Source organism: Paenibacillus rhizosphaerae, assembly GCF_014192015.1.
Taxonomy (GTDB): domain Bacteria; phylum Bacillota; class Bacilli; order Paenibacillales; family Paenibacillaceae; genus Paenibacillus_AQ; species Paenibacillus_AQ rhizosphaerae.
Genome location: NZ_JACHXJ010000002.1, coordinates 1,727,196 through 1,768,988, shown reverse-complemented (window position 1 = coordinate 1,768,988; position 41,793 = coordinate 1,727,196). Strand labels below are relative to the sequence as shown.

General features: G+C 45.0%; 46 protein-coding genes, 1 pseudogene and 1 other annotated feature (1 of these 48 cut by a window edge). Of the genes and pseudogenes, 10 read left to right on the top strand and 37 right to left on the bottom strand.

Annotated elements, in window-relative coordinates:
- Positions 1 to 266: 266 nt before the first annotated feature.
- The 18 genes and pseudogenes from FHS19_RS16660 to FHS19_RS16580 form a co-directional block, all read right to left on the bottom strand.
- On the bottom strand, positions 267 to 674 hold the full coding sequence (locus FHS19_RS16660; protein ID WP_183582850.1) for a nuclear transport factor 2 family protein: 408 nt from the start codon (positions 672 to 674) through the stop codon (positions 267 to 269).
- A 385-nt stretch (positions 675 to 1,059) separates the two neighbouring features.
- Positions 1,060 to 1,467 carry a hypothetical protein gene (locus tag FHS19_RS16655; protein ID WP_183582849.1) on the bottom strand — a complete coding sequence of 136 codons (408 nt, stop codon included), beginning with the start codon at positions 1,465 to 1,467 and terminating at the stop codon, positions 1,060 to 1,062.
- 266 nt (positions 1,468 to 1,733) lie between these two features.
- Complete coding sequence (locus FHS19_RS16650) at positions 1,734 to 2,015, bottom strand: GNAT family N-acetyltransferase (RefSeq protein WP_312887249.1); 282 nt, start codon at positions 2,013 to 2,015, stop codon at positions 1,734 to 1,736.
- Positions 2,016 to 2,175: 160 nt separating this feature from the next.
- Positions 2,176 to 2,598: a winged helix-turn-helix transcriptional regulator gene (locus FHS19_RS16645; RefSeq protein WP_183582847.1), complete on the bottom strand. Its 423-nt coding sequence runs from the start codon at positions 2,596 to 2,598 to the stop codon at positions 2,176 to 2,178.
- Between the two features lie 94 nt (positions 2,599 to 2,692).
- Positions 2,693 to 3,112 (bottom strand): cupin domain-containing protein, encoded by a 420-nt coding sequence (locus FHS19_RS16640; protein WP_136605706.1) that lies wholly within the window; start codon positions 3,110 to 3,112, stop codon positions 2,693 to 2,695.
- A 738-nt stretch (positions 3,113 to 3,850) separates the two neighbouring features.
- Positions 3,851 to 4,360, bottom strand: coding sequence for a DinB family protein (locus tag FHS19_RS16635; protein WP_183582846.1), 510 nt, complete (start codon positions 4,358 to 4,360; stop codon positions 3,851 to 3,853).
- Between the two features lie 210 nt (positions 4,361 to 4,570).
- Entirely contained in the window at positions 4,571 to 6,046 is a 1,476-nt protein-coding gene (locus FHS19_RS16630) for an amidase family protein (protein ID WP_183582845.1), read from the bottom strand.
- A 480-nt stretch (positions 6,047 to 6,526) separates the two neighbouring features.
- Positions 6,527 to 6,688, bottom strand: a complete 162-nt coding sequence (locus FHS19_RS35510; RefSeq protein ID WP_312887242.1) for an NUDIX hydrolase — start codon at positions 6,686 to 6,688, stop codon at positions 6,527 to 6,529.
- 214 nt (positions 6,689 to 6,902) lie between these two features.
- Positions 6,903 to 7,421, bottom strand: coding sequence for an AAA family ATPase (locus tag FHS19_RS16620; protein ID WP_183582844.1), 519 nt, complete (start codon positions 7,419 to 7,421; stop codon positions 6,903 to 6,905).
- A 99-nt stretch (positions 7,422 to 7,520) separates the two neighbouring features.
- Complete coding sequence (locus FHS19_RS16615) at positions 7,521 to 8,321, bottom strand: hypothetical protein (protein ID WP_183582843.1); 801 nt, start codon at positions 8,319 to 8,321, stop codon at positions 7,521 to 7,523.
- Between the two features lie 193 nt (positions 8,322 to 8,514).
- Positions 8,515 to 8,985 carry a GNAT family N-acetyltransferase gene (locus FHS19_RS16610; protein WP_183582842.1) on the bottom strand — a complete coding sequence of 157 codons (471 nt, stop codon included), beginning with the start codon at positions 8,983 to 8,985 and terminating at the stop codon, positions 8,515 to 8,517.
- A 307-nt stretch (positions 8,986 to 9,292) separates the two neighbouring features.
- A complete protein-coding gene (locus FHS19_RS16605; RefSeq protein ID WP_183582841.1) occupies positions 9,293 to 10,249 on the bottom strand; it encodes an aldo/keto reductase in 957 nt (318 codons plus the stop codon).
- Positions 10,250 to 10,349: 100 nt separating this feature from the next.
- Complete coding sequence (locus tag FHS19_RS16600) at positions 10,350 to 11,090, bottom strand: helix-turn-helix transcriptional regulator (RefSeq protein WP_312887241.1); 741 nt, start codon at positions 11,088 to 11,090, stop codon at positions 10,350 to 10,352.
- Between the two features lie 203 nt (positions 11,091 to 11,293).
- Positions 11,294 to 11,377, bottom strand: a pseudogene (locus FHS19_RS34925) (TetR/AcrR family transcriptional regulator); the annotation flags it as partial.
- A 365-nt stretch (positions 11,378 to 11,742) separates the two neighbouring features.
- Positions 11,743 to 12,117: a nuclear transport factor 2 family protein gene (locus tag FHS19_RS16595; protein ID WP_183582840.1), complete on the bottom strand. Its 375-nt coding sequence runs from the start codon at positions 12,115 to 12,117 to the stop codon at positions 11,743 to 11,745.
- A gap of 866 nt (positions 12,118 to 12,983) precedes the next feature.
- Positions 12,984 to 13,280, bottom strand: a complete 297-nt coding sequence (locus tag FHS19_RS16590) for a hypothetical protein (protein WP_204797538.1) — start codon at positions 13,278 to 13,280, stop codon at positions 12,984 to 12,986.
- Between the two features lie 886 nt (positions 13,281 to 14,166).
- On the bottom strand, positions 14,167 to 14,574 hold the full coding sequence (locus FHS19_RS16585; RefSeq protein ID WP_183582838.1) for a WG repeat-containing protein: 408 nt from the start codon (positions 14,572 to 14,574) through the stop codon (positions 14,167 to 14,169).
- 369 nt (positions 14,575 to 14,943) lie between these two features.
- On the bottom strand, positions 14,944 to 15,090 hold the full coding sequence (locus tag FHS19_RS16580) for a LacI family DNA-binding transcriptional regulator (RefSeq protein WP_246426595.1): 147 nt from the start codon (positions 15,088 to 15,090) through the stop codon (positions 14,944 to 14,946).
- A 153-nt stretch (positions 15,091 to 15,243) separates the two neighbouring features.
- On the opposite strand from FHS19_RS16580, the gene FHS19_RS16575 reads away from it, so the two are divergent.
- Positions 15,244 to 15,684 (top strand): DUF6376 family protein, encoded by a 441-nt coding sequence (locus FHS19_RS16575; protein WP_183582837.1) that lies wholly within the window; start codon positions 15,244 to 15,246, stop codon positions 15,682 to 15,684.
- Between the two features lie 646 nt (positions 15,685 to 16,330).
- Here the strand turns inward: FHS19_RS16575 and FHS19_RS16570 are convergent.
- The 5 genes from FHS19_RS16570 to FHS19_RS16550 all read right to left on the bottom strand — a co-directional run bounded on the left by FHS19_RS16570 (position 16,331) and on the right by FHS19_RS16550 (position 20,004).
- The gene (locus tag FHS19_RS16570) at positions 16,331 to 16,876 is read right to left on the bottom strand and encodes an ankyrin repeat domain-containing protein (protein ID WP_204797537.1); all 546 of its coding nucleotides are present in this window, start codon (positions 16,874 to 16,876) and stop codon (positions 16,331 to 16,333) included.
- 251 nt (positions 16,877 to 17,127) lie between these two features.
- The gene (locus FHS19_RS34920; RefSeq protein WP_246426664.1) at positions 17,128 to 17,268 is read right to left on the bottom strand and encodes a DUF2716 domain-containing protein; all 141 of its coding nucleotides are present in this window, start codon (positions 17,266 to 17,268) and stop codon (positions 17,128 to 17,130) included.
- Positions 17,269 to 17,453: 185 nt separating this feature from the next.
- Positions 17,454 to 18,266: an SDR family NAD(P)-dependent oxidoreductase gene (locus FHS19_RS16560; protein WP_204797536.1), complete on the bottom strand. Its 813-nt coding sequence runs from the start codon at positions 18,264 to 18,266 to the stop codon at positions 17,454 to 17,456.
- 69 nt (positions 18,267 to 18,335) lie between these two features.
- Complete coding sequence (locus FHS19_RS16555; protein ID WP_183582835.1) at positions 18,336 to 18,758, bottom strand: MarR family winged helix-turn-helix transcriptional regulator; 423 nt, start codon at positions 18,756 to 18,758, stop codon at positions 18,336 to 18,338.
- 493 nt (positions 18,759 to 19,251) lie between these two features.
- Positions 19,252 to 20,004, bottom strand: coding sequence for an SDR family oxidoreductase (locus FHS19_RS16550; RefSeq protein WP_183582834.1), 753 nt, complete (start codon positions 20,002 to 20,004; stop codon positions 19,252 to 19,254).
- Between the two features lie 175 nt (positions 20,005 to 20,179).
- On the opposite strand from FHS19_RS16550, the gene FHS19_RS16545 reads away from it, so the two are divergent.
- Positions 20,180 to 20,527 carry a winged helix-turn-helix transcriptional regulator gene (locus FHS19_RS16545; protein ID WP_183582833.1) on the top strand — a complete coding sequence of 116 codons (348 nt, stop codon included), beginning with the start codon at positions 20,180 to 20,182 and terminating at the stop codon, positions 20,525 to 20,527.
- A gap of 789 nt (positions 20,528 to 21,316) precedes the next feature.
- Here the strand turns inward: FHS19_RS16545 and FHS19_RS16540 are convergent.
- Positions 21,317 to 22,174 carry a helix-turn-helix transcriptional regulator gene (locus tag FHS19_RS16540; protein WP_183582832.1) on the bottom strand — a complete coding sequence of 286 codons (858 nt, stop codon included), beginning with the start codon at positions 22,172 to 22,174 and terminating at the stop codon, positions 21,317 to 21,319.
- A gap of 335 nt (positions 22,175 to 22,509) precedes the next feature.
- Between FHS19_RS16540 and FHS19_RS16535 the strand changes: the two genes are divergently transcribed.
- The gene (locus FHS19_RS16535; protein ID WP_183582831.1) at positions 22,510 to 23,271 is read left to right on the top strand and encodes an SDR family oxidoreductase; all 762 of its coding nucleotides are present in this window, start codon (positions 22,510 to 22,512) and stop codon (positions 23,269 to 23,271) included.
- A 162-nt stretch (positions 23,272 to 23,433) separates the two neighbouring features.
- The gene (locus FHS19_RS16530; RefSeq protein ID WP_183583013.1) at positions 23,434 to 24,588 is read left to right on the top strand and encodes an MFS transporter; all 1,155 of its coding nucleotides are present in this window, start codon (positions 23,434 to 23,436) and stop codon (positions 24,586 to 24,588) included.
- 125 nt (positions 24,589 to 24,713) lie between these two features.
- Here the strand turns inward: FHS19_RS16530 and FHS19_RS16525 are convergent, their stop codons facing one another.
- Positions 24,714 to 25,352 carry a TetR/AcrR family transcriptional regulator gene (locus FHS19_RS16525; RefSeq protein WP_183582830.1) on the bottom strand — a complete coding sequence of 213 codons (639 nt, stop codon included), beginning with the start codon at positions 25,350 to 25,352 and terminating at the stop codon, positions 24,714 to 24,716.
- 155 nt (positions 25,353 to 25,507) lie between these two features.
- Here FHS19_RS16525 and FHS19_RS16520 point away from each other — a divergent pair, with 155 nt between their 5' ends.
- Positions 25,508 to 26,551, top strand: a complete 1,044-nt coding sequence (locus FHS19_RS16520) for an aldo/keto reductase (RefSeq protein WP_183582829.1) — start codon at positions 25,508 to 25,510, stop codon at positions 26,549 to 26,551.
- 598 nt (positions 26,552 to 27,149) lie between these two features.
- Here FHS19_RS16520 and FHS19_RS16515 read toward each other — a convergent pair.
- From FHS19_RS16515 to FHS19_RS16485, 7 genes are all read right to left on the bottom strand, one after another.
- Positions 27,150 to 27,395, bottom strand: a complete 246-nt coding sequence (locus tag FHS19_RS16515) for a hypothetical protein (protein ID WP_183582828.1) — start codon at positions 27,393 to 27,395, stop codon at positions 27,150 to 27,152.
- 182 nt (positions 27,396 to 27,577) lie between these two features.
- Positions 27,578 to 28,111: a GNAT family N-acetyltransferase gene (locus tag FHS19_RS16510; protein ID WP_183582827.1), complete on the bottom strand. Its 534-nt coding sequence runs from the start codon at positions 28,109 to 28,111 to the stop codon at positions 27,578 to 27,580.
- A 47-nt stretch (positions 28,112 to 28,158) separates the two neighbouring features.
- Positions 28,159 to 28,394, bottom strand: a binding site (T-box leader).
- 511 nt (positions 28,395 to 28,905) lie between these two features.
- Positions 28,906 to 29,436 carry a 5' nucleotidase, NT5C type gene (locus tag FHS19_RS16505; RefSeq protein WP_183582826.1) on the bottom strand — a complete coding sequence of 177 codons (531 nt, stop codon included), beginning with the start codon at positions 29,434 to 29,436 and terminating at the stop codon, positions 28,906 to 28,908.
- Between the two features lie 139 nt (positions 29,437 to 29,575).
- On the bottom strand, positions 29,576 to 29,851 hold the full coding sequence (locus FHS19_RS16500; protein ID WP_183582825.1) for an ArsR/SmtB family transcription factor: 276 nt from the start codon (positions 29,849 to 29,851) through the stop codon (positions 29,576 to 29,578).
- Positions 29,852 to 30,450: 599 nt separating this feature from the next.
- Complete coding sequence (locus FHS19_RS16495) at positions 30,451 to 31,335, bottom strand: SDR family oxidoreductase (protein ID WP_183582824.1); 885 nt, start codon at positions 31,333 to 31,335, stop codon at positions 30,451 to 30,453.
- A gap of 131 nt (positions 31,336 to 31,466) precedes the next feature.
- A complete protein-coding gene (locus FHS19_RS16490; RefSeq protein ID WP_376771890.1) occupies positions 31,467 to 31,901 on the bottom strand; it encodes an Rrf2 family transcriptional regulator in 435 nt (144 codons plus the stop codon).
- 161 nt (positions 31,902 to 32,062) lie between these two features.
- Entirely contained in the window at positions 32,063 to 33,232 is a 1,170-nt protein-coding gene (locus tag FHS19_RS16485) for an MFS transporter (RefSeq protein ID WP_183582823.1), read from the bottom strand.
- 324 nt (positions 33,233 to 33,556) lie between these two features.
- On the opposite strand from FHS19_RS16485, the gene FHS19_RS16475 reads away from it, so the two are divergent.
- The 4 genes from FHS19_RS16475 to FHS19_RS16460 all read left to right on the top strand — a co-directional run bounded on the left by FHS19_RS16475 (position 33,557) and on the right by FHS19_RS16460 (position 37,098).
- Positions 33,557 to 33,967 (top strand): BlaI/MecI/CopY family transcriptional regulator, encoded by a 411-nt coding sequence (locus FHS19_RS16475; protein ID WP_183582821.1) that lies wholly within the window; start codon positions 33,557 to 33,559, stop codon positions 33,965 to 33,967.
- The gene (locus FHS19_RS16470; RefSeq protein WP_183582820.1) at positions 33,957 to 34,811 is read left to right on the top strand and encodes a M56 family metallopeptidase; all 855 of its coding nucleotides are present in this window, start codon (positions 33,957 to 33,959) and stop codon (positions 34,809 to 34,811) included. Before FHS19_RS16475 ends, FHS19_RS16470 begins: the two co-directional genes overlap by 11 nt.
- A gap of 99 nt (positions 34,812 to 34,910) precedes the next feature.
- A complete protein-coding gene (locus FHS19_RS16465; protein WP_183582819.1) occupies positions 34,911 to 35,759 on the top strand; it encodes a class I SAM-dependent methyltransferase in 849 nt (282 codons plus the stop codon).
- A 28-nt stretch (positions 35,760 to 35,787) separates the two neighbouring features.
- Positions 35,788 to 37,098, top strand: a complete 1,311-nt coding sequence (locus tag FHS19_RS16460; RefSeq protein WP_246426594.1) for a DHA2 family efflux MFS transporter permease subunit — start codon at positions 35,788 to 35,790, stop codon at positions 37,096 to 37,098.
- A 183-nt stretch (positions 37,099 to 37,281) separates the two neighbouring features.
- Here FHS19_RS16460 and FHS19_RS16455 read toward each other — a convergent pair whose 3' ends face one another.
- Together FHS19_RS16455 and FHS19_RS16450 are read right to left on the bottom strand one after the other, a co-directional pair.
- Positions 37,282 to 37,953 (bottom strand): MBL fold metallo-hydrolase, encoded by a 672-nt coding sequence (locus FHS19_RS16455; RefSeq protein WP_183582818.1) that lies wholly within the window; start codon positions 37,951 to 37,953, stop codon positions 37,282 to 37,284.
- A 51-nt stretch (positions 37,954 to 38,004) separates the two neighbouring features.
- Positions 38,005 to 38,586 carry a TetR/AcrR family transcriptional regulator gene (locus tag FHS19_RS16450; protein WP_183582817.1) on the bottom strand — a complete coding sequence of 194 codons (582 nt, stop codon included), beginning with the start codon at positions 38,584 to 38,586 and terminating at the stop codon, positions 38,005 to 38,007.
- A gap of 224 nt (positions 38,587 to 38,810) precedes the next feature.
- Here FHS19_RS16450 and FHS19_RS16445 point away from each other — a divergent pair, with 224 nt between their 5' ends.
- Entirely contained in the window at positions 38,811 to 39,365 is a 555-nt protein-coding gene (locus FHS19_RS16445; RefSeq protein ID WP_183582816.1) for a hypothetical protein, read from the top strand.
- Between the two features lie 317 nt (positions 39,366 to 39,682).
- Here the strand turns inward: FHS19_RS16445 and FHS19_RS16440 are convergent, their stop codons facing one another.
- The 3 genes from FHS19_RS16440 to FHS19_RS16430 form a co-directional block, all read right to left on the bottom strand.
- Positions 39,683 to 40,165: a YhfM domain-containing protein gene (locus FHS19_RS16440; RefSeq protein WP_183582815.1), complete on the bottom strand. Its 483-nt coding sequence runs from the start codon at positions 40,163 to 40,165 to the stop codon at positions 39,683 to 39,685.
- A gap of 243 nt (positions 40,166 to 40,408) precedes the next feature.
- On the bottom strand, positions 40,409 to 40,936 hold the full coding sequence (locus tag FHS19_RS16435; RefSeq protein WP_246426593.1) for a GNAT family N-acetyltransferase: 528 nt from the start codon (positions 40,934 to 40,936) through the stop codon (positions 40,409 to 40,411).
- Between the two features lie 439 nt (positions 40,937 to 41,375).
- Positions 41,376 to 41,793, bottom strand: partial view of an elongation factor G gene (locus FHS19_RS16430; protein WP_183582814.1) — the 3' end only. The gene runs 1,547 nt beyond the window's last position; the window shows 418 of its 1,965 coding nt (coding positions 1,548–1,965); the start codon falls outside the window, past its right edge — the gene reads right to left on this strand; the stop codon is at positions 41,376 to 41,378.

The following is a 41,793-nucleotide window of genomic DNA, read 5'->3' as shown; positions in this document are numbered from 1 at the left end:
AGTATGATTTTTCATTTCAGTTACCTCCGGTTTTTGTAGTTTATTTATGTATTCATCATACAATGGCAACACTGACAACGTTATGTCAGTGTTGCCATTGTATGATGAATAAGAAAAAAAGTCATTTATCTTATGTCGAATCGACTCAAGGAGCAAGAAAAAAAGCGAGGCCCAGAATTTGCTTGTATTCAGGAATCGGCTACCTTGGACGAGAGAATGAAATCCTAGACTACCGCATCTTTATTGAACTATTGTTCCTCGTTAGTTCAGTACTTCCCACTCAAAGGTTTCCGACGGGGTATTACTTTCCGATATGTAATTCTCCATTCTCCAGACAGTTTTTTGACGATATCCTCATAAATAACACTACCGCAAGACCCATCTGTTTTGATACCGATACCCTTTGATTTGGAGTAAATTGTATTTTCCTCATTTCCTTCGCTTAAGACTATATTTGTTATATGATGGCCTACAGGGTTGGCATCTCCTAACGAAATAGCTGAATTTTTAACTGCATCAATCCCCATCAGAGCTCCAAATCCAAAGTCATCTAAGTCATAAATTACATCGGGTGAAAATACTTGACTTAACTCATCGAGTTTTCCTTCATCAACAAAATGCCCATGCAAAGAAATTAATTCGTGAATCATCATTCGATCTTCAATTGATATCATCTAAAGGCCTCCTACAGTTATTGATTTTTTTAATTGCATATTAGAACCCCCACCCATTTTCTTTTTTTTTACAATTATAGCAACTATCCTGCCCGTTAGCTTAATGAGATTGCATGGAAACAATGTTAGATACTTATCTTATCGGTAATCGGCTCATGTTCTTGTCCATTACGGCAATCGGTACAAGTTCTTGTCCTAGGCTCGGGACAAGAACTTGTACCGATAAAACAAAAAAGCCGCTAAAATAGCGACTTTCAACGGGATTATGTTCTTGTCCTTCGACATGTCTTCGTTGGCGATTCGTTCCACCTGGGTTTGCACAATGTAGGCTACAAGTTCATGATCTTCCGGCGTAAGATTTGCGCCGATAACCGAACTGGCATAGCTAATTCCTCCATCTGGCCCGAGACTTCACATGCTCATAGTGATCACCCGGTTCCGGATGAACATACCGGTTGATTACCTGCCTCGTGAGCTCTTGCATAAGAGCGGTTTTCTTACCACGTTCATATCGTGTATCCCCAGGAATGAAATCGTAGACGAAATAACGGAATTCCGGGTCGAGATACCGAACAGATGGCAGTAGATCGATACCATCGTACAGCTTGAGAAACCAAGTCTCGTTTATGACTAACTCCCTTGGATTTGTTTTGACAACGTAACGCTTCGGCATTTCGGGTGTCCCTAGCACACCGAGCATACTCATCGTGCCACCCTTCAACTCGCTCCACTGGGTAACCGGCTCGGGCAGCAACTCCCTAGTGATAATTTCATTTATGATGTCCTGTAACATCGCTATCCTCCATTCTGATTACGGCCGCTCCGCCAGTTACAACAATCCTCATTTGCTGATGACCTCTCTGCTCACTAATATTTAATTTAATATTGGTACATATTGGAAGTATCCTGCCCGTTAGTTGAGAAAACAGCCGATCCCAAGTAACCGACTGCCTTTAAATTTTCTTTATTGAGGTGAATTATCCTGCACGTTAGTTGAATAAAGCCAGCGGTCAAAGTGATCGGCTGGCTTCTTGTTTTGTATTGAGCTATCGTTCCCCGTTAGCTTAATTTCACAAAGTGGGTATCTTCATCAGAATCAGATTTAACCGAAAATCCAATAGATTGATAAAATAAGGCGGCTGCTAGATTATCTGTCTTTAGTACAAGCATCTGATAGTATTTTTTATCCTCTGTAATAACCGAATCCATTAGCAAACGTCTTATCCCGAATCTGCGAACACTTGGTAAGATGTAAAGACGACGAACACGACCAACTTCAGTACCTCCTTTATAAGGGTCTTGATTCAATCCGCATACCCCTACAATATCGCCGTTTTTTATAGGGATGAAGAGCGCTTCCCCATATCTAAAACCAAAAAATGGTGGTCAACAAGTAATTTCGCCGTTACTTGTGATACGGTTCACCTTAACGCTCATAACGGCGAAAAATGCGAAAGGAGCTGCCACGGCAGCTCCTTTTGTCGAATATATGAGATTGATCTTACTGTGAACGTACATCGTCGAAATTCCGTAGAAGGCGTTGCTCCAGCTCTTTTTCGTTCGTTTTTAGTTCTTGCATGATCGGAATACTCATATCGGTATTGGGATTGTACTCAAGGCCCCAATGCATGATGGCAAAAATGACCGGAATTAGGTCAAGTGCTTTTTTTGTCGGCCGATACATCGTTTGTGCCCGATTTGACTCGCCTTCAATTTTGACGAGTAAGCCTGCTTCAACTAGTGATTGGAGCCGTGCGCTCAAAATATTGGTTGCGATGCGCTCGCGTGAAGCCAGGAAATCGCGGTAATAACGCTTGTTATGTATAAGGACGTCACGAAGGATGACGAGGCTCCATGGATCGCCCCATATATCGAGCGCATATACAATTGGACAAACGGTAGATGTTCGCTTTTTCATGAGCATAATTATACGATCTGTGCTTGCATTTTGCAAGTTCTATTGTGGTGGTTCTAATCAGGTTGCCCTTTACCTGTCATGATCAGTCTGGGGCCTAATACTATACCTGCCAGGTCACTGGTTTATCGAGTATGACGCCATCCGTCTGCACCCATTGACGGAGACTGCCCGCTTGAACTTGAATTACGATGAAATTCAAATCGCCAGTACCGTTGTTGCGAAGCGTGCGTTCGCCTTCAGGTGAAACACGAATAGCCGTTCCTTCCTTTACATCAACAATCTGTCCATCTACCTGAAACTGACCTTGGCCGCCAATGAATAGGTATAGCTCCTCATTCTCGCGATGGGTGTGATAGAACGGGACAGAGCCTCCCTCCGGCAGTTGGTTCAGAGAAACTTCCATGCCGGTTAGTCCAAGCTTGTCCTTCAGAAAGAGCTTACCTGGGATGGGATCCTTCGACATACTCAAAAGATTGCTAATAGGACCTGATTCCAAAACGCTGAAATGATTACCATTCATTTGTAAACTTCCTTTCGGTTTAAGTTTAGTACCGGCACACTATGATTTAACTAAATGTTAAACTATAAGGCCGGCAGGGTTTTGCCTGTTTCTGTCAACAGCCGTCCCGGCATTTCGTCACCGGCTTCGTTATGTGATAAATCGAGTATAGAATTTGTACTTTCAAATTGCAAGTACAAATAGCGGAATTTGTCCTGATAAAATTTTCGCCGTTACTTGTGATAAGGTTCGCCGTGATTAATCTTCAACTATCCTGCCCGTTAGCTTAATGAGATTGCATGGAAACAATGTTAGATACTTATTTTATCGGTAATCGGCTCATGTTCTTGTCCATTACGGCAATCGGTACAAGTTCTTGTCCTGGGCTCGGGACAAGAACTTGTACCGATAAAACAAAAAAGCCGCTAACATAGCGACTTTCAATGGGAATATGTTCTTGTCCTTCGACAACCGCGAATCCACACAGTGCAGAAATAATACTTTTTGTTATTGAATACACCTTATGTTGTTTGTCCTTTATTTTTCGATTCCCAAAGGCCTCTGCCGAACCAAGGGCTGAATGACTCAAAGCGTAGTGCCTGCAAGCTTCACCACCATGTCTTCACGCCCGAAAGCCTCCCGTCCCTCCCGTTTTGTCCTCTCTTCATGCCAGTCTATAAACGGGGCAGGAAGGGTGCCATAAAGTAAGGACGGAAGCCGCGTTGTTCCGCGTAGCTTCCGTCCCGATCTTCCGGACGACTAACTCAAGTAACGATTTCGGATGACCCACATGTGATGAAGCTCGTGTCCTGCGATGCCGTAAGCGAGGGCGCGCGCCGTAATGCTTACGTTGTTGGCTGTGCCCTTGCGGGACCAAGCCTCCGTCGGTAGCCCGCGCAGCAGTGTGATCGTCGATTGCCGTACGGCCCGGTAGTCTTCGACCAATTGCGCGGTTGTCCAGCTTTCGAAAGGAGGAATGAACAACTCCTGGTCGAAACCGGGCAGAGGCGTCACATCCCCTCTTGCAAATCGGAGCAGGCGGTAGGTCATGACGCGTTCACTGTCTGCGATGTGGCCCACGACTTCTTTCAGCATCCATTTTCCTTCCGCATATCGATAGGCGCTCTGGCTTTCGGTCAACGATGCCAGCAGATCGGTCATTTGCTTTTCCTGGGCGAGCAGAATGTCGATGATGTTGCCTTCCGGCACCAACCGGATATACTCGCCTGCGTCCCCGGCGTATTCTTCTTCTGACGGTCTTTGGTTCATGCGTAATCCACCTTCCCATGAAGATATAGAAAATTATAGCACCCGTCTATGTCTAATGAATTCGTGAAGTGATAGAACTCTCCTTCTAATAATTGAGAGTAAGCACCACTTAGTTGGTGGGTTGCCACGCTAAACTGCCCGTTAGCTTAATGAAGCTGTGAATTGGCAGCTTCATCCTTGTCGGTTATTCAACTATCGTTCTCCGTTAGCTTAGCCCATTTCTGGTTGACGACGGATTAGTGTTGCCTGCTCAAAACTATAGGCGATGCTGATTAGCATGGGCTCACTTAAAGCCCTCCCGGAAAAGACAACACCAAATGGCCCCTGCGTCGAATCGCCATCAGCATCAATTGTTCCTTTTGCTGAATAACCGGCGGGCACCGTAATAAGGGGATACCCTAACCGGGCAGCAATGTAGATGCCATCAACGTCACCGGGTAACATTAAAGCATCTAAGCCGTGTTGATCGAGTACATAGTCAATCCCTTGCGTTACAGCCGGATGGTTATATTCTTGTCGTTTAAGTTGATATGTTGTCTCGTTTAGCGCATTTTGTTCCGAACGAATCAGATTATCTTGGCCAAACTTCAATACGGATGCAGCGTGTTTCTGATTATAAGCTATCAGATCTTGAAGAGAATGTACGGACAGATCCGAGTTCAACTTTGATAAATATCGATTCAGGCCTGTTTTGAATTCGTAGCAGATAACATCATTGTTCCATGGATGCTGTTCCAAATGGAGGTCCACAGGATCGATAACTGTAGCACCTTGCTCACGCAGAACATTAATGGCGGATTCCATAATGGAAAGTCTTTCTTCATCCAACGACCGATAGTAATGTCTAGGAATCCCAATTCGAGTTTTACACAGAAAGTCTCGGTCTAGATAAGTTGTGTAGTCATGAAAAGTACGATGTGTGCTAGTCCAAGTTGCCTTATCGTTTTCGTCAATCCCGACGATTGCCCCAAGTAGAATCGCTGCATCAGTGACTGTCTTTGAAATCGGTCCTGGCGTATCCTGACTTATAGAGATTGGGATAATTCCGCTGCGGCTCGCAAGCCCTACAGTAGGTTTTATTCCGACGAGAAAGTGTTGGCTGGCCGGCCCAATAATCGAACCTGCGGTTTCTGTTCCGATCGCTGCTGCTGTCAGGTTCGCCGCTACGGCTGCAGCCGATCCTGAACTTGATCCGCTGACGAAGAGCTTGCCAGGTCCATATGGATTCAACACATATCCTCCTCTGGAACTGTATCCAGCTGGCATACGATTGGACATAAAGTTCGACCACTCGGTCATATTGGCCTTACCTAGAAGAACAGCGCCAGCAGCCCGGAGCTTTGCGGCTACGAACGCATCTTCAGGAGCAAACGACTCAGCCAATGCGATTGAACCAGCGCTCGTATGCATCCGGTCGTACGTATCGATGTTATCCTTTAGCAGGATTGGAATTCCGTGCAGCGGCCCCCTACTACCTGTTGTATTTCGCTCAAGGTCAAGATTCCTTGCTATTTCAAGAGCATCTGGATTGATCTCTAATACGGCATTGATCAGAGGATTATACCTATGAATGCGTTCGATATATGCAAGGACGAGGGCTTCGGATGTACATTCACCCGAAAACATTGCCTTTTGCATGCTCACCAAATCGGCTTCCTGAATCCAATCTTGTAAGTTAATGCTCATATATTAAAATACCCCCGGTACTGGTAAATTTTCGGACAACAGTAATATGGTAACATGCTGCCTTGCCAAGGGTATAGGTAAAGTTTTGATTAGATAAGAATGTATCGGTTGGGCATCGCAGTAGAGCTTGTATTTTCCTGAAGGTTAATGTTGTAACTAAAGTAATCTGCCCGTTAGTTGAATAAAGCCAGCCGGTCAAAGTGATCGGCTGGCTTCTGTCTTTATTGAGCTATCGTTTCCCGTTAGCTTAAAGATCTGTAGTCATATGAACTTCTACTAACAGAGATCGTCTTCGCACGAAACCATTCGGTGGCTTGCTGGACTAACGGTGATGAATTTATCGGTGTAACCTCATCGATTGAAATCCATTCATAAACATTAGAGTCCTGTCCTTCGAATTGAACCACGGCCTCCCCAATCACTCCAGCGGCAACAGTAACTTCATACAAAATAGCAATATGATGCACGAACTCAGTAGAGTCATCCTGTGCCTTGCTCTAAGGATTCCGATACTTCTAGTCGTCCCCCAGGTAAGTCAAGTTGGCCGGTATAAGGGCCTAAACTTTTTCGAATAACTAAAATTTTCTCGTTAACCATACAAATTCCGTATACCCCTATGTGGCGATAAAACTTTTCCTCCATTGAATTTAATCCCCCTATTGTTTGGCACAATGATATACCATCACAAACCACATATTGGAACTCTTCTGCCCGTTAGCGTAATGAAGCTACCGATCAGCGCCGGCAGCATCGTCTTGGTTGTTTACTCAACTATCGTTTCCCGCTAGCGCAGTGGATGGTGCTATTCGTATCCGGGCGCACTGATGTATTGGGCTTGTCCTTGAGCGCCCGTAATTTACTGTCGTTGGCGTCCATTTGCTTCGATTTGACGGAGGATTTCGTCAACGACGTGCGCGATCGGTGCGGTGGCGTCGATAATAATCCCGTTTTTAGGAACGCCATCTTTCGTTTGATGCAAGCGCGCACTAATTTCCCGTTCCTCTGGTCTGCCACCCCAGTCAGTTGGGTCTAGCGCCACTCGCTCATCAATCCGCCGAAGTGAGGTTTCCAGGTCGACTTCAAGGACAAACACGCCGTCGAAGAGGTCGATGAATTTGGGGTAATTCCGCGAACCACCGCAGAAAAATGTTACCGCCTCATCCTGATTGTCGACCAAAGCTTTTACTTTATCGACATGCCAAATGTGGTGTTCGGGTTTAAAGCCATCTGTCGGGGTACCAGTTTCCGGATCGCCTTGATAAGCCAATTCACGGTCACCATGAATAGCATGGTAGCCGCGCCGCTGCAACTCGTTGCAGACCGTAGTTTTGCCGGCGCCGGAAACGCCTCCAATCAGATAATTCCTAATGCCCATGGCAGACCCTCCATTCAACTGGATAAGCACAATATAATAGATGTTTCTATCTGTCACTAAACTGCCCGTTAGCGTAATGAAATCAGCATATCGCTATAATTATGTGTTTGAATCTGTTCTGCTTTTGCTTACATAAGTTTGTGAGAGCATGAAATCTGCCTCAGCTACGGCATTACAAAACAATTCGTCTGCCAAATTGATTCCTTCTATTATATCTTGCACGGTTTTTACGCCATACAGCTTTTCCAGGGTTAACACCACTTCGATAGGAAAATCACGAGACGCATGAACCAGAAAGCAGTCAGCTTGGAATGGTGTATGAATTAGCCGAAGTACATCCACAAGTGGATTCAAAACATACTTCTGATAGTAAATCAAGGATTCTAAAAAAAGCCCTCGCTTTGTATATTTGACTGCTCGGCTCCTTTGACTGTAAATGCCCTGTGCTTGTATCAACTGAGTATGTAATTGTGAACGATGAGAAGCAAGATCAACGTTTTGATATTTCACAATACCCGCCTTGTCCACCAATATAACTGGTACGACGCTCTCGTCTTCGTTAATAAATGAAACAGGAAAACTTTCGCTCTGGATTGTCACATCAACTAAGAGACTATCTGGTGTCTTCTGTAGGTGATATACCTTATAGCGGTTATTAGCGGGTCGACCAGGCTGTTCGTAGGCAACATCTACATCTCCCAATTGAAGCAAACAATCATCCAATCGGGTGAACGCATCATCTATGAAGCCTTCTTTCGTATAGCATACCAAATCGACGTCTGAATACTCGTCCAAGCTTTTTGTGCCATCCGATCCCTCAAGCCAGATGGCTAAGATGTAATCTTCGATCCCATGACCTGAAACAATCGCTTTTATAATTGTCTCACGGCTAATCGTCATAGCTACACCTCCCAAGTTACTTGATAATTATTAATTTTATCATCCATTCAATCCTGGAAATTGGTAAAGAAGAAAGTTACTGTATTATTGAAACTATCCTGCCCGTTAGTTGAATAATGCCAGCCGGTCAAAGTGATCGGCTGGCTTCTTGTCTTTATTGAGCTATCGTTTCCCGTTAGTTCAAAACCAAATACTATAAAAATGACATATATACGCCCTTACCTTGTATTAACTTAAATCCAAGTTGCTTGTACAAAGAACGAGCAGGTGCATTATCATCATGTGTTTCTAGCTGTAATCGTGTGGCTTTTTTTGATTTAGCTAAATTAATTGCATGCTCAATTAACTTCCTGCCTATGCCTTTATTTCTATGCTTTGCTGATGAGTATAAGGCCTCTATCCTTAATACTGGGAACCCTTTGCTTATTGAAAAGCTCCATGATAGGATGATGAACCCAATATACTCATGATCTTTCATGGCCAAATAACAATAAGATGAGCTGTCATTAGTAAAACGGTATAAAATTTGTTCACATTGTTCTAGCTGCTTTGGAGATGGATTTGATTCGTCCACAGGATTGGAAGAAGAATTTAAGTAACCGGCAATCAAAACTTTAACTTTAGGAATGTGAAATTCATCAAGAGGTACGATAGCTATTTCCAATAAAGACCCCCCATCAAAAAATATCATCTATATTAATTCAATACTTTATATAAGCATCCTGCCCGTTAGCTTAATGAAGCTGACGGTCACTTTATTATGGTTACTTAACCTGCTAAAGCCTCAATTTTTAGGTGATCTGAGGATTCTTCCAAATTATCGAAACAGGTAAACCAAAATCGTCCTTGATCTGTTGAAACAATTTGTGCTTGTTGATTTACTGTCGTTTGTCTTATCATTCGTCTTACTGTTGGCTATGCCGGTGAACATTAAGGAAGACCCTACTGAACGTAGAAGGGTCGATGTCTTGTTAGAACGTGCCGAACCGGCTGCCTGCGGCTATGCCTTTAGGAGATATACGTTCAATCTCTGACAAATCGTCAGCCGTTAATATCACTTGCAGCGCACCAATATTTTCTTTAACACGGTGCAATTGTTTGGTTCCTGGAATCGGAACGATCTGATTACCTTGCGCTAGGAGCCAGGCTAGACTCAATTGGGCAGGGGTGCAACCTTTTACAGCGGCCATTTTCTCGATCAGGGAGACAACCTCAAGGTTCTTGTCAAAGTTCTCGCCTTGGAACCTCGGGTAGTATCGCCGATAATCATCTTCCGGTAAATCTTCAAATTTCTTGATCTGACCGGTTAGAAAGCCACGGCCAAGCGGGCTGTAAGGGACAAGGCCGATATACAGCTCTTTTAGAACAGGGAGAACTTCATCCTCCACTTCCCTGCTCCAAAGAGAATATTCGGTTTCGACCGCAGTAATCGGATGCACCGCATGAGCTCTTCGGATGGTATCGACTGACACCTCCGACAACCCAATGTATCGTATCTTCCCTTGCTTAACAAGATCAGCCATCGTTCCGATTGTTTCTTCGATGGGGGTATTAGGATCGGGTCGATGTTGGTAATAGAGGTCAATGTAATCCAATCCCATGCTATAGAGGCTGGCATCAACGGATTTCTTGATGTAGGCGGGATCTCCCTTCGGACCCTGCCCGTGCGTGACTCCGAATTTGGTGGCGATAACGGCCTCGTCACGTCGGCCTTTGAGTGCACGTCCGACAAGCTTCTCATTTTCCCCGAACTTCCCGAGCAGGTATTCCGTCCCGTAAAGGTCGGCCGTATCAAACATAGTCACGCCCAAATCCAGTGCACCTTGAATGGTACGCACGGAATCTTCGTTGTCAGGCATCATCATCGTGCCGAGGCTGATAGCCGACACTTCGAGTCCTTCGTTACCTAGTTTTCTTCTCTGTGGCATATGGATTCCCTCATTTCTAGCGGTAAAATGATTCGAACATGAGCCTATTCTAATCGATTCTTACCAAGGCAGCCACACAACGGTTTTACTAGTAAAAATATTAACTGTCAGAATCCTTATCCTCTGTTATCGGCGTGTAGATGCATACGTGAATATCTGGGCTGTCTGACAGATTCAACAAAGAATTGATATCAAAAGTAACAGGTTTTTTGACACCAGGGAGTTGCAAAATAACCCGGTTTACTTTTTTGAGTTGAATATCGTACTGCCTCCATAATCGATCAAACTCCGCGCTGTTCTTGATAAGAAGCTCCACCGTTTCCTCAAACGTAGGATCATTCCGGTTTTTATTATAATATGTCCGGAACACAGCAACCGAGTACCTTGCGAATTCTTCTATATTAACGATCCGACGTCGAATTTCTGTGTCTTCGAACAACAACCGAATGAAATAACGGTGTTGGGCAGGAATGGAAGATAAGTTGGCCAACATTTCATTGGCAGCTTTGTTCCAAGCGAGAATTTCAGTCCTCTCATTGGTGATATAAGCGGGATAGGCCACCTGGTCGATAATCTTTTGCATTTGCGGATACTCTACTGCTGCAGTCGAGAGAGGCGTATTTGACGCATGAGGAGTCCATAGCTGAAATAAATGACTCTTTTCGTCCGGAGATAATTGGAGTGCTTTAGCGATGCTTTCAATCACATCTCTAGATGGGGTTAAGTCTCTTCCTTGTTCCAGCCACGTATAGTAGGTGACACTTATACCTGCCAGTACGGCGACTTCCTCACGCCGTAGTCCAGGTGTCCTTCGCTGTCCGTTGGGGAAGCCAAGGTTCACATCATTAGGTGATAGACGTTCTCTTCATGATTTAAGGAACGCTCCCATTGTTCTTGCCTTGCTGCTATCTACAGTCATAGGTCGATCAACCTCCTGAATTTATAAATATTGAAACCTTGAGATTTGCGTTCGGTGGTCAATTCATTAGGTAAACGGGTTGCGAGGCAGATTTCATTAACCAAGAGGCTCTGACGCATTATACACTTTTTCAAACCAGCTGCAAAGAAGGGACCATTAATGGATATGGTTGATAGGATCATGGCTATTTCTTGAGGCGATTCTTTCTCAGCTTTCAAAAACCGGGCGTTACACTCAACCTGCCTTGGCATGAATACTTGAGTCCTGCCGACTTAGGCCGAATCCCCTTGAAGATCACCCAGTACTGCAATTATTGCGGGGTTATGCCGCCACCACAAAAGCGACGATGCATATCCAACGAAAGCCCGGCGAGGAAATGGAAGTCGACTAGGTCGGGCAAACCCTGACGATCGTGGAAGGCCAATTGGCGGACTGAGGATAGCCAGTCAGAGCCTCTTAATCGTGCAAAAAAAGAAGACATCCACCCTAAAAACCTGGGAGTAGATGTCTTTTTTTTGGGGTAGACTTGCCGTCAAAAATGAAAACCGATAGTTCTTCAACGGCCTCCAGGCACCTAGGAGGCGTCTTGAATGTCGAAGCGGGTGACCTTGCCCTCCTGAAAGCGGAACACGTGCCCGACCACCTTGTCCTGCAGCCCATGCGTTTGATCCTGCAGTGGCCTGCCTTCGAGATCGCAAACGGTCTGTTGGACCTTCACGACAACCGACCCGTCCGCAGCCTTGTCGAAGCTTACAGGCTCGACGTGCGGACTGACGATGGCCCACTGGCGTGTCCAGTATTCTCGAACGGCCTCGCGGCCGTAAACGTGGCCGCCGTCCATTCCGTTAGCCCAAGCGACGTCGTCAGCGAGTGCGGCAAGGACGCCGTCGATGTCTCTCGAGTTGAAGCGTTCATACATGCGTTTGAGAACGTCTACATTCCCGTTCATTGGGGTTTCCTCCTATCGTAATGGCGTGGGGCGCGTGGGTAACCTTCCCATGCAAGAGGGAAGGGACCCCTTTAGCGTTTTTTAAGATATGTGCGTAACATCAGTAACTAACTATGCAATAAAATAGGTGCTTATGCAAAGGGTAGGATCAATGTTGGATGTGCTTTTCAACACCAGGGCACCTGATCAGCTTGGCGGAGCGCGGGTTCGCACGTCTGAGCGAGGCACATCTCAAGCTGTTGGGGTTCGATGTCGGCCATTTCCATGACGACTGCTGCACGCGGGCTGTCCCCTCCGATCTAGTCAAAAGACCATACTTCTATTTTCATTAAGTACACCTCCTGAAATGTGAGTAAAGCAAATGGGCATACACAAAGGTTATCTTGTTAACCTTATAGTCGCAACCAACATTACAGGAGTCAAGTTGTATATCCGACAAACGTCGTAAAGTGAGGCAAATATGCTAACGGTAAAGGGAATCGATTCCATTCGAAATATGCGGTACCGCCAATTGAATGTATTCTTCGGCTGTTAGAGTACTGTTTTGTTGCCAATCAATCGTTGCGCCATATATTCCCCAACTAATAAGCGCTGCTGCTATTCGAAGCGATTCCTTATCCGAATCGTTTTTTTGTGGTTTATACAGAATGCTTTTTTGTTCTTGTTAATTCTTTACTTCATCTTATTATTAGAAGGCTCTTCTTCCATTTTTGCAATATGCTTTTTCCCAATCGTTCTGTAAATGAGCAGCAGGATAAGGATCACGCGTAAAATTTAAAATATTCTGCCCGTTAGTTTAAGAAAAAGGCAATCGGCTTTTGTGGCGGCTGCCTTCAAATGTCTTCATTGAGCTATCGTTTAGCTTATTACTTCAAGTCTTTCATCACCCTTAACTCAATCTCAGCGCCTGATTCAACAAGAAGATAGATATGCTCGTTGCGCTTAGGGTCTGTACAATAATTCTCAAACGATTGGGAAGATGGAAACCAGATGATATGAATCTCAATGAGACGATCAGGGCTTTGGAGTCTTCTTTCCAATTTCGCGCCGTGCTCATTAAGTAAAGGTAGTACATGACTTTCATAATCATTAAATTTCTCTACGCCTTCTTCCGGAATCTTTGCCATCATTACGTAAAGCTGAGCAATGGACTTTTCATCCACCGGAGCACCTCCACCCTGAAGCATTTGATCCAGCTTCGCAAACTGGATCCCTTATACCAAACCATTTCGCATATTAATTATACAGCAATTGGAAGTATCCTGCCCGTTAGCACAACGCGGCTGCCGATCATACGGCAGCCGCGTATTTGAGTATTTATTGAGCTATCGTTCCCCGTTAGCTTAACAAGCTGTCGATGCGGCAAGTTTACCCGTAGGGAACATGTACAGGAGTCAGTGGTCCTGATGTTGCCGAGGATGCCGATAGAGATAATAATTTTACATACTATTCTATTTACTTGGATTTTTTGAAAATCAAAGCGGACAAATAACCAATTAGGAAGCTAACGACTGAAATGATCGGTACAAGTGTAGTTGCTCTTGCAGAAAGTCCATTTTTATGAAAGTACTCGGAGAATATCAAACTCATTACAAATGTTGTGATAACTAAAATGACAAGTGGTATCAAGAGATACAGCCTCTTCATCAGTAGTAACCTGAAATATTAGTCGGGTAGTAGTAATCTATGAATCTCGTTAAAAAACTTCCTTTCCATTTCGTAACCAATGCACCCCATATCATTTGAATGGCTTACTATCTACAAAAATTATAGCAGGTCTATTACATCCCAAAAAAGGTCCTACTCACTAAATATGGAATTAAACTATCCTGCCCTTTAGCTTAATGAATAGCTTTAAAATTCAGTTAGATATTTATCTAATTGGTAATCGGAACATGTTCTTGTCCATTACGGCAAAAGGTACAAGTTCTTGTCCTCGACTCGGGACAAAAATTTGACTGATAAAATAAAAAAGCCGCTAAAATAGCGACTTCATTGGGACCATGTTCTTGTCCCTCGACACCAAGGAACCACTAATTTCTCTTTTACTTATAATTTCTTAAATGCCGAGTAATCCTGATCGGACTTAATAAAACTTAATATCTTATTGACCCGAGCTAGACCTTCGGAGAAATTAGACGCCTGGGCGTAGATGGGCTGTATGCTCACCTTGCCATGGCTGTCTATATATCCGTACCGTGTCGCCGTACCTCCGTCAGCGTCCTGAACCTGCGTCGTATACAGCGCACGGTCATTAAAAAGAACGCTGGCACCTCTCAGCATATATTCGAACAGCTCGCTGCCCGCCGAACTGAAGTAATATTGCTTTTTAACCGCATGGTCCTCGACATACACCGCCCCTCTGGATACTCCTGAATACCCGTATCCGTCGTACACCGCCTCGATGATCTCCTTTGCCTTTGCCGTTGATGAAACCGTATTTTCCGTTAACTTCAATCGGATACAGTTGATCGCCTGTCTGCGCCTGCATAGCGGTCCCACTGGCAGCCTGCGATTTCTCCGCCACGTTTGTACTGAATACCATCGTCGTAAATATAAGAGTAGTAATGAAGAAGTTAAAAAATCTATGTAACTGAAATTTCTTACAGTTTCTCTTTTTTTATCATCTACAACTACGGCAAAGTTTGTAACCCAACTTTTTCAGGAGGAAAATAAAAATTGCAACTAAACAACCTTGAACATTTAAGTTTATTTGGAAACAACAGTGCACTTGAACTATGAGTTATCACAGATGTTCTATACATTTAAAAACAACAAAAAAAATAATAGGGTAGTTTAAATTCTGTACTAATATCTCTAGTTAGCTTATTTCCTCTTCAGTTCCTTTGTCGCAGCGATAATTTTGCTCTTCGTCTTGGCCCCGCAGTACCCTCTTCCCGATAACGCTCTCGATACCGTGGACGGTAAAACACCGACTCGTTCGGCAATATGGTAAATCGTATGTTTATCCATCTCAGTATGGGCTTCCTAATGGACGGGACGCGCGTCAGACGTTGACGGAAACCGGAGTGACCTCAACAACGCCGATGAAACCCTTTTCCTCCTAATACGTAAAAATGTAAAAATAAAGCAAAAGTTAACGTAAGGAAAGGAAGAGGTCATTCCATGAGGAAATTGATGATGATACTATTACTGGTTCTGTCAACGATGACGCTAAGCGCGTGTTCTTTTTTCCAAGAAGCAAACAACTCCCTGCAATACGCCGATCAAACTAAGGAACACTTAAATAACCTGGCCGTTTTCGCTGAACAAGCCCCTCAAAAGATCCAAGATGCCGCAACTAATCCCGAAACCAAGCAGCAGCTAGAAGATCAATTAACGGCATTAAAGAAAGAAATCGAACAATATAATCTGATTGATGCCCCGGCCATTGCCAAGGATCTTCACCAACAATTAGTCGAAAAAAATCAAATGCTGTTAGACGAGATCAATCAAGTATTGGCTAGCGGTAATGTGGCGCTCGATCAGCTGCAGAATTCACCGATTATCTCAACGATCAGCGATATTACAAGCTTAATGAACAGGATCGAAAATTTGGGATTGTAACCTCATATTGAAATTTCGACAAGGCTGCCGCTTTAAAAAAAACGGCAGCCTTGGTTATACTAAAAAGGCGTATGCTAACTTGGGGGTGCATGACAGAGCTCATGTAAGACGACAAGAACATGTACGGTTAACCGTGGTTGAGTTGGTTGATTACTGTGCGTTAAAATAAGCATTGTATTTTTAGTTCCGTAAGTGTTGGGCCATTTCCTCCAGCTGTTGTATCTTTTTTAAAAAATCCTGAAAATCGTTGAAATTACAACTTTGCAGTCAAGATCGGTGATGAATTCTACATGAGCGAAGCCTACACGTTTAAATATGCAGTATAAAAAAAGAGTAGCTGGCGCCGGCGAATACTCCTTTTTCTTGAGCCAACGTTTCCCGTTAGCGTTATGAGGCACTCGTTCATCTCTTATAGCCCAGACGATTTAGCCCCTTTTCTTTTCAGCCAAGTGATCATTGTGTCCCTTCGGGTATCAAGACTGGCTGCTGTATCGAGTGGCATCTGAGCCGTGTAATCAGGAATCCCATTGATGTCAGCTCCTTTGGAGAGTAGAAATTCAGCCACACGACGTTGTCCTCCATGGCACGCTTGCCAGAACGCATGGTTTATTTGATCTGGAGTTGATGACGAATCATGACTTAAAAGTTACTCAACCCGAGACATCAACCCTAGGGCCGCGGCGTGCCAAAGCCTGTCGACACGGGCGCCCTGCGCGACTAAAAGCCGAGCCACGTTCCAACAGCCATAACCAACTGCATTGTCCAAGAGAGTGCCTTCAGCGATAGAACCACCAAGTACCCCAATGTCCGCTCCAGCATCAATCAAAGCTTCAGCCACGTCAACGTCATCGTTGCTTGCTGCCCAGTGCAGGGGAGTCTCAGAATGCCATGAACCAGTTATCGGGCCATTGGGGTCGGCACCCGCATCAACAAACATTTTAACGATCACCGGGCCATTGGGAAAGTACCCGGGCCAGTCAGTGACCGCATGAAGAAAAGTGCTTGACCCACCCTTGTCGTTTACAATCCTGGCTGGTGCAAGCATAGGGTTTTCATCGAGCAAGCGACGCAGAGCCTCTACATCCCCGGCGTGAATCATATGGGTGACCGCCACGACTATCGGATCATTGTCTTTGATTGTCTCCATGTTTTCCTCCCCTTCACTCTTTTTTATATAGATGCCATCTGACAACGAACTACTTCCATCTTTCTATATTTTCCATCTATCCCCTGCGATGAAGTGTTGATTTTTACTTTTTTCACTATCCTGCCTGTTAACGTAATGAAGCCACCGATCTTGTCGGCAGCTTCATCATAGGTGTTTATTGAACTATCGTTCCCCGTTAGTTCAATAAACATTAGTCGATATCTTACCCTTGTTGAACCACTTTGTGTAGCATTAACGGTTGTTCTTTTAACAAACAATTTATAAGCTTTTCACCGTTAGATAGTAATTGTTTCTTCCCATGGATGACCTAAAATTCCCCAAGAAAAATCCCTAGCGAAGAAGAAATGATAATCTCCATCAGGATGAATCGATCTGAGCGGGGATAACCTGATTTGGCTGATATGGGTACAAAACATTACCACTCCTTTAAGTAGGTTTGCACCCATCATATGCAGTTGCCCATTTTCGGGATTGGGCAAATGGCTCAGCTGAATTGCAGTCGATCGAGTGGTCGGCTGCCTTCTTGTTTTATTGAGCTATCGTACCCGTCAGCGCAACAATTGTTGCTTTGCTTACTAAAACGCCGTTCCTTTCATATCTTTTATATGATAAAGTTTCCGCCGTCTACAGTGAGATACGCTCCGGTCACAAATGAGGCTTGATTTGAGGCCAGATAGGTAATGGCAGAGGCCACATCTTCCGGTCGGCCATTCCTCCGCAAAGGAGTCATTTGAGCTATCTGGTTTTTTATCTCCTGTGGCGCTCCGGCGTTAAGATCGGTAAGAATCATTCCTCCACCTACTGTATTGACCCGAATGCCAACTGGCCCCAGTTCCAATGCCATATGCTGCATCATCGACTCTACGCTGGCCTTGGCTACGGCTACAGCTACTGCTATTCCTCCTTCATTTGGTCGGCGAGCATGGGTAGCACTGACGAAAATGATACTTCCTCGTTGTTGTGTCATCATATCTGGAAGAACCGCCTGGCTTGGATAGTATGCAGCTTGTAATTGACCTCGAACAAATGAATCCAAAATGTTCCATCGACTTGCTGTGAAAGGGGCAAGGATCGCCTGAAGCTGTTCGTGAGCAGGAATCTCAGAAGAGGAGCTGCTTGACGCTGGAGCATTGAGAACCAGTGTATCAATTGGCCCGAGAGTCTCACGAACGTGCGAAACCATTTGTTCAACTTCCTCTTGCTTCGTAACATCCGCTTGAAAGGCAAGTGCCTTGCCTCCAGCTCTCTCAATGGTTTCTACTACCTCTTGAGCAGCCGTTTTATTACGGTAGTAGTTGACGGCCACACGAGCGCCGTGCTGTCCAAGCTGAATCGCTGTTGCTGCACCAATACCACGACTACCTCCTGTCACTAAGGCAATACGATCCTTCATCGATAGTACTTCCATACCCATATACATATCCATCCTTTCTTATTATAGATAGCCGGCTAATTATAAAATCCAGAAAAGGCGACTCTCCCTTTAGGAAAGGTTCGCCAGGCCCTGTTGAAGCAAACGACGGAACAATGCCTGTTCAAGTTCAGTCATATTGAGGCAGATGCGAGCATCGAGATTCTTCCATACTTGCATGGCTGGCTCATAGAGTTCGCGTCCGGCTTCGGTAAGATAGACACGTGAAATACGTGTGTCCTTCTCGTCAACATGGCGCCTTACCAAACCGATACGTTCCATGCGCTGCACTGATTTAGTAATCGTCGGGAGCTCTAGCTTGAGGCGAGCCGCGAGTTGAGATTGAGATAGACCATCTTCTTCCCAGAGCAAAAAGAGTACAAACTCTTGCGCTGCATGCAAACCAAGCTGTTTAAGTGCTTCATCAGCCTGCCTGCGGTGCTCTTTGATCAACTGAATGAGAGCGTAGGCTATATCATCTTTAAATGAGTTCATATGTACCATCCCTCGGTTTTTTACTTTGCCGGCTATCTATAATCTAAATATATCTTGAATAGTTTGCGCATGTCAAGCGCCGAATTTTATTAAACTATCCTGCCCGTTAGCTTAATGAATTTTTGCATGGGTACCCTGCTGTTGGGATACTTATCTAATCGGTAATCGGACAATGTTCTTGTCCATTAAGGTAATCGGAACAAGTTCTTGTCCTGGGCTCGGGACAAGAACTTGTTCCGATAAAACAAAAAAGCCGCTATAATAGCGACTCTCAATGGGACTATGTTCTTGTCCCTCGACACGTTAGTAGTTTTTATTCTGCACGTGTCTTCTGCATTAGCTCTAAGTGTCCTTTGCGCCAGGACATGAGCGTACAGTTTTAAGGCCACCCCTGAGGTGTGGCCTTTACTTTGATAGCGCTTTGTTCAATAAAAAAGCGAACACATTATGAGTGTCCGCCTGTAGAGCAGTTGTGTAGCGCCTCGAGACTACATTACCACGGGTACGTTCCGTTTGCGTGCGTGAACGTACCTGTCGGGCCTTCCGAGCCAAGGAGCGCAACGCGAACCGCCTCGCTGGCGCCCTCCTCGACAGTCTCCGTGCCCGTATAGTTGTTGAATTTCGTCTTGGTGTAGCCCGGGGAGACGGCGTTGACCTTGATTCCAGTCGGCTCCAGCTCGATAGCCATGGCGAGCGTCATAGCGTTGAGAGCTGTCTTGGACGCAGGGTAGACAGGGCTGAAGTGCGAACGAAAGGGGAACGACGGGTCCGAATTCAACGTCAGCGAGCCAACGCCGCTCGACACGTTGACAATGCGGGCTGCTGGCGCCTCGCGCAGGAGCGGTAGCATCGCCTGGGTAACGGCGAGGACGCCGAATACGTTGGTCTCCCACACCGCACGCACTTCATCGAGAGACACGTTGCTCGGGAGGCTCGACTTCGTGATCTCCTCGGGCGATCTGCCCGGCTTGCCCGCGTGCGAGATGGCCGCGTTGTTGATGAGCACGTCGAGACGTCCGATTTCGCTCCGGATGCGCTCCGCCGCTGCGGCGATCGAAGCCTGATCCGTCACGTCGAGCTGGAGCGCGTGTGCATCCGGCCCAACCTCCTTGGCCGCAGCCTCGCCGCGTTCTATATTGCGCGACCCGACCAGTACAGTGAAGCCGTGTGCCACAAGATCCTTTGCGATCTGAAGACCAATTCCTTGATTAGCCCCGGTGACTAAGGCAACAGATTTGTTTTGCATAGTAAACTTCTCCCTTCTTGCGTCGATTTGTGGCTAACATCGCTGTTGTGCTGATGACAAGATAAGCGGATCCCACAAATTAAATTATGTATCAAAAGTAATAATAATAGAAGTACCCACTTTTTTGTGATATAGTAACCAAAAAGTAATAATTGACGCTGGAGGAGATTACTAAATGAAAGTTTATTACTGTAACCTTGAAGTTACGTTGGAGGTAATTGGGGGGAAATGGAAAGGGCTAGTTTTATATTATTTGATACATGGTCCAAAACGAACGAGTGAGTTAAAGCGGCTTGTGCATAATATTTCTCAAAAAATGCTTATCCAAACGCTTAGAGAATTGGAAGCTGATGGACTTGTAAGCAGAAAAATGTTTAATCAGGTCCCTCCGAAGGTCGAATATTCGACCACAGAGCTTGGGCAATCGCTTGAACCGATTCTAAGAGCGCTTTGTCAATGGGGTGACGGTTATGCCGATAAAACATTCGCTGAAGGAGAAGTGCAAATTTTGCATATCGATTAAAAGTACTGCAGTAGGGGGTTGACGATTGAGAAATGGTTGAGACATCAACAATTCTGGATTTGAGTTGAGGTGTTCGAAATACTGAATGATTATATCGAATGCTTCCCTTGTCATGTTATAAGCTTGCTCTTTAGACATTTCAAGCTTACGTTCAAATTCCTTTTCCCTTTCTCTTGTATCTTGAATTTATCAATTAATATCAAAGGAAATTAGTTACACTATTCTGCCCGTTAGCTTAATGAATAGCGGGTGGAAACCGATTGGATTTATACCTAATCGGCAATCGGATCATGTTCTTGTCCATTACGGTAATCGGTACAAGTTCTTGTCCTTGGCATGGGACAAGAACTTGTACCGATAAAATAAAAAAGCCGCCTAAAATAGCGACTTTCAATGGGACTATGTTCTTGTCCTCCGACATCATGCAATTAAGGTCCTGGATCTTGTTATGCCGCCTTCTACTTTGCCTGCTTTAGGAGCGGGATCAATTGGGATTTCATAAAGTCGTAACTCGGCTTGTCGCCTTTCTTGGCGTAAAATCGCAGCCCATCGAGTCCCTTGAATAACTGGTAGCACAATAGCCTTTCCTCGAAACAGGCGATTTCTTTCCCCTTCTGTTCAAAAAATTTCCGATGCCGATCCGGAAACCCGATTTGCGGAACCCATAAGTGCAGAACAGCTCTATGCGGCTTTCTGCCTATGTTCTTTTCATCCGACAAAATGATTTAGTTCTGGATTATATCGCCGGCCGCTCGCACTTCGCTTCTGGAGAGCCTCTTTTTTACATTCTCACGGAAATGAAACTTCATCGAGCTTTCTCAACTGGTCCTCATCAACAACAGTTGCCGGCGTATAAACAACCAAAGTGGCATCCTCATGTCCCGCCGCATAAAAGGCGTTTGACCGCACATCCAACTCCCCTATTGCCGGATGTACAAGACGAAACTGATTTTCTCGCAGCGACCTGACATCATGTCGTTTCCACATCTCCGCGAATTCAGCGCTTTCCTCTTCTAAGTCTTCAACTATCACATTTACGCATGGATTCTCCATTCTGCGGGCATATGCCGTCCTAAAGGCAGCGACCAACTTGGCGGCAGATGACTCCCAATCCACGAATTTATTTCGTAATTCCGGATCCGTAAATAACAAATAAATGAAATTTTTCATTCCGCTTTTCTCACAAATATGGTTAAATCCTCCGAACATTTTTGAAGCTGCCTCATTCCACGTCAGCAGGTTCCATTGCCCATCAATCGCATAAGCGGGCATGTGACCGAATTGATTTACGATAAGGGCCAGTTCAGGATCAGAATGCATAGTCGTGGGTGCCTCGGACGAGGATTCAAACGGCGCGTTACGATTTGCGAGTATATAGAGATGAACCCGTTCATCCTGCTCCAAATGAAGCACTCTGGCCAAGCTTTCCAGCACGCTGTTCGATACCCGAATATCTCTGCCTTGCTCCAAAGCGGTATACCAATGCAGTGAAATACCGGCAAGCGTGGCTACTTCCTCCCGGCGCAGTCCGCTTGAACGTCTCCTGATGCCATTGGAGCCTGGCAGCCCGACAGCTTCCGGGTTTAATCTCTGACGGCGATTTTTCAGAAAATCGGCCAGCTCCTTGCGTCGTATATCTTCACTCATGATTAATTCCTCCCCGAGTTGTTCCATTTTATATTTTCCTCATTCTCTGGCAAAAAGCAACCTATGCCCCTCTTCGTTACAACGTACTGAGATATAAAGGTGGTAGTCACAGTACTAGGTTCAGGAGTTGTTGTATCCGTAATTGCACAATAAACGCGGTACTGTCTCACGGCGAAAAATCGTTTTATGATGTTCTTGCACGGAACAAAGAGGAGGCAATCCGAAATGACTAAATTAATTTGCTGTGTGCTGTGCCCAGCAAATGAACCATAGAGCCGACAGCGGCTATGCTTGTAAAACAAAAAAACGAGTCAAAACGAGAGGAGAAATAAAAAATGAATACCACTGAAAAGGTTCTCGATGGAAAAGTTGCATTTGTTACTGGAGGCAACCGCGGGATTGGTTTTGAGACGGCACGCGAGCTCGGAAGACTAGGTGCAATTGTGGTCATCGGTGTGCGTAACCGTGCTAAAGGTGAAGAAGCCGTTAGCCAGCTGCTTGCCGAAGGCATTCAAGCCGACATTCTTGCGCTAGATCTTACGAATTCAGAGGACCTACGCGGAGCTTATGCTTATTTTGAACAGCAGTTTGGCAGATTGGACATTCTTATTAACAACGCTGGAGTTCAATTAGAGGTTGAACATCTTTCGCCGATGAATAATACGACCTCTGTGTCTTATGAGGTATTGCGGCAAACGTTCAACGCCAACTTTTTTGCTCAGGTTGAGCTGACACAACTTCTTCTGCCGTTGCTGCGCAAATCGCCTGCCGCCAGAATCGTTAATTTGTCCAGCATTCTTGGTTCGCTTACGCTCCAATCGGATTCCGCATCTCCTATATACGATTTGAAGCTGCTGGCTTACAACGCTTCAAAAGCAGCAGTGAACTCCTTTACGATTCATCTTGCGCATGAACTTAAAGAAACGCCAATCAAAGTAAACGCAGCCCATCCAGGCTGGGTGAAAACGGAGCTTGGCGGTAAATACGCAGATACGGATGTATCAGATGGTGCAAAAACAAGCATCCGACTAGCCACCTTGCCTGAAAACGGCCCATCAGGAAGGTTTATCCACATGGAAACAGAACTTCCTTGGTAAGCTTAAAATTAAATTCTTGATTTTACTCTTGTAACTAAACAGGGATTGTGACGGTAATGAGGTGTTATCCAAAGCGCTAATTGCCGTCACTCTTTTTCTCAGCTTGCGCAAAATTAACAATTGAAGGAATTGATAAATACGAATAAATACTGGAAAGTCTACATGCTTGCCGCGGTCAGTTTTCTCATCGGGACATCCGAATACATGATCGCGGGCATATTAGATAAAGTTGCTGCGGATATCGGGGTGACAATATCTGCCGCTGGTCAGCTCATAACGGCCTTCTCATTGGCATACGCTGTCGGAACTCCTATCCTGATGGCAGTTACGGCCCGGATCAATCGACGGGACTTGCTGCTTTATTCACTTGCCTTCATCGTCGTAGGCAACGCTTTAGTAGTTATTTTGCCCGGATATGGCTTCATGTTGCTAGCGAGGGTCATTATGGCTCTAGGTACAGGTGTATTTGTGGTGACCTCACTTACCGTAGCCGCCAAACTAGCCCCTCCTAACAAACAGGGGAGCGCAATCGCCATTGTGCTTATGGGAATTAGCGCCTCGCTAATTCTAGGCGTACCGCTTGGCAGAATCATCGCAGCATCTTACGATTGGAAGCTGATTTTCGGCGGTATCGCTCTGCTTTCCATTCTCGGTATGCCCATTGTTGCACGGTCTATACCGCGTATGGATGGCGAAGAGCCGGTTTCCCTTGCAAAACAACTAACTATGGTGAAGAAACCGCAAATCGCGCTAGCGCTAGGCATTACATTCTTTTGGATATTGGGTTATGCCATTGCCTTTACCTACCTGTCCCCTTATCTGCTCGAAGTTGCCAATATGAGCGAACGCTGGGTAAGCGTTGCGCTGTTTGCATATGGTATCGCTAGTCTGATCGGTTCTAAGGCAGGCGGATTCAGCACGGACAAATGGGGAGTTGCAAAGACATTAACCGGAGGGATGCTGCTTAATATGGTTATGCTGATCGTGTTTTCTGCAGCCTCCGGCACTGCAGCATTCCTTGTATTTGTCCTTCTGATGCTCTGGTCCTTCTTCTCCTGGTCGTCCGCTCCAACCCAGCAATATTATCTGATTACATTATCTCCGGAGGCATCCGGCATTATGCTTGGCTTGAACACTTCCGTATTGCAACTGGCTATGGCGGCAGGTGCCGGGATCGGTGGCGTCATTATCGAACATGTATCGCTGCACGCGATTACTTGGATTGCTGCTGCTTCCATTGCTGTAGCTGCTGCAACAACTGCTGTAGTCTTCGGCAGCAAACGTCAAGTGAAGGATCAAACTTCATTTGCAGAATAATGCACAGACTAGTCTGCATGCAGAGGAACCGAACAGCCAAACTCTCAAAAAAGACAAGAAGATACGTGCAAATGAAAAAGAACCTTGATTTTTCAAGGTTCTTTTTCGGAGTCGATATAGTTTCTTTAGTTAAGACTGATTCTAAGAATATCGGTAATTTTCTGCTCAATAAGTTTGTCTTCCACCGTGTTTAGAAAATTGTCTTTAAATAGTGAAGCTTTTTTTATTGTGTAGTAATCCAGAAATTGTTGCTTTAGCGTTGTGTTGTAGTAATTAAGCAGGAACGGGTCCATTAACCTACGTAGAACGGGATCGTCCTGCAAAAAAAATACGACCGGGTTAATAGATCGGAAAATACCTTTATCAAATCCCTCACGGTAAAACTGTTGTAATAGGTCACATCGCTTAGTCTGTGCAGCTGTGATATGTGAAATCAGCGCGGGTTGGTTTTGCTTAATATCGTAATAAAATTCATCTGACATGATCAAAACGCTAAGCATCGACTGTTCAAATATACGTTGAAAGCGTCGGCTAAATGGCATTTCTTTATCTAAGACGATTGGATCCACATCAACAACCTGCGAAGCATAATCAATCACAAGTTGTTCAATCAAATCGTCCCTCGAAGAAAAATGCTTATAAAACGTGGCTTTGCTTATGTTTAAATACTTAAGAATTTCATCGATCTTCATGTGACTGAAGCCGCGCTTGCGGATATGTGGAAGTATCAGTTCAAAATACTTTGTTTTGGTCGAGCGATCCATAAGAAGCCTCCTGCTAATATATGTACCAACATTATAACGCAATCAGACGAAAGATACAAAGTGTACTTATTTTAAGTTTTAGTTTACTTCGTTTAATTTGTATGCTATATTTTTTTCACACCGGTGCAACTTTTACAATCATGGAGGTAATTTTCATGCGATATAAAAAACTCGGCTCAACAGGTCTCTTTGTTTCTGAATTGGCTCTTGGTACTATGACTTTTGGAGGAAGGGATGATTTCAGCGTGTTTGGCCATGTTGGCCAGAAAGATGCTGACGGACTGCTTGCAAGAGCCATTGAGGCCGGAATTAACTTTATTGACACTGCCGATACGTATTCCGGTGGTGAATCGGAGCGCATTACGGGTCAAGCATTAAAAAATCTGGGAATCAAAAGAGACGATGTTGTCGTTGCTACCAAAGTGTTTGGAAATATGGGAACAGGCCCGAATCATCGTGGATCCTCACGTGGCCACATCATGGATGGAGTTAAAGCAAGTCTTCAAAGATTACAGCTCGATTATATCGATCTGTATCAGCTTCATGGCTTTGATCCTGCAACACCAATTGAGGAATCACTAAGTACCTTAAACGATCTTGTTCGGCAAGGATTGGTTCGTTATATCGGTGTTTCCAACTGGGCCGCTTGGCAAATTCAAAAAGCCATTGGAATATCGAAGTTGAACAACTTTGAAAAATTCGCGTCGGTTCAAGCCTACTATTCGCTAGCTGGAAGAGAGCTTGAACGAGAGGTAATTCCAATGGCAGAGAGTGAAGGCTTGGGACTTATGATTTGGAGCCCGCTGGCAGGAGGTTTTTTAAGCGGGAAATACAGTCGGGAACAAACCAGCGTTGATGAAAGCCGTCGTACGAATTTGGACTTCCCACCAGTTAATAAGGAACAAGCGTATGACATAATCGACGTTTTGAAGGTAATGGCGGAGCAAAAGCAAACGACTGTTGCTCAGTTGGCATTGTCCTGGCTGCTGCACCAATCAGCCGTCACAAGCATTATTATCGGTACCAAGAGAGTTGAACAGCTGAATGAAAATATTGGAGCGACAACAATTCGTCTGACCGAAGAGGACCTTCAAGCCTTGAACGAGGCAAGCAAGCTAACTGTGGAATATCCAGGATGGATGATTGATACATGGAGTGCGTCGAGAAAGCAGCAAATTGAGGATTCACTTGTTAAATGAATCTTGAAGTCTAAGATGAACTAAGGCAACCGAGTTATTCTGAGTCAACTCCAAACAGTTATAGCAGAAGTTCTGTAATAATAACATTCGTAATGAGGGAACCTATATGCTAGAGAAGAGAAAACTGGGTAACCAAGGACTCGAAGTCTCAGGTATCAGCCTCGGAACGATGATGATGCCTGACAATGAAGACTCTGTGCGTACGATTCAAGGAGCATTTAATCTAGGTGTGACTATGTTTGATACGGGGCGACGGAAGTTTTGGCGTTAACCTGCCCGTTAGCATAATGAATTAGTGTAGTGAAATGTAGTTTGATGCTTATCTAATCGGTAATCGGATTATGTTCTTGTCCTTTACGGCAGTCGGTACAAGTTCTTGTCTTTTCTTCGGGACAAGAACTTGTACCGATAAACAAAAAAACCGCTAAAATAGCGGCTTTCATTGGGACTATGTTCTTGTCCCTCGACAGAGATCTGTCTCAACATCGTTCTTGTTAATTCTGTACTTCATCAACCTGCTTTTGTGGCGGCTGCCTTCAAATGCCTTCATTGAGCTATCGTTCCCCGATAGCTTATTACTTCAAGTCTTTCATCACCCTTAACTCAATCTCAGCGCCTGATTCAACAAGAAGATAGATACGCTCGTTGCGCCTAGGTCTGATGGAAACCAGATGATATGAATCTCAATGAGACGATCAGGGCTTTGGAGTCTTCTTTCCAATTTCGCGCCGTGCTCATTAAGTAAAGGTAGTACATGACTTTCATAATCATTAAATTTCTCTACGCCTTCTTCCGGAATATTTGCCGTCATTACGTAAAGCTGAGCAATGGACTTTTCATTCACCGGAGCACCTCTACCCTGAAGCATTTGATCCAGCTTCGCAAACTGGATCCCTTATATCAAACCATTTCGCATATTAATTATACAGCAATTGGAAGTATCCTGCCCGTTAGCACAACGCGGCTGCCGATCATACGGCAGCCGCGTATTTGAGATTTATTGAGCTATCGTTTCCCGTTATTAGTTCAATCGTCACTCCGCAAAAGTCCATAATGCCTCAGATCCTCATAAACGTCTCCCTTGCGAATATGATTACGCAGAATCCCTTCATATTTCATTCCGATTTTCTCCATAACCTTATAAGATGCAGGATTTCGCGTCATCGCTGCAGCAAATACGCGATTTAACTTAAGCTCATCAAATGCAAACTGAACTACCTTTGCGGCTGCCTCAGTGCAAAAGCCACATCTCCAATACGGTTTACCTATCCAATACGCTAACTCAGCCATATTGTGCCTCTTATTTACGTGTAGGCCAACGACTCCGAGAAACGCGTTATCTTCCGTTAAAGTAACAGCGAAAGAGTAACCATCACCTCTTTCTGCAGCCTCATGCCTCGCTTTGATAAACGAAGTAGCCGAACCTGTTGGATAAGGATGAGGCATGTTCAGCGTAGTATCCGCCACCTCTTTTTCTCCAGCCAATTTCGCCATTGATTCAGCGTCATGAAGCTCAAGTGGCCGCAATGTCAGACGTTCTGTAACCATTACCTTTCTCATTTGAATACCTCCAATTATTAAATTAGAACGCAAAAAAACCCCATCCCATAAGGGACGGAGTTACTCCGCGTTACCACCCTGATTGACGTTTACATAAAACGTCCTCTTAGCCATCGTCCAACAACGATGCTTCTTTGTAACGGTAGAATCCCGGGCCCGTCTACTATTATTTCGGGGGCCTGCTCAGAGACGATTTTTTGATTCGGGACCCCACTGCCTCGCACCAACCGGCAGTTCTCTGAACGGCGTTTCCGGATCTACTTGTCCTCTTCGTCGCATTTGAAAACTTTGAATTAAGCTCAATATAAGATAATCGGAATATTCTGTCAATAATTTAATCAAACAACAATGAACATATAATTGAACTATGCTGCCTGTTAGCTTAATGAGCTTATCGTTAATCGGCTCATGTTCTTGTCCATTACGGCAATCGGTACAAGTTCTTGTCCTGGGCTCGGGACAAGAACTTGTACCGATAAAACAAAAAAGCCGCTAACATAGCGACTTTCAATGGGACTATGTTCTTGTCCTTCGACAATATACTGCGCTGCTGCGCCCTTTTCGCTTAGTTGCAGAAAAAATAAAAACCCGTTGCCGAGCAATGCGACACCCGCTTGTTAGCGCTGTCCTTGTATTGGCGAAGACAGCGCCACGCCAGCTGCGCTAACCAAACACATCGTCGGGTTCTTAGCAGCAAAAGGCAATAACGAATCATGCACCCTGGCAACTTTATCTCAGGGTGCATGTCAATTTTTCGAAAAGTGGTCGCAATTTCTCCTTCTTTTCTTAACATTTTATTTTGAGAAGAGAAAATACTCCTGTATTTCCAACCAGTTGTTAACTCTAATGTATCCTGTTTCGTCTATATTGTGCGGTGCCGTAAACAAAATCCCCTGACCTTTGAATCCTTGAAAATGCCTTACATTATCATCAATAAGGTAATCCGCATGGATAATACTCTTATCTCCGCAAAAAACAAAATTCATCTCATCGATAAATGGGAAATGTTCCTTTAGCCATTCATATTTCGCAGTGAAAGAAGTTGGAAACTCCATCGCTGCTGTGGTGATGAAAACTTCAAACCGTTCGCTTAACCGTTTGATTACTTCCTGGCTATCTTTCATTACATCTAAATCACGGAAAAACGCAGGATCTTTTAAGTAAGCCATAATCTCATTCTTTAACTGAGGACGCAACTCCCTAAGACGCGTTCCCACCAAGTCATTCACAGTGAGACTCTCTTTGTAATCACGATTAAACACTCGTAGATGTTTCGGGTTAAAGTCAGCTATAACTTCGTCCATATCAATCGCAATTCTTTGCATATAGCCTCTCCCCTCCTAAACTTGAAACATGTAACTTCGAACACCATTATACTCGTTTTTTTTACTAACACCAGTCAGAAGTGCTCGCTACCAGCATCGACACTTCTGAAACTTTTCTTTCCTGCCTTGGGAGCCTATCTTACAACGTGTTCAGAAAACCAGGTAAGTAAAAATGAAAAGTCTCCAAATCGATACTTGCATACTTTGTTTGTGCATCTTTGCGAACTTTGATCAAATTTGCTTCTCGTAATATACGGAAGTAATATGAAGTATTTGATTTGGAAGCATCGCAAATTCGTCCCAGTTCTCCGCAACTCATCTCTTTGTTGTTAACGTAAAGTATTCGTACTATGTTCAGCCGTGTCTCATCAGCCAGTGCTCTGAAAATTCTGACTCTTTGCTCGTTATTTAACATGGGTAGACCTTGTGTGCTCAACAAATTCAATTACTGTACCGTCCGGTTGTTGTACAAGCATATTGTAGCCTATTGGAACTTTCGTAATATCTTGTAGGATCACGGCTCCATTCAGTAGGAACAGAGGTTAACGCATTTCTATCAATGCCCTCCGGCATAGCCGGCGGGCCGCTACAACTTTCAGGCAAAACGCTGTACTCCATCGAAGTCATCCACCGGAAAGTACAATTGATGTAATTTGAAAAGTTCCTCTGCAGATTCATCACTACATACACTCCATCTAATTTTTACGTCAGTTTGCAGAGAGATCCGAATCATTGACACCACATTCGATTCCCCACGGAAGAATGCATCATAATACACAACAGAGGCATCCCCGAAGGACAAAAAAACTTCATGCGGTCTTCATGAAATGAAAAGCCACTAAGTCCTTACACTCTAGCACAGCTATATAAATTATTTATAAACTCGAAACGGTTCAAGCGCCGGTCGCGGCAGGGTATGAAACAAAAAAAGGCGCTGATTTTGTCAGCGCCTTCGATTCGGGATATTGTGTTATGTACAACATAAACGGAACGCTGCTTCCTGCCGCCTTTAAGTTAATTCTTACTGCTGGAATAAGCGCGTTGATAAAATTGTTTGAATGTCATTGGCTTTCGACCGATTAGACGCTCGAGATCTCCAGACGTTTCAGAGAACTCTCCACTGTTAATGCCCCGTACCCAAGCCGATAAGAACTCGCCAGCGGGAAGCGGAAACCCGTTATTCGTAAAGTTCTCTACGTATTCCTTCTCGCTAATAGGCACATAAGCAACTCTTTTTCCACTAATCTCGGAGAGGTCCTCAGCGATGTCTGCAAATGATCTCGCCTCGCTGCCGTTCAGCGTATAAGTCTTATTTTCGTGACCGTCGTGGGTAAGGACGGCCACGTTGGCTGCCGCCAAATCATACAGGGATGCAGCGGCGACTTTGCCGGAACCTTCTGGTACCCTTACGCCGACTTCGTAAGCATTGCTGCCGAAATAATTTTGCATGACTTCGAGATACGGCGGATTCCGCATAATCGTATAGGCTAAGCCGGATGCCTTGAGCGCCTGTTCCGCAAAGGTGTCCGATATCGTAACCTCGGGCATGATAAAACCCGAATCTTCTCTTCGTATAATCGACGTGTATATCACCTGCTGTACACCTGCCTGTTTTGCGGCGGCGATGACGTTAAAATGTTGGGTGTTACGGTCGGTAAATGCTTGCGCGGAAATCAGCATCACCTTTTCAACGCCGGTAAAAGCTCGCATAAGAGAGTTGTAATCGAAATAGTCTCCCTGATGGACTTCCACGCCTTCTTTAATAAAACCTGCCATTTTCTCCGATTCCGGATTACGTACGAGTACAGCGACCTGATTTGCCGGAACTTTCAGAAGAAGAAGCTCTAGCGTTCTACCTCCAAGACTGCCGGTAGCACCAGTAACAAGTAATTTTCCCATTTTTATTATCTCCTTTTTAATTAGACGCTTCGTACACTGTATCGCTCCAAGAGATTCGGATCGAGACCGGGCCCTTCCATTGTAACCGTAACTATTACAGTTACATTATACACTAAAAAAATAATAGATGACTAGGCCCTTTTTAATATACCGTCAACCACATCTTTTATGGTGAAGCTTGCAAGAACATCCTCCATGGAAATTTCAACTTTTTTTAAAATAATACGAAGAACATCTTGAATATTTGCTCCCACAATGCAACTCAGGCTCGTATTTTCGTGAATCTGAAACAATTGCCCCTCATTCACTACATCTACGGCTCGATATACATCGAGCAACGTGATTTCTTCGCTTGGTTTTAAAAGGTATGATCCTCCATAGCCCAAATTGACATCGACTAATCCAGCCTTTTTTAACATCCCCGTTACTCTGCGAATGACCACCGGATTTGTGTTTACACTGCTTGCAACCATTTCTGAAGTATAAATCGTATCTTTCTTTATGGATAGCATACTCAGTATATGAATGGCTACAGAGAATCTAGTGCTTATTTTAACCGTAGGCACCCCCTTAATGTAACCAGTTTAGTTGCACCTAATAATCTTGTCAACCTTCATATCCGAAGAAACAGGCTGTCTGCCGTGTACGGGTTACGAAAAAAAGTCCCGCGAATGCTGCTATTGAAGCAGAATCCGCGGGGCGATCTTCGCTACATTTGCAATTTTGATCACGACGAATGCGTAATCGAGCGACGTTCCATCCGCCGGAACAAGACCGCGAATACGACAATGCATCCGATGGCAAGCACCGCATTGTACATGAACACGTCGCGCATCCCCCAGATCTCGCTCGCTTCTCCGCCCGCATAGCTTCCGATCAAACGGGCGACGCCAAGACACAGCAGGGCGTTGAGCGTCTGTCCGCTCGCTTTGAGCTCATCCGGCACTTCCCGGTTGATGACGGTCGCCATCGTGACGGACAATACGATAAAGATTAAGCCGTGCAGCACCTGCACCGGAATCGTCCAATAAGGATCATGGATGGCCGAGAACAAGTACCACCGCAGAGCGGCCGCGATGCCTGCGCCGAACAAGATGTAGTGGATGCGAACCCGCTGGAATATCTTCCCCGCTAGCAGCAGGAATGGAACCTCGCTGAGCGACGATATGACCATCGACCAACCGAGCCAAGCGTTGCTGCCGCCCAACTCCTGAAAATATAAGGGAAAAAACGTATAATAGTATCCCAATGTAATATGAAGAACGAAATTGACCGCCAAATAAAATACGAGCTTGCGATTGCGAAATAAGATCCAGATCCGGATGCGCCGTCCAGATTTCTGATGGCCGGCCACAGACGGAAAACGGAGGACGAACAGGAACGACACGGCCATGACCATCGCGTAGACCGAAAACAACAGGTCTACCCGCTTCTCGGCGATCAAGCCGAACGCGATCGACATGATCGCGAAACCGAGCGTGCCCGCCAGCCGAATCCGGCTGAACCCGCTTGCCCATCGCTGCCGATCCAATTCTTCAAGCGTAATCGCGTCGCTGACTGCGAAAATCGAGGCCTGGAAGAAGGTGAAGATGGTGATCATGCCGAGCAAGTAGCCGAACCCGTCGGATAACGGATACAGCAACATGGCGCCTCCGCTCCCGGCAATCAGCATCAGCAAGATGGTGTTTTTGGTTCTGGCCCGGTCGCTGAGCGTTCCCCAAAACGGCTGTGCGAGAATGGCGACGAGCGGTCCGATGCCAAGCAGAATGCCGATCTGCGAAGAGTCAAATCCCGCATCGCGGAAGTAAAGCGGAATGAAGGTGCCGTATACCGCGTTGCCCATATAAATAAAGAAATAGAATAGATAAAAATAGGAGAGCCGAACCGGCGTTGTCATAAGCAGCTTCCTTTGCAGCAGATTACGCAAGATGCTTCTAGCATAATCCCTGCCGCCTGCAAGGTCAACGCTGAATGTCCGCTGCCTCTTTCTCTTGTGTTGGTTTTACACGATATCGGAGGTGCACCGCGTCTGATGATTGCCGTACCGTCACGCATTGCCATTCTTGTTGGTTCGGATGATCCTGTTCAAACAAACGCGTTCCAAGTCCGAGCATGACAGGAACCACATGAAGCTGAATTTCATCCAGATAGTGGCCTTGCAGTTTGTGAATATGCGGTTGTTAGGTATACTACATATATGTAGTTAAAAGGAGGTGTTCCGATGGAAGAGAATCAGATAGATATTTTATCCAAATTGTTGGGGCCATTGGAGCTTCAAGTCATGTGCATTGTCTGGGAGCAGAGCGAAGCTGCCGTACAAGATGTTCTCGAACGGCTGAATCAAGAAAAGCAATATGCCTACACGACGATCATGACCATTATGAGCCGCTTGGCCGAAAAGGGAGTTCTCGAACGCGTCAAAGTCGGACGGCAGCATAAATACATTCCAGCGTTTACTGTGCAGGAATATGTGGAGCGGATGTCATCGCAGGCCATTCAAAACGTGCTCGATGATTTCGGCGATACCGCGATCGCCCAGTTCGTAGGCAAGATTAGCTCCAATCCGAGCAAGATGGAGCAATTGAAGTCGTTAATCGAGCGGTTGGAAAATGGTGAGGAAAATGAAGAGTAATCCGTTCTCCACCCTGCTGTTGCCGGCTGGTTTGTTTGGCATCGGTCTATTGATCGCTCTGGTTGTTTTCGCCGATGCCGCAGTTCATACTGCCTTCGATAGGATGACGAGCTTTTCGGGATTCTCATTTTCGAACAGCCGCATTCCCGTTACTTTTTTCGTCTTGGTGTTCCTGATCTTTGTCATTGTTTTTCTGTTTATGGCGAGAGCGATCCAAGTCCTTCGCAACACGTATCGGTCGTTGAAGCCTTTTCAGTACCGTTTATCTGCAGACATCCCTTCGGCCGTGAAAGCCTTTTCCGCTTCCAAAAACATTCCAGTTCTGGTTACAAAGGATGCCGAACCGATCGCTTTTGCGTACGGTTTCATCCGTCCGAGAATTATGATCAGCCAGGCGCTCCTTCAAATCATCGATGGACCGGAGCTGATCGCGATCATGGAACATGAGTATTATCATTGTGTGAAAAAGGATCCCCTTCGGATGTTGGTTTCTCACGGGATATGCTGCTCCATGTTTTTCTTCCCCGTCCTTCGCCGATTACGGAGCCGGTATTTCCTAAAGAAAGAGCTTGCCGCCGACGAATATGCCGTCCGCCGCGCAGGACAAAAAGCATTGGCGATTGGTTTATTTAAGCTGTCGGAAATTCGAGTTGCGACTCCGCCTCTCGACTTAACGTCCCCAGGAATCGATGACTTGCTCGGATCCCGAATCGATGCACTCGTGTCCAATCAAGTTACGGACGAGCCGATTCCAATCAAAGAATGGATCGTTTCGGCGATTAGCTTGATGCTGATTCTTGTTCTTCTTACTCATCTTCTGCTCTCTTTATCCCCTGTCGTCTAACCCGAAAAGAAGTCGAAATAAGCGGCTTGACAAAAGATCCAACTAACTACTACAATAATGTAGTAATTAGTTGGATCTTTTTATATTGGAGGTATCAAGATGACTCATCAACCATCTGAATCTGATTCCACTGCTTGGCAGTCGCCTCATATTGCAGCTGCCTGGCAACGTCAGGCTGCCATGCGTGAAGATATCATGGGACAGACTACTCGACGCATGCTTGAAGCAGCCGATATTAAGCCCGGAAGCCGCGTACTTGATATTGCCGCAGGTTCGGGGGAACAGAGTCTTGCCGCTGCGCGCATCGCGGGAACGAACGGATTCGTGCTGGCGACCGACATTTCGGAGTCGATGTTGAATGCGGCTGCGGAGTCGGCCAAGCAAGAAGGCATGACGAATATATCGACTCAAGTCATGGACGCGGAACAAATGGATTTGGAGTCGGAATCGTTCGATGCCGTCATATGCCAGCACGGTCTCATGTTTGTTGCTCGCCTCGATCTTGCCCTCTCCGGTATTTACAAAGCGCTTCGAAAGGGCGGTAGATTTGCGGCCGTCGTATGGTCTAGCCCCGAGCAAAACTTGGCGTTCTCCGTCCCTATGTCCATCCTTCTGCGTACCGTAGGCCGAAGCTCGACTTTATTAGAATCGGCAGGCATTTTCTCCTTGGGTCGCCCGAAAAAACTCATTCCCCTGTTTCAAACTGCCGGTTTTCAAGAGGTACAGGTACAACCGATTCCGCGAGTCTACCGGGCGTTGAATGCAAAAACGTTCCTTGAAGAACGAATTGCAATGGGTTCCGGAGGAATGGTAAATCTTCTTAACCAATTATCTGAGAAGCAACGTAAAGCTGCTCTTGACGAAATCTTGGAATCACTTAAACCGTTCGAAGGTCCGAATGGGTTCGCGGCGCCGTGTGAATCTCTTCTTGTGTACGGCAATAAATAATCAATTAAAATATAAAGGGGATGCGAATATGACGCTGGATAGTCATGAAATTGAGCAAGCCGTGTCCATAAAAGCAATGATCGCTCCGCTCGCTACCATAGTGATCTGTATCTTCATGGTTTTCCTGGATAGTACGGCGATGAATGTCATGCTGACCGAATTGATTGGTGAATTCGATAGTTCATTCAGCTCTGCTCAATGGGCATTAACTGGCTATACCTTGGCACAGGCTGCAGTTATTCCGATCACGGGCTGGCTATCCGACCGGTGGGGTTCGAAAAACGTGCTTTTGACTTCTACAGCTTTATTCACGGCAGGTTCGCTCTTATGCGCACTGTCGGTAAGCATGGATCAACTGGTATTATTTCGTATCGTCCAAGGACTTGGAGGCGGCATGGTTATGCCGGTTGCGCTCTCGATGATCTACCGGATTAGTCCACCCGGCAAAACAGGAACCGTTATGGGTTTAATGGGAATTCCCATTTTGCTGGCCCCCGCCTTCGGCCCGACTTTATCCGGATGGCTGGTTGATTATGCCTCGTGGAGCTGGATATTTCTGATTAATATCCCTATTGGGATTACAGGCCTCATCATCGGAATATGGAAGCTCCCTCGTCTCAATCGGCAGCATGCCGCCTCCCTGGACACTGCCGGGATGATTCTCGCACCAGTCGCCTTCGCCGCAATCTGTTTCGGGATTTCCGAAAGTGTGAGCGGATGGAATTCAACCTCGACGATTATTAGCCTGACAGTAGGCCTTCTCTCACTTATTCTTCTTACGCTGCTGCAGCTTAGACGAAAAAATCCACTCCTTGAGCTCCGAGTTTTCGCTTCTGCTAATTATACGAAAGGAATTATCGTTCAGTGGATTGCTCAATTCGCATTATTCGGTACCGCGTTTTTGGTTCCGCAATATCTGCAGAACGCCAAAGGGTTCTCCGCTTTCGAAGCGGGGCTCATCATGCTGGCTCAAGGCTTGGCTTCCTCCGTGTTCGTTGCGATCGGAGGACGGTTATTCGATAAATTGAGTTCGAATTTTGGCGACCGGCGGTATGACTTTGTTGTTAGCCGCAAGTTTCTTACTCGCCAATTTGTCTACAAGCAATCTCTATCCGATTGTCTTCTCTCTAGTTTTGCTTGGTTCGGGCATGGGTATCTCGCTAATGCCGCTCAATACTCATTTGATGGATGTGGCTCCCCGACATCTTGTCGGCCGTGTCACATCGTTAACGAGCGCAACCCAGCAGGTCATGGTTTCATTCGCCGTTGCGGGCTCTTCCACGATGTTGACCAGCCGAATGACAAATTACATGAAAATCGAGAATACCTCCACAAATGACGCCTGGACTTACTCGTTTCAAGATGTATTTTCCATCGGTATATTCATTGCGCTGACTGGCTTGCTGTTAAGTTTTTCACTTCCCAAACCAAGGCGTATGGAGAAGTCGGCATCATAAGCCGGTAACGAAGAAAAGGCTGATCCAAACGGACCAACCTCTCTTCGTAATGGAGCAAAGGAAGATTAGTTCGTCTGATCTTTAACCAATTTACAATATTGAAGGGAAGCTTCTTTAACCACCCCGCAATGAGAGCAGGCCGTTAACTTTGGCTGCAATCTATTGACAATCGCTCCGCTTTGAAGGGATTCCTCCATGTTTGCGGTAAACTTCTCGATCGGTCTACGAAGTTTCCCGAAAATTGCGGTAAATAAATCACCTGCCAGCAATATACGATCTTCCGGATGATAAAAAGCAACATGTCCTAAGCTATGTCCAGGAGTATGGTAGGGGATCATTCCGCCGTAACTGCCCTTCATCTCAAGAGGTTCTATCTTATTCTTGGGAAATGGTTTGATATCCTTATTCTTGCTTCCTTCTCTAAGTGTTGTATAGGACTTTTCCCCGGAGAGAAATGGAATTTCAATTTCGTGTGCCATGATCGCTACGGATATTTCTTCCGTCAGCTCATAAAGCATTCCAATATGGTCGCTATGACCATGAGTCAGCAGAATACGATTAATGGGGCGACCGCCGAATGTGGTACGCAAAGCTTCACGCATCGGATACCACATAGAAGGAAGTCCCCCATCCACTAAGGTTAAACCATCATGATCTTCGACAATCCAAACCATCACTGGCAGCGGCCAATAAGTGTATCCTGCCCAAACATGGCGAGTCAATTGCTTAAATTTCATTCGTCTCATCACTCCTCATTTTTTACACATAGGTACAAAATGATTACAAAATTATCGAACCGCATTTAAAATGATACGCACGTTATTTCGTACAAAGTTTTCATCCGGTGCGGTTTTGATAACTATATTTAATCCAACCAACGCCATCGTTAAAAAATGGGATACAGACGGAAGGTCAAGGTGAAGCGGAATATCGCCAGTGCTCCTTCCGTTCTTTAAGGCTTCTTCAAAAAGGCTGGATATTTTCTCTTGAAATTCGTGTCCTCTAGCTGCAATATATTCATCATGCGCTGCCAATTCCGCTATCGAATTGACGAAGAAGCAACCACGTTGAGCTGTTGGATTTTTCGTTGATTCGATAAAACGAGTGAATACGGCTTCAATTCCTCGAATACCCGATCCGTTCTTTTTCAATAGATCTTGCAATTTGTCTAAAAATCTTTGCTGATATGTGTTTAGCGCCAACACAAACAGTCCTCGCTTATCTCCATATGCGGAATACAGGCTCGGGCGATTTATTCCAATCTTTTTCGCTAAATCTGCAATAGTTGTAGCCTCGTACCCTTTCTCCCAAAACAGCTCCAATGCATCATTCAATGCTTTCTTCTCATCAAATTCTCGCGGACGTGCCATCTCTTCACCTCATTATGTACAAATAGGTACATAATGAGGTTACCCCACTCCTTTCTCCATGTCAATATTCAAACAACTCCACCAACTATGCCCCCCATCAATATTGGGACATAGGCTTTCGTTATGATGACTATAAAGAGAATGAGATTGAGATCCATAGGGTAAGGTCCGGTAAGAAAAAAATTATTGCAGGTACAGTTAAACCGGCCCAGGACGCCGAGGATATGCCGGAAAGCTTTTCTTTCTCTAATTCAGATTTTGCTTATCTAATCGATAACCGATGCAATCTGTTTAAAGTGATCGATATTCGAATGGACAATAATTTATTCGTCGCACTTATCCAAGGTGAATTAAACATCTCAAAACAACCGATTGCTGCCTTAAAGAGAATGAACGAATTATCTATTCGGGAGAATGTAATTCAACGTTCTTGCTTATTATCCCTGGAGTACGAAATCGCTCATGATCAAAGCCTAACAAAAGAGAACTGGCTTCAGATTTTAATAGAGGCATTTCAAAATGAAGAAGAGGATCAAGAAGACGAAATAGAAGTTTTATGGGGGATACGTACGAGAGAGAAACAGGATGTAATAAATTCTGTTTTTCAACAAGATACACTCTTCTCGGAATCCCATTTCACATTTCATTTGACCCATACTTACGATAAAGAACCCCACGGCCGCCACGACCTCCCGGAGATGAAACTGCAGATCCCCCTGATCTACGGGGGCATACATCAACAGATGGTGACGATCACGATCATAATCGATGAACCATAGGGCATCGAGATCATTAGGAAGGTTTTTTTAACGGTGTTTTTTAATTAAAGCGAGTTGTACCCCAAAGGGTATCAAATACAAATCAAACAAGGAGCAAGATCCCCGGCGATCTGGCAGAGCTTAGGATCTTAGACATGTGTACAAAATCCATTCACAGGATTTTTCATAAGATAACGATCGGCAGTGTCCAGGTGCTCCTACCAGGGTGCTGGGCAGTTGAAGCCTGTTCAACATTAAGTTTTATTCAACTATCGTTTCCCTTTAGCGTAACAAGCAGTTCTTGATAGGTCCCTTCCTTGTTGTGATACGTAAAGTAATCAAGAATGATAAATTAGTGTTCTTAACTCCTTATGAAGTTCTTCAGAGATGGAGTAATAACCTTCACTGCTACCTGGGTTTTTTACAAGTAATTCAACTCCTCCTTCTGCATCGTTAACATTTAAGACAAATACCTTTTCAGTGTCGTCTTTAAATGTTATGTGCATTAGAAAAAACGTACTGTAATCAAGGTCTGCCTCGATTTTTTTGGAATTGTTTATAGCCTTTACAAAGATTTTTATTTCATCAGCATCTTCAAATATCTTTTCTTTGAATGGAGGCTTCACCATTCTTTTACACTCAACCGTACATTGTAATCTAATATTCAATATCTCTTTTTCACTTTTTATATCAAACGATTCTTGGGTTTCAACTTTCGTGGTCAATTCGGGCTCTTTATCGGAAGGCATTTTCCCGCAACTTACCGCTATAATTGCGAATATAATGAGGAACAACACTGACGAATAAGATCTCTTTTTCATTAGAAACCTCCGTCTTTTCTTATTAAAAACCGCAATCAATATAAAGACGGTGCGAAGGAAGTTTTGTTGCGTTAATCTGCCCGTTAGTTGAATAAAGCCAGCCGGTCAAAGTGATCGGCTGGCTTTTTGTCTTTATTGAGCTATAGTTCCCCGTTAGCAGAGCAGGCTGCCGATGTTACTGGCAGCCTGCTCTGGACGATCTTTTCGTGTTTTAATGTTCGTTTGCTTGGAACGAGTATGGAACTATGCGAAAAAAGCTTGTGGATAGCGTAGCTCACCTTTAATTTCTGCGTCTTGACAAAGAATGTTCACCATAAACACTTCGTCTGGCACTTCAAATTGCCTTAGATCAAAGCCGTGTGGTCGCGCTGGTTCAAATCCGAATTTTGGGTAGTACGACGGGTGACCGATGAGAAACACATGCGAGAATCCATGTTCCGCCGAAAGTCGCAACCCTTCACGGATAAGCGATCCACCGATTCCCTGTCTCTGATGGCTCGGTGCAACTGCAATCGGTCCCAGAACGATAACATCGTATCGACGATCTTCATTCATAACTTCCGCTTTACTAAATAAAGCATGACCGATTAAACTTCCATCTTTTTCAGTCGCGATAAGTGAAAGTTCAGGAATAAATCCCTCTGATATACGGATACGCTCTGCCATCTTGGATTCATCTTCCCGAGATCCGAATGCTTCGTAATGAAGATGAAATACACTTTCCGCGTCGGTTGATCTTTCTGCCCTAATGCTAATCATATTATTAGTCAATGTTTTTTCCTCCGTGTAATGGTATGTGCACGGAAGTTAATTTGCAAGAAAAACAATTATACCTCCGTGCCTCGAATAACGCGATTTGTGATGTCATAGATAACAATCATAAACTCACACACTTTCATCAGGATTAAATTTAGATTAATGCTAAAAAAAGGATTGGTCAACAACCGCTAATACTCAACTAACCTTCCCGTTAGTTGAATAAAGCCAGCCGGTCAAAGTGATCAGCAGGCTTCTTATCTTTATTGAGCTATCGTTTCCCGTTAGTTCTCGACATATTTCGACTAAAATTACTGGAAGGAATTGTCCTCGACTCGGGTCAAGAACTTGTACCGATAAAACAAAAAAGCCGCTTATAAAGCGACTTAAATGGGTCTATGATCTTGTCCCCCGACAGGAGTATTTTCTACAACTAATGGTTGAACTGATCGTTTTAAGGTTCTAATTCAAGGTGCATCTTGTCTTCCGCCTCATCCCATGGCACCGAGTAACCCGCCCCCTTGGCGCAAAAGATGGAGGAAGATGTATACAGTTGGTCTGCCCCTTTGCGGTAGCCCATCCGCTCTATGACTTCCTCTGTATTATGGCAGCGGTCGTAGCCGCTGAACACGCAACGGATGCTGCCTCGCCCATGCGTAAAGGATGCAAATTCGGCACTGTAGTTCATGAAAGTCGACACGGGCACCCTGCCCGTGACCAATGCTTGCGTTCCGACTGTCTCCGGTGGATTAAAAATACCTGAAGCACGCTGAATATCGGACAGCACCCTGCCCATTTCATCGATAGCGACTTTGATTTTGAAATCGTAATAGGGCTCCAGCAACACGTTGTCGGCCTTCTCCAGACCCTGC

Excerpts from the sequence above, each read along its gene's own strand:
- FHS19_RS16660 (WP_183582850.1), bottom strand. The coding sequence starts at position 674 with ATGATATCAATTGAAGATCGAATGATGATTCACGAATTAATTTCTTTG.
- FHS19_RS16655 (WP_183582849.1), bottom strand. The coding sequence starts at position 1,467 with ATGTTACAGGACATCATAAATGAAATTATCACTAGGGAGTTGCTGCCC.
- FHS19_RS16645 (WP_183582847.1), bottom strand. The coding sequence starts at position 2,598 with ATGCTCATGAAAAAGCGAACATCTACCGTTTGTCCAATTGTATATGCG.
- FHS19_RS16640 (WP_136605706.1), bottom strand. The coding sequence starts at position 3,112 with ATGAATGGTAATCATTTCAGCGTTTTGGAATCAGGTCCTATTAGCAAT.
- FHS19_RS16635 (WP_183582846.1), bottom strand. The coding sequence starts at position 4,360 with ATGAACCAAAGACCGTCAGAAGAAGAATACGCCGGGGACGCAGGCGAG.
- FHS19_RS16630 (WP_183582845.1), bottom strand. The coding sequence starts at position 6,046 with ATGAGCATTAACTTACAAGATTGGATTCAGGAAGCCGATTTGGTGAGC.
- FHS19_RS35510 (WP_312887242.1), bottom strand. The coding sequence starts at position 6,688 with ATGGAGGAAAAGTTTTATCGCCACATAGGGGTATACGGAATTTGTATG.
- FHS19_RS16620 (WP_183582844.1), bottom strand. The coding sequence starts at position 7,421 with ATGGGCATTAGGAATTATCTGATTGGAGGCGTTTCCGGCGCCGGCAAA.
- FHS19_RS16615 (WP_183582843.1), bottom strand. The coding sequence starts at position 8,321 with ATGACGATTAGCCGTGAGACAATTATAAAAGCGATTGTTTCAGGTCAT.
- FHS19_RS16605 (WP_183582841.1), bottom strand. The coding sequence starts at position 10,249 with ATGCCACAGAGAAGAAAACTAGGTAACGAAGGACTCGAAGTGTCGGCT.
- FHS19_RS16595 (WP_183582840.1), bottom strand. The coding sequence starts at position 12,117 with ATGAACGGGAATGTAGACGTTCTCAAACGCATGTATGAACGCTTCAAC.
- FHS19_RS16580 (WP_246426595.1), bottom strand. The coding sequence starts at position 15,090 with ATGGATAAACATACGATTTACCATATTGCCGAACGAGTCGGTGTTTTA.
- FHS19_RS16575 (WP_183582837.1), top strand. The coding sequence starts at position 15,244 with ATGAGGAAATTGATGATGATACTATTACTGGTTCTGTCAACGATGACG.
- FHS19_RS34920 (WP_246426664.1), bottom strand. The coding sequence starts at position 17,268 with ATGTTTTGTACCCATATCAGCCAAATCAGGTTATCCCCGCTCAGATCG.
- FHS19_RS16560 (WP_204797536.1), bottom strand. The coding sequence starts at position 18,266 with ATGGGTATGGAAGTACTATCGATGAAGGATCGTATTGCCTTAGTGACA.
- FHS19_RS16555 (WP_183582835.1), bottom strand. The coding sequence starts at position 18,758 with ATGAACTCATTTAAAGATGATATAGCCTACGCTCTCATTCAGTTGATC.
- FHS19_RS16550 (WP_183582834.1), bottom strand. The coding sequence starts at position 20,004 with ATGCAAAACAAATCTGTTGCCTTAGTCACCGGGGCTAATCAAGGAATT.
- FHS19_RS16545 (WP_183582833.1), top strand. The coding sequence starts at position 20,180 with ATGAAAGTTTATTACTGTAACCTTGAAGTTACGTTGGAGGTAATTGGG.
- FHS19_RS16540 (WP_183582832.1), bottom strand. The coding sequence starts at position 22,174 with ATGAGTGAAGATATACGACGCAAGGAGCTGGCCGATTTTCTGAAAAAT.
- FHS19_RS16535 (WP_183582831.1), top strand. The coding sequence starts at position 22,510 with ATGAATACCACTGAAAAGGTTCTCGATGGAAAAGTTGCATTTGTTACT.
- FHS19_RS16530 (WP_183583013.1), top strand. The coding sequence starts at position 23,434 with ATGCTTGCCGCGGTCAGTTTTCTCATCGGGACATCCGAATACATGATC.
- FHS19_RS16525 (WP_183582830.1), bottom strand. The coding sequence starts at position 25,352 with ATGGATCGCTCGACCAAAACAAAGTATTTTGAACTGATACTTCCACAT.
- FHS19_RS16520 (WP_183582829.1), top strand. The coding sequence starts at position 25,508 with ATGCGATATAAAAAACTCGGCTCAACAGGTCTCTTTGTTTCTGAATTG.
- FHS19_RS16510 (WP_183582827.1), bottom strand. The coding sequence starts at position 28,111 with ATGAGAAAGGTAATGGTTACAGAACGTCTGACATTGCGGCCACTTGAG.
- FHS19_RS16505 (WP_183582826.1), bottom strand. The coding sequence starts at position 29,436 with ATGCAAAGAATTGCGATTGATATGGACGAAGTTATAGCTGACTTTAAC.
- FHS19_RS16500 (WP_183582825.1), bottom strand. The coding sequence starts at position 29,851 with ATGTTAAATAACGAGCAAAGAGTCAGAATTTTCAGAGCACTGGCTGAT.
- FHS19_RS16495 (WP_183582824.1), bottom strand. The coding sequence starts at position 31,335 with ATGGGAAAATTACTTGTTACTGGTGCTACCGGCAGTCTTGGAGGTAGA.
- FHS19_RS16485 (WP_183582823.1), bottom strand. The coding sequence starts at position 33,232 with ATGACAACGCCGGTTCGGCTCTCCTATTTTTATCTATTCTATTTCTTT.
- FHS19_RS16475 (WP_183582821.1), top strand. The coding sequence starts at position 33,557 with ATGGAAGAGAATCAGATAGATATTTTATCCAAATTGTTGGGGCCATTG.
- FHS19_RS16470 (WP_183582820.1), top strand. The coding sequence starts at position 33,957 with ATGAAGAGTAATCCGTTCTCCACCCTGCTGTTGCCGGCTGGTTTGTTT.
- FHS19_RS16465 (WP_183582819.1), top strand. The coding sequence starts at position 34,911 with ATGACTCATCAACCATCTGAATCTGATTCCACTGCTTGGCAGTCGCCT.
- FHS19_RS16460 (WP_246426594.1), top strand. The coding sequence starts at position 35,788 with ATGACGCTGGATAGTCATGAAATTGAGCAAGCCGTGTCCATAAAAGCA.
- FHS19_RS16455 (WP_183582818.1), bottom strand. The coding sequence starts at position 37,953 with ATGAAATTTAAGCAATTGACTCGCCATGTTTGGGCAGGATACACTTAT.
- FHS19_RS16450 (WP_183582817.1), bottom strand. The coding sequence starts at position 38,586 with ATGGCACGTCCGCGAGAATTTGATGAGAAGAAAGCATTGAATGATGCA.
- FHS19_RS16445 (WP_183582816.1), top strand. The coding sequence starts at position 38,811 with ATGCCGGAAAGCTTTTCTTTCTCTAATTCAGATTTTGCTTATCTAATC.
- FHS19_RS16440 (WP_183582815.1), bottom strand. The coding sequence starts at position 40,165 with ATGAAAAAGAGATCTTATTCGTCAGTGTTGTTCCTCATTATATTCGCA.